Annotated in this window: 57 protein-coding genes (2 of these 57 cut by a window edge); 35 read left to right on the top strand and 22 right to left on the bottom strand. The window is 51.0% G+C overall.

What is annotated here, in order from left to right:
• Positions 1–1685, top strand: the 3' portion of a protein-coding gene (gene malZ / locus AACS80_RS15795) for a maltodextrin glucosidase (RefSeq protein WP_135409601.1). It extends 133 nt beyond the left edge of the window; only the last 1685 of its 1818 coding nucleotides appear in the window; its start codon lies beyond the left edge, outside the window; it ends in the stop codon at positions 1683–1685.
• A 4-nt stretch (positions 1686–1689) separates the two neighbouring features.
• Here malZ and acpH read toward each other — a convergent pair whose 3' ends face one another.
• Positions 1690–2271, bottom strand: coding sequence for an ACP phosphodiesterase (acpH, locus tag AACS80_RS15790; RefSeq protein ID WP_130223247.1), 582 nt, complete (start codon positions 2269–2271; stop codon positions 1690–1692).
• A 92-nt stretch (positions 2272–2363) separates the two neighbouring features.
• Between acpH and queA the strand changes: the two genes are divergently transcribed.
• The 8 genes from queA (at position 2364) to yajD (ending at position 8932) form a co-directional block, all read left to right on the top strand.
• Entirely contained in the window at positions 2364–3434 is a 1071-nt protein-coding gene (gene queA / locus AACS80_RS15785; protein WP_138183865.1) for a tRNA preQ1(34) S-adenosylmethionine ribosyltransferase-isomerase QueA, read from the top strand.
• A 54-nt stretch (positions 3435–3488) separates the two neighbouring features.
• Positions 3489–4616, top strand: a complete 1128-nt coding sequence (gene tgt, locus AACS80_RS15780; RefSeq protein ID WP_000667317.1) for a tRNA guanosine(34) transglycosylase Tgt — start codon at positions 3489–3491, stop codon at positions 4614–4616.
• A gap of 22 nt (positions 4617–4638) precedes the next feature.
• Positions 4639–4971 carry a preprotein translocase subunit YajC gene (gene yajC / locus AACS80_RS15775; protein ID WP_000007629.1) on the top strand — a complete coding sequence of 111 codons (333 nt, stop codon included), beginning with the start codon at positions 4639–4641 and terminating at the stop codon, positions 4969–4971.
• Between the two features lie 27 nt (positions 4972–4998).
• Complete coding sequence (gene secD, locus AACS80_RS15770; protein WP_130206228.1) at positions 4999–6846, top strand: protein translocase subunit SecD; 1848 nt, start codon at positions 4999–5001, stop codon at positions 6844–6846.
• A 10-nt stretch (positions 6847–6856) separates the two neighbouring features.
• Positions 6857–7828, top strand: a complete 972-nt coding sequence (gene secF, locus AACS80_RS15765) for a protein translocase subunit SecF (RefSeq protein ID WP_130206230.1) — start codon at positions 6857–6859, stop codon at positions 7826–7828.
• Positions 7829–7980: 152 nt separating this feature from the next.
• Positions 7981–8223, top strand: a complete 243-nt coding sequence (locus AACS80_RS15760) for a type II toxin-antitoxin system ParD family antitoxin (RefSeq protein WP_001226938.1) — start codon at positions 7981–7983, stop codon at positions 8221–8223.
• The gene (locus tag AACS80_RS15755; RefSeq protein WP_135409602.1) at positions 8216–8497 is read left to right on the top strand and encodes a type II toxin-antitoxin system RelE/ParE family toxin; all 282 of its coding nucleotides are present in this window, start codon (positions 8216–8218) and stop codon (positions 8495–8497) included. The genes AACS80_RS15760 and AACS80_RS15755 overlap by 8 nt, the downstream gene beginning before the upstream one ends.
• 87 nt (positions 8498–8584) lie before the next feature.
• Complete coding sequence (gene yajD, locus AACS80_RS15750; RefSeq protein WP_000974823.1) at positions 8585–8932, top strand: HNH nuclease YajD; 348 nt, start codon at positions 8585–8587, stop codon at positions 8930–8932.
• 216 nt (positions 8933–9148) lie between these two features.
• On the opposite strand, the gene tsx is transcribed toward yajD, so the two are convergent.
• Together tsx and AACS80_RS15740 are read right to left on the bottom strand one after the other, a co-directional pair.
• On the bottom strand, positions 9149–10033 hold the full coding sequence (gene tsx / locus AACS80_RS15745) for a nucleoside-specific channel-forming protein Tsx (RefSeq protein WP_116836751.1): 885 nt from the start codon (positions 10031–10033) through the stop codon (positions 9149–9151).
• Between the two features lie 297 nt (positions 10034–10330).
• On the bottom strand, positions 10331–10873 hold the full coding sequence (locus tag AACS80_RS15740) for a DUF3251 domain-containing protein (protein ID WP_131160972.1): 543 nt from the start codon (positions 10871–10873) through the stop codon (positions 10331–10333).
• A 150-nt stretch (positions 10874–11023) separates the two neighbouring features.
• Here AACS80_RS15740 and nrdR point away from each other — a divergent pair, with 150 nt between their 5' ends.
• From nrdR to pgpA, 6 genes are all read left to right on the top strand, one after another.
• On the top strand, positions 11024–11473 hold the full coding sequence (gene nrdR / locus AACS80_RS15735) for a transcriptional regulator NrdR (RefSeq protein WP_064527125.1): 450 nt from the start codon (positions 11024–11026) through the stop codon (positions 11471–11473).
• A gap of 3 nt (positions 11474–11476) precedes the next feature.
• Positions 11477–12580 (top strand): bifunctional diaminohydroxyphosphoribosylaminopyrimidine deaminase/5-amino-6-(5-phosphoribosylamino)uracil reductase RibD, encoded by a 1104-nt coding sequence (gene ribD, locus AACS80_RS15730; protein ID WP_135409603.1) that lies wholly within the window; start codon positions 11477–11479, stop codon positions 12578–12580.
• An 88-nt stretch (positions 12581–12668) separates the two neighbouring features.
• A complete protein-coding gene (ribH, locus tag AACS80_RS15725) occupies positions 12669–13139 on the top strand; it encodes a 6,7-dimethyl-8-ribityllumazine synthase (protein ID WP_001021161.1) in 471 nt (156 codons plus the stop codon).
• 19 nt (positions 13140–13158) lie between these two features.
• The gene (gene nusB / locus AACS80_RS15720) at positions 13159–13578 is read left to right on the top strand and encodes a transcription antitermination factor NusB (protein ID WP_000801121.1); all 420 of its coding nucleotides are present in this window, start codon (positions 13159–13161) and stop codon (positions 13576–13578) included.
• A 78-nt stretch (positions 13579–13656) separates the two neighbouring features.
• Entirely contained in the window at positions 13657–14634 is a 978-nt protein-coding gene (thiL, locus tag AACS80_RS15715) for a thiamine-phosphate kinase (RefSeq protein WP_135409604.1), read from the top strand.
• Positions 14612–15130 carry a phosphatidylglycerophosphatase A gene (gene pgpA, locus AACS80_RS15710; protein ID WP_130223239.1) on the top strand — a complete coding sequence of 173 codons (519 nt, stop codon included), beginning with the start codon at positions 14612–14614 and terminating at the stop codon, positions 15128–15130. The genes thiL and pgpA overlap by 23 nt, the downstream gene beginning before the upstream one ends.
• A 53-nt stretch (positions 15131–15183) precedes the next feature.
• Here pgpA and yajO read toward each other — a convergent pair whose 3' ends face one another.
• From yajO to xseB, 4 genes are read right to left on the bottom strand one after another with little or no spacing between them, the layout of a single operon-like run.
• Positions 15184–16158 (bottom strand): 1-deoxyxylulose-5-phosphate synthase YajO, encoded by a 975-nt coding sequence (gene yajO, locus AACS80_RS15705; protein ID WP_135409605.1) that lies wholly within the window; start codon positions 16156–16158, stop codon positions 15184–15186.
• A 54-nt stretch (positions 16159–16212) separates the two neighbouring features.
• Positions 16213–18075 (bottom strand): 1-deoxy-D-xylulose-5-phosphate synthase, encoded by a 1863-nt coding sequence (gene dxs, locus AACS80_RS15700; RefSeq protein WP_135409606.1) that lies wholly within the window; start codon positions 18073–18075, stop codon positions 16213–16215.
• A gap of 24 nt (positions 18076–18099) precedes the next feature.
• Positions 18100–18999 (bottom strand): (2E,6E)-farnesyl diphosphate synthase, encoded by a 900-nt coding sequence (gene ispA / locus AACS80_RS15695; protein ID WP_131160975.1) that lies wholly within the window; start codon positions 18997–18999, stop codon positions 18100–18102.
• Complete coding sequence (gene xseB / locus AACS80_RS15690; RefSeq protein ID WP_001124935.1) at positions 18999–19241, bottom strand: exodeoxyribonuclease VII small subunit; 243 nt, start codon at positions 19239–19241, stop codon at positions 18999–19001. The genes ispA and xseB overlap by 1 nt, the downstream gene beginning before the upstream one ends.
• A gap of 205 nt (positions 19242–19446) precedes the next feature.
• Between xseB and thiI the strand changes: the two genes are divergently transcribed.
• Positions 19447–20895 carry a tRNA uracil 4-sulfurtransferase ThiI gene (thiI, locus tag AACS80_RS15685; protein ID WP_130206242.1) on the top strand — a complete coding sequence of 483 codons (1449 nt, stop codon included), beginning with the start codon at positions 19447–19449 and terminating at the stop codon, positions 20893–20895.
• A gap of 53 nt (positions 20896–20948) precedes the next feature.
• Here the strand turns inward: thiI and yajL are convergent, their stop codons facing one another.
• On the bottom strand, positions 20949–21539 hold the full coding sequence (gene yajL, locus AACS80_RS15680; protein ID WP_001276309.1) for a protein deglycase YajL: 591 nt from the start codon (positions 21537–21539) through the stop codon (positions 20949–20951).
• Positions 21502–22413 (bottom strand): 2-dehydropantoate 2-reductase, encoded by a 912-nt coding sequence (gene panE, locus AACS80_RS15675; RefSeq protein ID WP_130206244.1) that lies wholly within the window; start codon positions 22411–22413, stop codon positions 21502–21504. The genes yajL and panE overlap by 38 nt, the downstream gene beginning before the upstream one ends.
• A 167-nt stretch (positions 22414–22580) precedes the next feature.
• Between panE and yajQ the strand changes: the two genes are divergently transcribed.
• Positions 22581–23072, top strand: coding sequence for a nucleotide binding protein YajQ (gene yajQ, locus AACS80_RS15670; protein ID WP_001138904.1), 492 nt, complete (start codon positions 22581–22583; stop codon positions 23070–23072).
• A 127-nt stretch (positions 23073–23199) separates the two neighbouring features.
• Here the strand turns inward: yajQ and AACS80_RS15665 are convergent, their stop codons facing one another.
• Positions 23200–24564, bottom strand: a complete 1365-nt coding sequence (locus AACS80_RS15665; RefSeq protein ID WP_135409607.1) for an MFS transporter — start codon at positions 24562–24564, stop codon at positions 23200–23202.
• 393 nt (positions 24565–24957) lie between these two features.
• On the opposite strand from AACS80_RS15665, the gene AACS80_RS15660 reads away from it, so the two are divergent.
• Together AACS80_RS15660 and AACS80_RS15655 are read left to right on the top strand one after the other, a co-directional pair.
• Complete coding sequence (locus AACS80_RS15660) at positions 24958–26457, top strand: SEL1-like repeat protein (protein WP_135409608.1); 1500 nt, start codon at positions 24958–24960, stop codon at positions 26455–26457.
• A gap of 10 nt (positions 26458–26467) precedes the next feature.
• Positions 26468–27403 (top strand): tetratricopeptide repeat protein, encoded by a 936-nt coding sequence (locus tag AACS80_RS15655; RefSeq protein WP_135409609.1) that lies wholly within the window; start codon positions 26468–26470, stop codon positions 27401–27403.
• 55 nt (positions 27404–27458) lie between these two features.
• Here AACS80_RS15655 and AACS80_RS15650 read toward each other — a convergent pair whose 3' ends face one another.
• The 9 genes from AACS80_RS15650 to AACS80_RS15610 all read right to left on the bottom strand — a co-directional run bounded on the left by AACS80_RS15650 (position 27459) and on the right by AACS80_RS15610 (position 35834).
• Entirely contained in the window at positions 27459–28001 is a 543-nt protein-coding gene (locus tag AACS80_RS15650) for a GNAT family N-acetyltransferase (RefSeq protein ID WP_135409610.1), read from the bottom strand.
• Positions 27985–28296, bottom strand: a complete 312-nt coding sequence (locus AACS80_RS15645; RefSeq protein WP_001297137.1) for a type II toxin-antitoxin system TacA family antitoxin — start codon at positions 28294–28296, stop codon at positions 27985–27987. The genes AACS80_RS15650 and AACS80_RS15645 overlap by 17 nt, the downstream gene beginning before the upstream one ends.
• 184 nt (positions 28297–28480) lie before the next feature.
• A complete protein-coding gene (cyoE, locus tag AACS80_RS15640; RefSeq protein ID WP_097346802.1) occupies positions 28481–29371 on the bottom strand; it encodes a heme o synthase in 891 nt (296 codons plus the stop codon).
• An 11-nt stretch (positions 29372–29382) separates the two neighbouring features.
• The gene (locus tag AACS80_RS15635; protein ID WP_130206254.1) at positions 29383–29712 is read right to left on the bottom strand and encodes a cytochrome o ubiquinol oxidase subunit IV; all 330 of its coding nucleotides are present in this window, start codon (positions 29710–29712) and stop codon (positions 29383–29385) included.
• Entirely contained in the window at positions 29712–30326 is a 615-nt protein-coding gene (locus AACS80_RS15630; protein WP_032328763.1) for a cytochrome o ubiquinol oxidase subunit III, read from the bottom strand. The genes AACS80_RS15635 and AACS80_RS15630 overlap by 1 nt, the downstream gene beginning before the upstream one ends.
• Positions 30316–32307, bottom strand: coding sequence for a cytochrome o ubiquinol oxidase subunit I (gene cyoB, locus AACS80_RS15625; RefSeq protein ID WP_130215449.1), 1992 nt, complete (start codon positions 32305–32307; stop codon positions 30316–30318). The genes AACS80_RS15630 and cyoB overlap by 11 nt, the downstream gene beginning before the upstream one ends.
• Before the next feature lie 21 nt (positions 32308–32328).
• A complete protein-coding gene (gene cyoA / locus AACS80_RS15620) occupies positions 32329–33276 on the bottom strand; it encodes a cytochrome o ubiquinol oxidase subunit II (protein ID WP_001239440.1) in 948 nt (315 codons plus the stop codon).
• Between the two features lie 460 nt (positions 33277–33736).
• Positions 33737–35212: a muropeptide MFS transporter AmpG gene (gene ampG / locus AACS80_RS15615; RefSeq protein ID WP_135409611.1), complete on the bottom strand. Its 1476-nt coding sequence runs from the start codon at positions 35210–35212 to the stop codon at positions 33737–33739.
• Positions 35213–35255: 43 nt separating this feature from the next.
• Positions 35256–35834 (bottom strand): lipoprotein, encoded by a 579-nt coding sequence (locus AACS80_RS15610; RefSeq protein ID WP_130206262.1) that lies wholly within the window; start codon positions 35832–35834, stop codon positions 35256–35258.
• Between the two features lie 305 nt (positions 35835–36139).
• On the opposite strand from AACS80_RS15610, the gene bolA reads away from it, so the two are divergent.
• The 9 genes from bolA (at position 36140) to fadM (ending at position 46468) form a co-directional block, all read left to right on the top strand.
• The gene (bolA, locus tag AACS80_RS15605) at positions 36140–36457 is read left to right on the top strand and encodes a transcriptional regulator BolA (protein ID WP_000973459.1); all 318 of its coding nucleotides are present in this window, start codon (positions 36140–36142) and stop codon (positions 36455–36457) included.
• Between the two features lie 343 nt (positions 36458–36800).
• Entirely contained in the window at positions 36801–38099 is a 1299-nt protein-coding gene (gene tig, locus AACS80_RS15600) for a trigger factor (protein ID WP_001198386.1), read from the top strand.
• Positions 38100–38344: 245 nt separating this feature from the next.
• The gene (clpP, locus tag AACS80_RS15595; RefSeq protein ID WP_000122253.1) at positions 38345–38968 is read left to right on the top strand and encodes an ATP-dependent Clp endopeptidase proteolytic subunit ClpP; all 624 of its coding nucleotides are present in this window, start codon (positions 38345–38347) and stop codon (positions 38966–38968) included.
• A gap of 125 nt (positions 38969–39093) precedes the next feature.
• The gene (gene clpX / locus AACS80_RS15590) at positions 39094–40368 is read left to right on the top strand and encodes an ATP-dependent protease ATP-binding subunit ClpX (RefSeq protein WP_000130305.1); all 1275 of its coding nucleotides are present in this window, start codon (positions 39094–39096) and stop codon (positions 40366–40368) included.
• Between the two features lie 187 nt (positions 40369–40555).
• Positions 40556–42910, top strand: a complete 2355-nt coding sequence (lon, locus tag AACS80_RS15585) for an endopeptidase La (protein WP_064527151.1) — start codon at positions 40556–40558, stop codon at positions 42908–42910.
• Between the two features lie 190 nt (positions 42911–43100).
• Positions 43101–43391 (top strand): nucleoid-associated protein HU-beta, encoded by a 291-nt coding sequence (gene hupB, locus AACS80_RS15580; RefSeq protein WP_254892905.1) that lies wholly within the window; start codon positions 43101–43103, stop codon positions 43389–43391.
• Between the two features lie 191 nt (positions 43392–43582).
• Entirely contained in the window at positions 43583–45454 is a 1872-nt protein-coding gene (gene ppiD / locus AACS80_RS15575; RefSeq protein WP_135409612.1) for a peptidylprolyl isomerase, read from the top strand.
• Positions 45455–45604: 150 nt separating this feature from the next.
• The gene (locus AACS80_RS15570; RefSeq protein WP_135409613.1) at positions 45605–45976 is read left to right on the top strand and encodes a helix-hairpin-helix domain-containing protein; all 372 of its coding nucleotides are present in this window, start codon (positions 45605–45607) and stop codon (positions 45974–45976) included.
• Positions 45977–46069: 93 nt separating this feature from the next.
• Positions 46070–46468, top strand: a complete 399-nt coding sequence (gene fadM / locus AACS80_RS15565; protein WP_001194534.1) for a long-chain acyl-CoA thioesterase FadM — start codon at positions 46070–46072, stop codon at positions 46466–46468.
• Between the two features lie 51 nt (positions 46469–46519).
• Here the strand turns inward: fadM and queC are convergent, their stop codons facing one another.
• Entirely contained in the window at positions 46520–47215 is a 696-nt protein-coding gene (queC, locus tag AACS80_RS15560) for a 7-cyano-7-deazaguanine synthase QueC (RefSeq protein ID WP_135409614.1), read from the bottom strand.
• Positions 47216–47278: 63 nt separating this feature from the next.
• Positions 47279–48979, bottom strand: coding sequence for an SgrR family transcriptional regulator (locus tag AACS80_RS15555; RefSeq protein ID WP_135409615.1), 1701 nt, complete (start codon positions 48977–48979; stop codon positions 47279–47281).
• 99 nt (positions 48980–49078) lie between these two features.
• Between AACS80_RS15555 and cof the strand changes: the two genes are divergently transcribed.
• The 6 genes from cof to amtB all read left to right on the top strand — a co-directional run bounded on the left by cof (position 49079) and on the right by amtB (position 55919).
• Positions 49079–49897 carry an HMP-PP phosphatase gene (cof, locus tag AACS80_RS15550; RefSeq protein WP_135406152.1) on the top strand — a complete coding sequence of 273 codons (819 nt, stop codon included), beginning with the start codon at positions 49079–49081 and terminating at the stop codon, positions 49895–49897.
• Between the two features lie 152 nt (positions 49898–50049).
• On the top strand, positions 50050–50508 hold the full coding sequence (decR, locus tag AACS80_RS15545) for a DNA-binding transcriptional regulator DecR (RefSeq protein WP_000884589.1): 459 nt from the start codon (positions 50050–50052) through the stop codon (positions 50506–50508).
• Between the two features lie 29 nt (positions 50509–50537).
• Complete coding sequence (locus tag AACS80_RS15540) at positions 50538–52310, top strand: SmdA family multidrug ABC transporter permease/ATP-binding protein (RefSeq protein ID WP_130206276.1); 1773 nt, start codon at positions 50538–50540, stop codon at positions 52308–52310.
• On the top strand, positions 52303–54084 hold the full coding sequence (locus AACS80_RS15535; protein WP_135409616.1) for a SmdB family multidrug efflux ABC transporter permease/ATP-binding protein: 1782 nt from the start codon (positions 52303–52305) through the stop codon (positions 54082–54084). Before AACS80_RS15540 ends, AACS80_RS15535 begins: the two co-directional genes overlap by 8 nt.
• A gap of 180 nt (positions 54085–54264) precedes the next feature.
• Positions 54265–54603 (top strand): P-II family nitrogen regulator, encoded by a 339-nt coding sequence (gene glnK / locus AACS80_RS15530; protein ID WP_000780338.1) that lies wholly within the window; start codon positions 54265–54267, stop codon positions 54601–54603.
• Between the two features lie 29 nt (positions 54604–54632).
• A complete protein-coding gene (amtB, locus tag AACS80_RS15525) occupies positions 54633–55919 on the top strand; it encodes an ammonium transporter AmtB (RefSeq protein ID WP_130206280.1) in 1287 nt (428 codons plus the stop codon).
• A 182-nt stretch (positions 55920–56101) separates the two neighbouring features.
• Here the strand turns inward: amtB and tesB are convergent, their stop codons facing one another.
• The gene (gene tesB / locus AACS80_RS15520; RefSeq protein WP_130223207.1) at positions 56102–56962 is read right to left on the bottom strand and encodes an acyl-CoA thioesterase II; all 861 of its coding nucleotides are present in this window, start codon (positions 56960–56962) and stop codon (positions 56102–56104) included.
• A gap of 218 nt (positions 56963–57180) precedes the next feature.
• Here tesB and AACS80_RS15515 point away from each other — a divergent pair, with 218 nt between their 5' ends.
• Positions 57181–57671 carry the 5' portion of a YbaY family lipoprotein gene (locus AACS80_RS15515; RefSeq protein ID WP_131160985.1) on the top strand. 82 nt of this gene lie beyond the right edge of the window, so 491 of the gene's 573 nt are visible here — the first part of the coding sequence; it begins with the start codon at positions 57181–57183; the stop codon falls past the right edge of the window.

Below are 57671 nucleotides of genomic sequence, written 5' to 3'. Positions count from 1 at the left end.
AAGAAACATCAATACCGATGCATAAACAGCGCAGCCAGCCGCAGCCTGGTGTGACGGCGTGGCGGGGAGCGCTCTCTCTCGTCACCGGGCAACCACGGCGGCGCTACAGTTTCAAATTGCTGTGGCACGATCGCCAGCGTTGGTTTACGCCGCAAGGTTTCAGCCCAATACCACCAGCACGGCTGGAACAGTTTGCCGTCGATGTGCCGGATATCGGACCACAATGGGCGGCGGATCAGATTTTTTATCAGATCTTCCCGGATCGTTTTGCCCGGAGTCTGCCTCGTAATGCCGATCAGGATCATGTCTATTATCATCACGCCGCCGGGCGGGAAATCATATTGCGTGACTGGGATGAACCGGTCACGGCACAGGCGGGCGGATCAACGTTCTATGGCGGCGATCTGGACGGGATAAGCGAAAAACTGCCGTACCTGAAAAAGCTCGGCGTGACGGCGCTGTATCTTAATCCGGTGTTTAAAGCACCCAGCGTGCATAAATACGATACCGAAGATTATCGCCACGTCGATCCGCAGTTTGGCGGCGACGGGGCGTTGCTGCGTTTGAGACACAACACGCAGCAGCAAGGAATGCGCCTGATGCTGGACGGCGTGTTTAACCACAGTGGCGATTCTCATGCCTGGTTTGACAGGCACAATCGCGGGACGGGCGGCGCTTGCCATAACCCCGAATCGCCCTGGCGCGACTGGTACTCGTTTCGCGATGACGGCACGGCGCTCGATTGGCTGGGCTATGCCAGCCTGCCAAAACTGGATTATCAGTCGGAAAGTCTGGTGAATGAAATTTATCGCGGTGAAGACAGCATTGTCCGTCACTGGCTGAAAGCGCCGTGGAATATGGACGGCTGGCGGCTGGATGTGGTGCATATGCTGGGGGAAGCGGGCGGGGCGTGCAATAATTTGCAGCATGTCGCTGGCATCACTGAGGCGGCGAAAGAAACCCAGCCAGAAGCGTACATTGTCGGTGAATATTTTGGCGATGCGCGGCAATGGTTACAGGCCGATGTGGAAGATGCATCGATGAACTATCGGGGCTTTACTTTTCCGCTGTGGGGCTTTCTCGCTAATACCGATATCTCTTACGATCCGCAGCAGATTGACGCTCAAATCTGTATGACCTGGATGGACAATTACCGTGCCGGGCTTTCTCATCAACAGCAACTGCGTATGTTTAACCAGCTCGATAGTCACGATACCGCGCGATTTAAAACGTTACTCGGACGGGATGTTGCGCGTCTGCCACTGGTGGTCGTCTGGCTGTTCACCTGGCCTGGTGTGCCGTGTATTTATTACGGCGATGAAGTGGGGCTGGACGGCAATAACGATCCATTTTGTCGTAAACCGTTTCCCTGGGACCCGGAAAAACAAGATACGGAACTATTCGCGCTGTACCAGCGAATGATTGCGCTGCGTAAGAAGAGCCTGGCATTGCGTCGTGGCGGCTGTCAGGTGTTGTATGCGGAAGATAACGTGGTGGTGTTTGTGCGTGTGCTCAATCAGCAGCGTGTGCTAGTGGCAATCAACCGTGGTGAAGCGTGTGAAGTGGTGCTACCCGCATCGCCGTTGCTTAATGTCGCGCAATGGCAATGCAAAGAAGGGAACGGACAACGGGTAGATGGGATCCTGACGTTGCCCGCGATATCAGCCACGGTGTGGATGAATTAATACATTACAACGCTTTGCGTGACGCTTGCTCCATCATCCGCGGATAAAATTGCCAGAAGCGGGTTTCAAGGGCGTCGTAATGGGTGTCTAAATCGTACCAGGAGTCACGCAGAGCATCCAGACGTGGGCGACGGCTTGCCATGCCGTTTAACACGCTCTGGATGAAATCCATATCGCGATAGCGCACCAGCCATTGCTCTGACCACAAGTAGTTATTCAGATTGATAAAGCGCGGCGGTGAGTCCGGCAGAATGGTCATCACTTGTTCGCGGGCATAACAGACAAATTCCTGTAGCGGAAAGTCCGGCGACAACTGCGACCAGTGGCGGGAAAGAAAGTGATCCCACATCACATCCAGCGTAATAGGCGCAACGCGGCGAGTTTCGTTGCGAAACCACTCCCGCGCTTCGCGGACTTCCGGCAGATTGTCGGTTAACACATCGATACGCCGATGCATATGAATACCTGCAACCACGTCGGGCGGAAAACTTTCGTCAGGATTTCCGCGAACAAAATCAGCCAGTAAATTGCCGGAAAGCGAACTTTCAGCGAGATGGGCTAAATGCAGGTGAGCTAAAAAATTCATCGATTATATTCTATCCAAAGGGGGGTAAAGGTTGCAGGGAGAGCGCCCCGGCACTAGACTACCCGCCTCTTATTTTAGTCTGAGTCAGTGTCATGCGCGTTACCGATTTCTCCTTTGAATTGCCCGAATCCCTGATTGCCCACTATCCCATGCCTGAACGCAGTAGCTGTCGTTTACTGTCGCTGGACGGGCCGACGGGCGCGCTGACGCACGGTACTTTCACCGATTTATTCGACAAGCTCAACCCCGGCGATCTTCTGGTTTTTAACAATACTCGCGTGATCCCGGCGCGCCTGTTTGGGCGTAAAGCCACTGGCGGTAAAATTGAAGTGCTGGTTGAGCGGATGCTCGACGACAAACGCATTCTCGCGCATATTCGCGCCTCGAAAGCGCCAAAACCGGGCGCGGAGCTACTGCTGGGCGATGACGAAAGCATCAAAGCAACAATGACCGCTCGTCATGGCGCGCTGTTTGAAGTCGAATTTAACGATGAGCGCTCGGTGCTGGATATTCTCAACAGAATCGGCCATATGCCACTGCCGCCGTACATCGACCGTCCGGACGAAGATGCAGACCGCGAACTTTATCAAACGGTTTATAGCGAAAAACCAGGCGCGGTAGCAGCACCGACCGCCGGACTGCACTTTGACGAACCGCTGCTGGAAAAATTGCGCGCCAAGGGCGTGGAGATGGCATTCGTGACTCTGCATGTGGGGGCGGGTACCTTCCAGCCGGTACGCGTCGACACCATTGAAGACCACATCATGCACTCGGAATATGCAGAAGTGCCGCAGGATGTGGTTGACGCAGTGCTGGCTGCGAAAGCGCGTGGTAACCGGGTGATTGCGGTTGGCACCACCTCTGTTCGCTCGCTTGAGAGTGCGGCCCAGGCGGCGAAAAACGATCTGATTGAACCGTTTTTCGATGATACACAAATCTTTATCTATCCCGGCTTCCAGTACAAAGTAGTCGATGCGCTGGTGACTAACTTCCATCTGCCGGAGTCAACGCTGATTATGCTGGTTTCCGCATTTGCCGGTTATCAACACACCATGAACGCCTATAAAGCGGCAGTAGAAGAGAAATATCGCTTTTTTAGTTACGGTGATGCGATGTTTATCACGTACAATCCGCAGGCAATTAATGAGCGCGTCGGGGAGTAATTCCGCGGCGCTGGTTTAAACGTTGGACTGTTTTTCTGACGTAGTGGAGAAAAAATGAAATTTGAACTGGACACCACCGACGGTCGCGCACGCCGTGGCCGCCTGGTCTTCGATCGTGGCGTAGTGGAAACGCCTTGTTTTATGCCTGTTGGCACCTACGGTACCGTAAAAGGGATGACGCCGGAAGAAGTTGAAGCCACTGGCGCGCAAATTATTCTGGGTAACACTTTCCACCTGTGGCTGCGCCCGGGCCAGGAAATTATGAAACTGCATGGCGATCTGCACGATTTCATGCAGTGGAAAGGCCCGATCCTTACCGACTCCGGCGGCTTCCAGGTCTTCAGTCTTGGCGATATTCGTAAAATCACCGAACAGGGCGTGCACTTCCGTAACCCCATCAACGGCGATCCGATTTTCCTCGATCCCGAAAAATCGATGGAGATTCAATACGATCTTGGCTCAGACATCGTCATGATTTTTGACGAGTGTACGCCGTATCCTGCTGACTGGGATTACGCGAAGCGCTCTATGGAGATGTCGCTGCGTTGGGCGAAGCGTAGCCGCGAGCGTTTTGACAGTCTCGGCAACAAAAATGCGCTCTTTGGTATCATTCAGGGCAGCGTTTACGAAGATTTACGTGATATCTCTGTTAAAGGTCTGGTAGATATCGGTTTTGATGGCTACGCTGTCGGCGGTCTGGCAGTGGGTGAGCCGAAAGCAGATATGCACCGTATCCTGGAGCATGTGTGTCCGCAAATTCCGGCAGACAAACCACGTTACCTGATGGGCGTTGGTAAACCGGAAGACCTGGTTGAAGGCGTGCGCCGCGGTATCGATATGTTTGACTGCGTAATGCCAACACGTAATGCGCGTAACGGTCATCTGTTCGTGACCGATGGCGTGGTGAAAATCCGCAATGCGAAGTATAAGAGCGACACTGGCCCGCTCGATCCTGAGTGTGATTGCTACACCTGTCGCAATTATTCACGTGCCTACTTGCATCATCTCGACCGTTGCAACGAAATATTAGGCGCGCGACTCAACACCATTCATAACCTTCGTTACTACCAGCGTTTGATGGCGGGTTTACGCAAGGCTATTGAAGAGGGTAAATTAGAGAGCTTCGTAGCTGATTTTTACCAGCGTCAGGGGCGAGAAGTACCACCTTTGAACGTTGATTAATATTAATAATGAGGGAAATTTAATGAGCTTTTTTATTTCTGATGCGGTAGCGGCAACGGGTGCTCCGGCACAAGGTAGCCCGATGTCTTTGATTTTGATGCTGGTGGTATTCGGTCTGATTTTCTATTTCATGATCCTGCGCCCACAGCAGAAGCGCACCAAAGAACACAAAAAGCTGATGGACTCCATCGCGAAAGGTGATGAAGTGCTGACGAACGGTGGCCTGGTCGGTCGCGTAACCAAAGTAGCAGAAAACGGCTACATTGCTATCGCGCTGAATGACACCACTGAAGTAGTTATTAAACGTGACTTCGTAGCCGCCGTTCTGCCGAAAGGCACCATGAAGGCGCTGTAATTAAAATTTTTCCCTAAGGGAATTGCCGTGTTAAACCGTTATCCTTTGTGGAAGTACGTCATGCTGATCGTGGTGATTGTCATCGGTCTGCTGTATGCGCTTCCCAACCTGTTTGGTGAGGATCCGGCTGTTCAGATCACTGGCGCGCGCGGAGTCGCCGCCAGTGAGCAAACGCTGATCCAGGTCCAGAAAACGTTACAAGAAGAAAAAATAACTGCTAAGTCTGTGGCACTGGAAGAGGGCGCTATTCTTGCGCGCTTCGACTCCACTGACACCCAGCTACGCGCCCGTGAAGCATTAATGGGCATTCTGGGTGACAAATATGTCGTGGCGCTTAACCTTGCCCCGGCCACGCCGCGCTGGCTGGCAGCTATTCACGCTGAGCCGATGAAGCTCGGTCTTGACTTGCGTGGCGGCGTTCACTTCCTGATGGAAGTGGATATGGACACTGCGCTTGGCAAACTCCAGGAACAAAATATCGATAGCCTGCGCAGCGATCTGCGTGAAAAAGGCATCCCGTATACCACTGTTCGTAAAGAAAATAATTACGGTCTGAGCATCACTTTTCGCGATGGCAACGCCCGTGATGAAGCTATTGCATATCTGAGCAAGCGTCATCCAGATCTGGTCATTAGCAGCCAGGGTAGCAACCAGCTGCGTGCGGTCATGAGCGATGCGCGTCTCAGTGAAGCGCGTGAATATGCGGTGCAGCAGAACATTAACATCCTGCGTAACCGTGTAAACCAGCTTGGTGTGGCGGAGCCTGTAGTACAACGTCAGGGCGCAGACCGCATTGTCGTTGAGCTGCCTGGTATTCAGGATACCGCTCGCGCGAAAGAGATTCTTGGCGCTACCGCGACGCTGGAATTCCGTCTGGTGAATACCAACGTTGACCAGGCTGCTGCTGCATCTGGACGCGTACCGGGCGACTCTGAAGTGAAACAGACCCGCGAAGGTCAGCCGGTTGTGCTGTACAAACGCGTGATTCTGACCGGTGACCATATCACCGATTCCACTTCCAGCCAGGACGAATACAACCAGCCGCAGGTTAACATCTCGCTCGACAGCGCAGGTGGTAACATCATGTCTAACTTCACTAAGGACAACATCGGCAAACCGATGGCGACCCTGTTTGTGGAGTATAAAGACAGCGGTAAGAAAGATGCTAATGGTCGTGCGGTTCTGGTGAAACAGGAAGAGGTGATTAACATCGCGAATATCCAGTCTCGTCTGGGTAACAGCTTCCGTATCACTGGTATCAACAACCCGAACGAAGCGCGTCAGCTGTCGCTGCTGCTGCGTGCCGGTGCGTTGATTGCACCGATTCAGATTGTTGAAGAACGTACCATTGGTCCGACCCTGGGTATGCAGAACATTGAACAGGGGCTGGAGGCATGTCTCGCCGGTCTGCTGGTTTCTATTCTGTTCATGATCATCTTCTATAAGAAGTTTGGTCTGATTGCGACCAGTGCTCTGATTGCGAACTTGATCTTGATTGTCGGCATTATGTCGCTGCTGCCTGGCGCGACGCTGAGTATGCCGGGGATCGCGGGTATCGTCTTAACCCTTGCGGTAGCGGTCGATGCGAACGTACTGATCAACGAACGTATTAAAGAAGAATTAAGCAACGGGCGTACTGTTCAGCAGGCAATTGATGAAGGTTATCGTGGCGCGTTCAGTTCCATCTTCGATGCGAACATCACCACGCTGATTAAAGTCATCATCCTGTACGCAGTGGGTACCGGGGCAATTAAAGGGTTCGCGATTACTACCGGTATCGGTGTGGCGACGTCGATGTTTACCGCGATTGTCGGTACGCGTGCCATCGTAAACCTGCTATATGGCGGCAAGCGCGTCAAGAAGCTGTCAATCTGAGGAGTGCGATGTGGCACAGGAATATACTGTTGAACAACTAAACCACGGCCGTAAAGTCTATGACTTTATGCGCTGGGACTACTGGGCTTTCGGCATCTCTGGTCTGCTGTTAATCGCCGCGATCGTCATTATGGGCGTGCGCGGTTTTAACTGGGGGCTGGATTTCACCGGTGGTACGGTTATTGAAATTACGCTTGAAAAACCGGCTGAAATCGATGTAATGCGTGATGCATTGCAGAAAGCGGGCTTTGAAGAGCCGATGCTGCAAAACTTCGGTAGCAGCCACGACATCATGGTCCGCATGCCGCCAGCTGAAGGCGAAACCGGTGGTCAGGTGCTGGGCAGCAAAGTTCTGAAGGTGATTAACGAAGCTACCAATCAGAACGCGGCGGTGAAGCGTATTGAGTTCGTCGGTCCGAGCGTAGGGGCAGACCTTGCGCAAACCGGTGCGATGGCGCTGATGGCGGCACTGCTGTCTATCCTTGTATATGTCGGTTTCCGCTTTGAGTGGCGACTGGCGGCAGGGGTAGTAATCGCGCTGGCGCACGACGTTATCATTACGCTGGGTATTTTGTCGTTATTCCATATCGAGATTGACCTGACCATTGTGGCATCGTTGATGTCGGTTATCGGTTACTCGCTTAACGACAGTATCGTGGTATCGGACCGTATTCGTGAAAACTTCCGCAAAATCCGTCGCGGTACGCCTTACGAAATCTTTAACGTGTCCTTGACCCAGACGCTGCACCGTACTTTGATCACATCCGGTACCACCTTGATGGTTATCCTGATGCTGTATCTCTTCGGTGGCCCGGTGCTGGAAGGCTTCTCGCTGACCATGCTGATTGGTGTAACCATCGGTACCGCATCTTCCATCTATGTTGCATCTGCGCTGGCCCTGAAACTGGGTATGAAGCGTGAGCATATGCTGCAACAGAAAGTGGAAAAAGAAGGGGCGGACCAGCCGTCAATTCTGCCGTAAGGGTGTTTTTAAATCCGTTCAGTTAAAAAACCGTGGCGTATTTACGCTGCGGTTTTTTTTCGATTGTTGCTTATTGTACTGAATACAGCTTTGGTTGTAGAAAGAGTTCTGACATATACTTTGTATTAATAGTTAATACGTGGAGATCGCTTATGCGCAAAATTACCTCAGTAAGCGTTGGCGAACAATTAGATAGTTTTATTACCCGGATGGTTCAGTCTGGTCGTTATGGCTCGGCCAGTGAAGTGATGCGTTCGGCGCTTCGTCTATTGGAACAACAAGAATCCAGGGATGAAGCTGTCAGAAATGCTGTTATTGAAGGTCTTGAGAGCGGTGAAAGTTCGATGACGCTTCGTGATATCGCAGCAGAAAGGAAGCAAAAACATCGTGTATAAGCTTAGCGGAAAAGCTGTTGAAGATTTCAGAGGGATCTATGACTACACGCTGGGAAAGTTTGGTGAGGAGCAGGCGGATCGCTATACCGACTCTCTCGGCATTTTTCTGGATACACTCTCTCAAATGCCCGAGATAGGGCAAGACTATGATGCGATTCCAGAGGTAAAGAAGATCGCATTCAGGTTTCACACTGTTTATTACATTATAAGAGTAGATGACATTCTCATTGCGCGTATTCTTCATCAGCAGATGGAACCTCGCCGTCACTGGTAATGTGAGAATTTCTTTACTCAGGATTGCGAAAATCCCCGCATCTTGGGAAACTGCGCGTAACCCTACATTTCATCCAGGTAACTTTTCATGGCTATCATCCCAAAAAACTATGCGCGGTTAGAAAGCGGCTATCGCGAAAAAGCATTAAAACTCTATCCGTGGGTCTGCGGTCGCTGTTCCCGCGAGTTTGTCTATTCCAACCTGCGTGAACTTACCGTTCACCATATTGATCACGACCATACCAATAATCCGGAAGATGGTAGTAACTGGGAATTGCTTTGTCTCTATTGCCATGATCATGAGCATTCGAAATATACCGAAGCGGATCAGTATGGTACGACGGTTATCGCAGGGGAAGATGCGCAGAAGGATGTCGGTGAAGCGAAATACAACCCGTTTGCTGATTTAAAAGCGATGATGAATAAGAAGAAGTAATAAAAAATGCCGGATATAAAATCCGCTATTTGAGCTTTGTGACAAACGAAAAATTGCCTGATACGCTACGCTTGTCAGGCCTACGTAATCTCAGCAATGTATTGAATTTTCGTGCTTTTGTAGACCAGATAAGGCGTTTGCTCCGCATCCGGCATGAACAAAGCGCACGTTGCCGACAATCTGAAATGCCGGGAATAAATCCCGGCATTTTCACAATCAGAAGTTGTAACCTACCACCAGGTAACCACCCCAGCCGGTAGAGCGAACGTTGAAGTTGCCGTTACCGAAGTTCAGCTCTGCATCATCGTTCCACTGACCACCGTCATGCCAGTAACGTGCAACGACAGAGTAGTGCCAGTGATCGTAGTTCAGCGCCAGAATATGGCTGGAAGCGATGGAGTTATTGCTGCGCGTCTTAATACCGTTGATTGCGTTACCGCTGTCATCACCCAGATCGGAACCCCAGTCGAAGTTGGTGAAGCCGATGTAGCTCAGCTGACCGCCCCACAGATCGGTAATCGGCACAAAGTATTTAATTTTGAAACGGTAACCGTCCCACTCGTTTTCGTTCGCTGCGCCGTAGTTCTGCCACTGGTATTTCGCATACACGTTCATGGACAGGCTCATCGGCAGGCCAGTGTCGATGTCAGTACCCAGACCCATATACCAGGTGCTCTGGCGACCATCTTTGTTACGGCCCATGTCGTAAATGTAGTTGTTCGCGAAGTACCACTCTTTGAACGGACCGAAGCTAAGGTCAGTATTGGTCAGCTTATCGATGGAGAAACGCGGTTCGATTTCCATAAACAGCGGAGAACCGTGGTTCCAGATACCTTTGGCATCGGAGTTACCGCCGAAGAATACCGGCGCATCCGCGTAACCATAGAAATCGAACCAGTCTTTTTTAGCGAATGCTTCATACTCCAGGTAAGTATCGTTACGGATCTGCGGTCCGAAACGGGTGTGATAGCTACCAACTACGTTAACGCTCTGGTGCCACCAGTCGGAAAGGTACTGCGGTTTATCGTTTTCAGCTGCGTTGACAGTAAAAGACGAAGAGAGCGCCAGTACCGCACCGGCTGCCAGTAATGTTTTTTTCATATGTATGCCACTGTTTGAAAATCCCTTACGGGAGTGAAAAAGGCGCAAATTGCGTTTCTAAATATTTCCTATACAGAGGAGCCTATTATAAAAATCATTGCTCACAAAAATATGTTGTATTTCACAGTTCTATCATTTACGTAATCGATTGCGTTCACGAATACACATATTCGGGCGGGAATTGTACTGACTTTCACCCTTGTTGCAAACTTTTACTATCAATCTGGGTGATGTAAGCAGAGTAACAAAATGAAGGGGGAGGATGTTGCGGGACGCACAAAACGCCCCGAAAAACGTTTACTGCATAACAGGTTGAATGTCGTGGATGCGTACAAAGCCTAACTGATCCACAGAAATGCCCTTTAACTGTAACGGAATGTCAACATCACTGGGCGCGAGGAGGCTGGCCGGCGCGTTAATCAATTGATTCTGCACATTGATTTCCTGAAAGTTGTCGATTGTTCCCTGAATTTGCCCATATTCAACGGTTCCGCTGAAAGCGGGTAAGGGATCATTGGACTCACCCTGAATACGCAGCGTCAGAGTGGTGCCATCTGCAATTGGCGTAATATTCACCAGCGACATACGTAAAGTGCCAATTTGGCTTTCCAGCCGTGCCGGTGTGTTTGCACCAGGCAACAGGTAAACCCCACTGCTGGATTTTGCGTTCAGCGTATTTTGCTGGGTGATTTTGATAGTTTCTTTGTTGAGCTGAGTCATCTCTTTATTCAACGTGTTGACGCTGTGTTTCATCTGGCGTACTTCGCTTTGCTGTACGCAGGCGCTCAGGCTGAACAGGCTTCCCAGCAGGAATAGTCGAAAACATACTTTAATGTTCATAGGTCGTCCCTTTCTCGTCACAATTAGCCTAATGGTAGAGGCTTAAAGCCGTGAAAGCATCGATCCTTTATCTCAAAAGCGTTGCGCCTTTGTTGTATCGTCAGTTCAGGGTAAAATAGATTTCTATTAACCACCTGGTCAGGACGCCGTATGCATTGCCCATTCTGTTTCGCCGTGGACACTAAGGTAATTGACTCTCGTCTCGTGAGCGAGGGCTCTTCCGTACGCCGCCGTCGGCAGTGTCTGGTGTGTAATGAACGTTTCACTACTTTTGAAGTTGCGGAACTGGTTATGCCGCGTGTCGTGAAAAGCAACGACGTGCGCGAACCGTTTAATGAAGAAAAATTGCGTAGCGGAATGCTGCGGGCGCTGGAAAAACGTCCGGTGAGTTCCGATGACGTCGAAATGGCGATCAACCATATTAAATCGCAACTCCGCGCCACTGGTGAGCGCGAAGTGCCGAGCAAAATGATTGGCAATCTGGTGATGGAGCAATTGAAAAAGCTCGATAAAGTCGCCTATATCCGTTTTGCCTCTGTCTATCGCAGTTTCGAAGATATCAAAGAATTTGGCGAAGAGATTGCGCGCCTGGAGGATTAAACCGTGCAGGACGAGTTATACATGGCGCGGGCGCTAAAGCTGGCGCAACGAGGGCGCTTCACCACTCACCCTAACCCGAATGTCGGTTGCGTCATTGTGAAAGATGGCGAAATTGTCGGTGAAGGTTACCATCACCGCGCGGGCGAACCGCATGCCGAGGTACACGCGTTGCGCATGGCAGGTGAAAAAGCCAAAGGCGCAACGGCGTATGTGACACTCGAACCTTGTAGTCATCATGGTCGTACGCCACCGTGTTGTGACGCATTAATTGCTGCTGGCGTGGTGCGCGTTGTGGCTGCGATGCAGGACCCTAATCCGCAGGTCGCTGGGCGTGGACTTTACCGTTTGCAACAAGCTGGCATTGACGTCAGCCACGGCCTGATGATGAGCGAAGCCGAGCAATTGAATAAAGGCTTCCTCAAGCGCATGCGCACCGGCTTTCCTTATATACAGTTGAAACTCGGCGCGTCGCTAGATGGCCGCACTGCGATGGCCAGCGGTGAAAGCCAGTGGATCACTTCACCTCAGGCTCGACGCGATGTACAACGACTGCGCGCGCAAAGTCATGCCATTTTAACCAGCAGCGCCACGGTGCTGGCGGACGATCCAGCCTTAACGGTGCGTTGGTCTGAACTGGATGAACAAACTCAGGCGCTCTATCCGCAACAAAATCTCCGTCAGCCGGTACGTATTGTGATTGATAGCCAAAATCGCGTGACGCCGGAACACCGCATCGTGCAACAGCCGGGCGAAACCTGGTTCGCGCGTACGCAGGAAGATTCTCGTGAATGGCCGGAAACGGTGCGTACTTTGCTGATTCCAGAGCATAAAGGTCATCTGGATCTGGTTGTGCTGATGATGCAACTCGGCAAGCAACAGATTAACAGTATCTGGGTGGAAGCGGGGCCAACGCTCGCTGGCGCATTGCTACAGGCGGGTTTAGTCGATGAGCTGATTGTCTATATCGCACCTAAACTATTAGGCAGCGACGCCCGCGGATTATGTACGCTGCCGGGGCTTGAGAAATTAGCCGACGCGCCCCAATTTAAATTCAAAGAGATACGTCATGTAGGCCCGGATGTTTGCCTGCATTTAGTGGGTGCATGATCTCCCGGCTCGAAAGGGAAGCAGCGCACGAAATATTATGCTAAAATCCGCCCCCCTGCGGGGCCATACTCGAACCCGAAGGAAGAAAATGAACATTATTGAAGCTAACGTTGCTACCCCGGACGCTCGCGTCGCCATCACCATTGCGCGTTTCAACAACTTTATCAATGACAGCCTGCTGGAAGGTGCAATTGACGCACTGAAACGTATCGGTCAGGTAAAAGATGAAAACATTACCGTTGTTTGGGTGCCTGGTGCCTATGAGCTGCCGCTGGCGGCGGGTGCACTGGCTAAAACCGGTAAATACGACGCGGTGATTGCGCTGGGGACGGTTATTCGTGGTGGCACTGCCCACTTTGAATATGTCGCTGGTGGTGCAAGCAACGGCCTGGCGCATGTTGCCCAGGACAGCGAAATTCCGGTTGCTTTTGGGGTTTTGACCACTGAAAGCATTGAACAAGCGATCGAACGTGCTGGCACCAAAGCTGGTAACAAAGGTGCAGAAGCTGCACTGACCGCGCTTGAAATGATTAATGTATTGAAAGCCATCAAGGCCTGAAATTAGTAAGGGGAAATCCGTGAAACCTGCTGCTCGTCGCCGCGCTCGTGAGTGTGCCGTCCAGGCGCTCTACTCCTGGCAGTTGTCCCAGAACGACATCGCTGATGTTGAATACCAGTTCCTGGCTGAACAGGATGTAAAAGACGTTGACATCCTGTACTTCCGTGAGCTGCTGGCCGGGGTGGCGACTAACACCGCATACCTCGACGGACTGATGAAGCCATATCTGTCTCGCCTGCTGGAAGAGCTGGGCCAGGTAGAAAAAGCGGTACTGCGCATTGCGCTGTACGAGTTGTCTAAACGTAGCGATGTGCCGTACAAAGTGGCCATTAACGAAGCGATCGAACTGGCGAAATCGTTCGGCGCAGAAGACAGCCATAAGTTCGTCAATGGCGTACTGGATAAAGCAGCACCTGTGATTCGCCCTAACAAAAAGTGATATCCAGGCCGGCAGAGTAACGGAAAAACAGTTCCGCACTCGCCGGCCTTTTCTTTTTTACCTGCTGAGGCATAACGTATGGCATGTGGCGAGTTCTCCCTGATTGCCCGTTATTTTGACCGTGTAAGAAGCTCTCGTCTTGATGTCGAACTTGGCATTGGCGACGATTGCGCACTTCTCAATATCCCCGAGAAACAGACCCTGGCGATCAGCACTGATACGCTGGTGGCGGGCAACCATTTCCTCCCTGATATCGATCCTGCGGATCTGGCATATAAAGCACTGGCGGTAAACCTAAGCGATCTGGCAGCGATGGGCGCCGATCCGGCCTGGCTGACGCTGGCATTAACTTTACCGGACGTAGACGAATCGTGGCTTGAGTCCTTCAGCGACAGTTTGTTTGAGCTCCTCAATTATTACGATATGCAACTCATTGGTGGCGACACCACGCGTGGGCCATTATCAATGACGTTGGGTATCCACGGCTTTGTTCCGATGGGACGAGCCTTAACGCGCTCTGGGGCGAAACCGGGTGACTGGATTTATGTGACCGGTACACCGGGCGATAGCGCCGCCGGGCTGGCGATTTTGCAAAATCGTCTCCACGTGGCGGATTGCAAAGATGCTGACTACTTGATCAAACGTCACCTCCGTCCGTCGCCGCGTATTTTACAGGGGCAGGCATTGCGCGATCTGGCAAATTCAGCCATCGATCTCTCTGACGGTCTGATTTCCGATCTCGGGCATATCGTGAAAGCCAGCGACTGCGGCGCACGTATTGATCTGGCGTTGTTACCATTCTCTGACGCACTTTCACGTCATGTTGAACCGGAACAGGCGCTGCGCTGGGCGCTCTCTGGTGGCGAAGATTACGAGTTGTGTTTCACTGTGCCGGAACTGAACCGTGGCGCGTTGGATGTCGCTTTGGGACATCTGGGCGTACCATTTACCTGTATCGGGCAAATGACCGCCGATATAGAAGGACTCTGTTTTGTTCGTGACGGCGAACCTGTCACGTTAGACTGGAAAGGATATGACCATTTTGCCACGCCATAAAGATGTCGCGAAAAGTCGCCTGAAGATGAGTAATCCGTGGCATTTGCTTGCTGTCGGATTCGGAAGTGGATTAAGCCCGATTGTTCCTGGCACGATGGGATCGCTGGCGGCGATTCCGTTCTGGTATCTGATGACCTTTTTACCCTGGCAGCTTTATTCGCTGGTAGTCATGCTGGGGATCTGTATTGGCGTTTATCTTTGTCATCAGACCGCGAAAGATATGGGCGTGCACGATCATGGCAGCATTGTCTGGGACGAATTTATCGGCATGTGGATCACTCTGATGGCGCTGCCGACCAATGACTGGCAGTGGGTCGCCGCCGGGTTTGTGATTTTCCGTATTCTGGATATGTGGAAACCGTGGCCGATCCGCTGGTTTGATCGCAATGTACATGGCGGCATGGGGATCATGATCGATGATATTGTCGCCGGGGTGATTTCCGCAGGCATCCTGTACTTTATCGGTCATCACTGGCCGTTGGGTCTTCTGTCATAGTTTTGCACCAGAGCCTGATGTGACGCTTGTTGCGTCTTATCAGGCCTGCATACCTATTTAAATCCCACTATCGGATGCGGTTTATAGGGTGTTTCCAGCTCGGCAATCTGTTCCGGCTTCAAGGTGATATCCACCGCGTTCAGTAGTTCATCAAGTTGTTCTTCCCGCGATGTACCAATAATGGGTGCAGCAATACCTGGTTTGCTCAACAACCAGGCCAGCGCAACTTGTGCTCGTGTCGCACCAAGTTCTTCACTGACGCCCGTTAACCGCTCTGCGATCTGCGCGTCATTTTCATCGCTTTCTTTATAGAGATTTTTCCCAACCTCATCAGACACCAGCCGTGCAGTGGTTTCTCCCCACGGACGAGTCAGACGTCCCCGTGCCAGCGGGCTCCACGGAATCACCGCCACGCCCTCCTGATAACACAGCGGCAGCATCTCACGCTCTTCTTCGCGATAAATCAGATTGTAGTGATCCTGCATACTGACAAACTGCGCCCAGCCGTGCTGTTTTTGTAGTTCCAGTGCCTGAGCAAACTGCGAAGCGTGCATTGATGACGCGCCGATATAACGTGCTTTCCCGGCTTTTACCACGTCGTTCAGGGCTTCCAGCGTCTCTTCGATCGGCGTGTTGTAATCCCAGCGATGAATTTGCAGGATATCGATATAATCCATGCCGAGACGGCGCAGGCTGTCGTCGATAGAGCGCAAAATTTGCGCACGGGATAATCCTTCCGGTAAATCACCAACGCGATGGAACACTTTGGTGGCAACGACCACGTCTTCACGACGGGCGAAATCCCGCAGTGCGCGACCGACGATCTCTTCGCTGCTTCCATCGGAATAGCTATTGGCGGTATCAAAGAAATTTATGCCGCCTTCCAGCGCGCGTTTAATGATGGGACGGCTGCTCTCTTCCGGCAGTGTCCATGCGTGATTACCGCGATCTGACTCGCCAAAGGTCATACAGCCGAGGCAAAGTCGGGAAACGCGAAGGTCGGTTTTTCCTAAGGGGTTGTATTGCATGCTGCCACTCCTGCCATGAATAATTTCTTAAGCATAGCAGGAGTGGAGTAGGGATTATGCCAGCCAGACCTTGATTTTGGCTTCCATACCGGCGGCATCGAGGCCGAGTTCGGCGCGCATTTCTTCCTGAGTTCCTTGCGGAATAAAGAAATCCGGCAGGCCAATGTTCAGCACGGGTACTGGTTTACGATGGGCCATTAGCACTTCGTTCACGCCGCTGCCTGCACCACCCATAATGGCGTTTTCTTCAACGGAAACCAGCGCCTCATGGCTGGCGGCCATTTCCAGAATTAACGCTTCATCAAGCGGCTTCACAAAACGCATATCGACCAGCGTAGCGTTCAGCGATTCGGCGACTTTCGCCGCTTCTGGCATCAGCGTACCAAAGTTAAGGATCGCCAGTTTCTCGCCACGACGCTTCACAATGCCTTTGCCAATTGGCAGTTTTTCCAGTGGCGTCAGCTCCACGCCGACCGCGTTGCCGCGCGGGTAGCGCACCGCTGACGGGCCATCGTTATAGTGATAGCCGGTATAGAGCATCTGGCGACATTCGTTTTCATCGCTCGGGGTCATAATGACCATTTCCGGTATGCAGCGCAGGTAAGAGAGATCAAAAGCACCCTGATGGGTTTGACCGTCAGCACCAACAATGCCCGCACGGTCGATGGCGAACAGGACCGGAAGCTTTTGAATTGCCACGTCATGCAGCACCTGATCATAGGCGCGTTGCAGGAAGGTGGAGTAGATCGCGACAATGGGTTTGTATCCACCAATCGCCAGACCCGCAGCAAAGGTCACTGCGTGTTGCTCGGCAATCGCCACGTCGAAGTAGCGATCCGGGAATTTACGTGAAAACTCGACCATGCCGGAGCCTTCACGCATCGCCGGAGTAATCGCCATCAGCTTGTTGTCTTTCGCTGCCGTTTCGCACAGCCAGTCGCCAAAGATTTTTGAATAGCTTGGCAAACCGCCACTACTTTTCGGCAAACAACCGCTGGAGGGATCAAATTTAGGCACGGCGTGGAAAGTGATTGGGTCTTTCTCTGCCGGTTCATAACCACGACCTTTTTTGGTCATGATATGCAGGAACTGCGGGCCTTTCAGGTCGCGCATGTTCTTAAGTGTGGTGATAAGCCCCAGCACATCGTGACCGTCAACCGGGCCGATGTAGTTAAAGCCCAGCTCTTCAAACAATGTGCCAGGCACTACCATGCCTTTAATATGTTCTTCGGTACGTTTGAGTAGCTCTTTAATTGGCGGCACGCCAGAGAAAACTTTTTTCCCGCCTTCGCGCAGCGAAGAGTAAAGCTTACCGGAAAGCAGCTGCGCCAGATGGTTGTTGAGCGCGCCAACATTTTCGGAAATCGACATTTCATTGTCGTTGAGGACCACCAGCATATCAGGACGGATATCGCCCGCGTGATTCATCGCTTCAAACGCCATGCCAGCGGTAATCGCGCCATCGCCAATGACACAGACGGTGCGGCGATTTTTGCCTTCTTTCTCGGCAGCAACCGCAATACCAATTCCGGCACTGATGGAGGTTGATGAATGCCCGACGCTTAAAACGTCATATTCGCTTTCGCCGCGCCACGGGAACGGATGCAGGCCGCCTTTCTGACGGATGGTGCCGATTTTGTCGCGGCGTCCGGTCAAAATTTTATGCGGATAAGCCTGATGCCCCACATCCCAAATCAATTGGTCAAACGGGGTGTTGTAGACATAGTGCAGCGCCACGGTCAGTTCGACCGTGCCCAGCCCGGAGGCGAAGTGCCCGCTGGAACGGCTCACGCTGTCGAGTAAATAGCGGCGCAGTTCGTCGCAGAGTTTCGGTAAACTCTCTTTTGGCAACAGTCGTAACTCCTGGGTGGAGTCGACCAGTGCCAGGGTCGGGTATTTGGCAATATCAAAACTCATCAGGGGCCTATTAATACTTATTGTTTATTTATTACGCTGGATGATGTAGTCCGCTAGCGCTTCCAGTGCCGAGGTATCGAGTGACTGTTCAGCCAGTTGTTTCAGCGACTGACGGGCATCGTCGATCAGATCCCGGGCTTTCTTCCGGGCTTGCTCAAGACCCAGAAGTGCAGGGTAGGTACTTTTACCAAGTTGCTGGTCGGCACCCTGGCGTTTTCCCAACGTTGCAGTATCTCCCACCACATCCAGGATGTCATCCTGAACCTGGAAGGCAAGGCCGATGCTCTCTGCGTACTTGTCGAGTACTGGCAGAGCATGACGTCCTTTATCTCCGGCGCTTAATGCACCAAGGCGAACGGCGGCGCGAATCAATGCGCCGGTTTTATGACGATGAATACGCTCGAGTGCGTCCAGAGGTACGTGTTTGCCTTCCGCATCTAAATCTAATGCCTGACCACCGCACATTCCGGCAATACCGCTGGCGCTCGCCAGTTCAGAAATCATCGAAATCCTGTCGCGGTCCGACACTTCCGGCATATCGGCATCGCTTAAAATCGAGAACGCCAGCGTTTGTAAAGCGTCGCCAGCGAGAATCGCGTTCGCTTCGCCAAACTTCACATGACAGGTCGGCAAGCCGCGACGCAGATCGTCATCATCCATTGCCGGTAAATCATCATGAATTAATGAGTAAGCGTGGATACACTCTACGGCGGCGGCGGGTGCGTCCAGAGTATTCAGACTTACGCCGAGCATTTGACCGGTGGCATAAACCAAGAAAGGTCGCAGGCGCTTACCACCTAATAATGCGCCATACTGCATGGTTTCTACCACGGGAGTGTTCTGAAAGGGCAGTGGGGCGATAAAACGGCTCAGCGCCTGGTTGGCCTGCTTAACGCAGGCTTCGAGTTGCTGCGGAAAGTCCATTACTCATTGTCCGGTGTAAAAGGGGTTAGAGAGGCGTCTTCATTGTCAGACAGCAGAATTTGTACGCGTTGTTCGGCTTGTTGTAATTTGGCCTGCCCCTGACGTGCCAGCTGCACGCCGCGTTCGAACTCGTTCAGCGCCTCTTCCAGCGGCAGGTCGCCACTTTCCAGGCGGGTTACAATCTGTTCCAGCTCGCTCAGCGCCTTTTCAAAGCTGGCGGGCGCCTCATTTTTCTTCGGCATAATGAATGTCTGACTCTCAATATTTTTCGCCCCGTCATGGTAACGGACTCAGGGCAAATAGCAAATAACGCGCAATGGTAAGGTGATGTGCGCAGCAAAGCGATGTTAGTGGTATACTTCCGCGCCTGGATGCAGCCGCAGGTGTGGGCTGCTGTATTTTTCCCTATACAAGTCGCTTAAGACTTGCCAACGAACCATTGCCGCCATGAAGTTTATCATTAAATTGTTCCCGGAAATCACCATCAAAAGCCAATCTGTGCGCTTGCGCTTTATAAAAATCCTTACCGGGAACATTCGTAACGTTTTAAAGCACTATGATGAGACGCTCGCTGTCGTCCGCCACTGGGATAACATCGAAGTTCGCGCAAAAGATGAAAACCAGCGTCTGGCTATTCGCGACGCCCTGACCCGTATTCCGGGTATCCACCATATTCTCGAAGTTGAAGACGTGCCGTTTACCGACATGCACGATATTTTCGAGAAAGCGTTGGTTCAGTATCGCGATCAGTTGGAAGGCAAAACCTTCTGCGTGCGCGTGAAGCGCCGCGGTAAGCATGATTTTAGTTCGATTGATGTGGAACGTTACGTCGGCGGCGGTTTAAATCAGCATATTGAATCCGCGCGCGTGAAGCTGACCAATCCGGAAGTGACTGTCCATCTGGAAGTGGAAGACGATCGTCTCCTGCTGATCAAAGGTCGCTACGAAGGTATTGGCGGTTTCCCGATCGGCACCCAGGAAGATGTACTGTCGCTCATTTCCGGCGGTTTCGACTCCGGTGTATCCAGCTATATGTTGATGCGTCGCGGCTGCCGTGTGCATTACTGCTTCTTTAACCTCGGCGGCGCGGCGCATGAAATCGGCGTTCGCCAGGTGGCGCATTATCTGTGGAACCGCTTTGGCAGCTCCCACCGCGTGCGTTTTGTCGCTATTAATTTCGAACCGGTCGTCGGGGAAATTCTCGAGAAAATCGACGACGGTCAGATGGGCGTTATCCTCAAACGTATGATGGTGCGTGCCGCGTCTAAGGTGGCTGAACGTTACGGCGTACAGGCGCTGGTCACCGGCGAAGCACTGGGTCAGGTTTCCAGCCAGACGCTGACCAACCTGCGCCTGATTGATAACGTCTCCGATACGCTGATCCTGCGTCCGCTGATCTCTTACGACAAAGAGCACATCATCAACCTGGCTCGCCAGATTGGCACCGAAGACTTTGCTCGCACGATGCCGGAATATTGCGGTGTGATCTCCAAAAGCCCGACGGTGAAAGCGGTTAAATCGAAGATTGAAGCGGAAGAAGAGAAGTTCGACTTCAGTATTCTCGATAAAGTGGTTGAGGAAGCGAATAACGTTGATATCCGCGAAATCGCCCAGCAGACCGAGCAGGAAGTGGTGGAAGTGGAAACCGTCAATGGCTTCGGCCCGAACGACGTGATCCTCGATATCCGTTCTATCGATGAACAGGAAGATAAGCCACTGAAAGTCGAAGGGATTGATGTGGTTTCTCTGCCGTTCTATAAACTGAGCACCAAATTTGGCGATCTCGACCAGAACAAAACCTGGCTGCTGTGGTGTGAGCGCGGGGTGATGAGCCGCCTGCAGGCGCTCTATCTGCGCGAGCAGGGCTTTAAGAATGTGAAGGTATATCGCCCGTAATTTGTGGTTTTTACGTCGCATCTGGTCAGATGCGACGTTTGCCGCATCCGACACTACTCGTAATAATTATAAATCCCTGCCGCCATCACCAGTTGTGATGCCACTTCATGGGCTTTTTCACGTCCAACCAGCAAGTCAATAATTTTCAGACCAAAGTCGATAGCTGTACCCGGCCCCTGGCTGGTCAGCAATTTTACTCGTGCATCCCAGACGACGCGCTTGTCCTGCCATTGTTCGGCGGGAATTTTATCTTTCAGCGTCGGGAAGCCGGTCATATTGCCAATCGGGAAGATATCGTGCGGCACCAGCACGGTGGCTGGCGCGGCGCAAATAGCCGCGACGATACGCCCGGAACGGTGGAACTGTTTAACGGTTTCAACCAGCAGGGTGCTATCGCGAAAACATTCCGCGCCTTTAATGCCACCAGGCAGCACGATCACGTCATATTCGCCATCGGCAACTTCGACCAGCGGCGCATCCGCCAGCAGCTTAACGCCGCGCGAGCAGGTAATCGCCAGGTTACCATCGCTGGCGACGCTGGCAGTGGTGACTTTGATGCCGCCGCGAACCAGCAGATCGATAGTGGTGACCGCTTCAGTCTCTTCACTACCAGGGGCGAGGCAAACCAGTGCCGATGCGCTCATATTCACTCTCCTTTCTTTTTACCATTTCAAACAGGCGGGTGTTTTCCGGTACGGCAATCCCATGCGCGCGGGCGCGGCGTAAGAGAAAACCATTGATATAGTCGATTTCAGTGTGGCGCAGCGCGTGGATATCCTGCAACATCGACGAGATATTTTCCGCTGTGGCATCAATCACCTGCATCACGTAATCACGCAAATCTTCCGCTGAAGTATGATGCCCTTCGCGTTCAATCACTGCCGCGACTTCTTCGCATATCTGCATAATTTCTTGCGGATGATGACGTAATTCACCGTTCGGGCAATTCCAGATGGCGGTTAGTGGATTAATCACACAGTTGACTGCCAGCTTGCGCCACAGCTCGGCGCGAATATTGTTATGCCAGGCAACGTCAGGTAATACGGTTTGTAAAATATCCGCCAGATAACTGTAATCGCCGTCCTGTTGCCGTGCCGGACCAATATGCGTGATACCGTTTGCCACATGAATAATGACATTTCCGTCGCGGCGCGCCGCATGGGTGGTCGTGCCCATCAGTAACGGCTGCTCAATGCTTTGCAACTCTTCGATGGTACCCATGCCGTTGTGAATTAACAGTATTGGCGTGGTTACAGGCAGTGTGGACGCGAGGCTTTTGACGGCATCGGAAACCTGCCATGCTTTCAGCGTCACCAGTAACAGATCGCTGGTGGCCAGAAAATCGGGATCGTTAGCGGTCAGAGACTCGTTAAATATCGAACCGTCAGTCTCAACCAGATTCACGCTACAATAAGGTTGCGGTACGCGCAGCCAGCCCTGAACTTCGTGACCCTGTTTGCAAAGTGCTGTAAGCCATAATTGCCCTAAGGCACCGCATCCCAATACGGTAATTTTCATTGTTCCTCCTCACCCGCAACCACTCCGGGTGTTCAATAAGGCTATCCCTTAATTGTGCATGCTGTTGCGACTATGCACAATTAAGGGATACGTCCTGGTGCAGGACTGTTGGTTATTTAACTTTGCAGGTATTATGCTTCGCATCAAAAATGAAGGGAGAGGAAAAGATGCCATCTTTCGATATTGTTTCTGAAGTTGATCTTCAGGAAGCGCGTAACGCGGTCGATAACGCGAGCCGCGAAGTGGAGTCCCGTTTTGACTTCCGTAACGTTGAAGCCTCATTTGAGCTGAACGACGCCAGCAAAACCATCAAAGTGTTGAGCGAGTCCGATTTCCAGGTCAATCAGTTGCTGGATATTCTGCGTGCCAAGCTGCTGAAGCGCGGCATTGAAGGCAGTTCGCTGGATGTACCGGAAAATATCGTTCATAGCGGTAAAACCTGGTTTGTGGAAGCGAAACTGAAACAGGGCATTGAGAGCGCGACCCAGAAGAAAATCGTCAAGATGATCAAAGACAGCAAACTGAAAGTGCAGGCGCAAATTCAGGGCGATGAGATCCGCGTAACGGGTAAATCTCGTGATGATTTGCAGGCTGTCATGGCGATGGTACGCGGTGGCGATCTCGGTCAGCCGTTCCAGTTCAAAAACTTCCGCGATTAATCGCGACAACATGCGCTTTGTTCATGTCAGATGCGGCATGAACGCCTGATTCGGCCTACAAAGGTTTGTAACTCAGAAGCTTTGTAGGCCTGATAAGCGTAGCGCAGCAGGCAATTCGCCTCGTTTTTTATGCCTGACGAATTGCCTGTTCAACCTCAAAGCGATTCGTCACTTTGCTGTCGATTTTCACATAAGCTGAATGTTCTTCTTCTGCAATCAACACTTCTTTGACGCCTGCGGTTTCCAGTAAACGCACTTTTAACGCCTCGTTTGCGGCAATGTCCGCCGGGATTTCAATGCGCAAACTGCTAACATACGGTGGTTCTTTCATGGTACTGGCGACTGCCAGCCACAATGCTGCCAGCATTGCGCCAGCGAGAAATACGCCCTGACCGTCAAACATGCCGTCAATCCAGCCGCCCAGCGCACCGCCAATAGCCACGCCAAGAAACTGGCTGGTGGAGTAAACGCCCATCGCCGTACCTTTGTAACCAGCTGGCGACTCTTTACTGATAAGTGAGGGCAGAAGGGCTTCCATCAAATTAAACGCCACAAAGAAAAGCTGCACGCCGACCACCAGTTGCCAGAACTGCGTTTGTGCGTTCCACAACACAATTTCCGCAACCACGATCAACCCGACGCAGAAGACAAAAACTTGTTTCATTTTGCGCTTAACTTCAGCGTAGATAATGAAAGGCACGACAGAGCCAAAGGCGATTAACATCGTTGCCAGATAGACCTTCCAGTGTTCAGCCGCCGGGAAACCCGCATCAGCCAGTTGCCCTGGCAGGGCAACAAACGTCGACATCAGCAGCATGTGCAGACACATAATGCCGAAGTTGAGTTTCAGCAGCCGTGGTTCCGCCAGCACTTTACTGAAACTGCCTTTCACCATCCCGGACTCACGATTAAGTACGTGCGTGCTGCTGTTGGGTACAACCCAAATGGTCAACGCAATGCCGATCGTTGCCAGAATAGCGATCATCCAGAACAGCGCGTGCAGCCCAAGTTTGTGAGTAATGATCGGGCCAAGCACCATCGCAATGGCGAAGGTAATGCCAAAGCTCACGCCGATAAACGCCATCGCTTTGGTGCGGTTTTGTTCGCGCGTAAGATCGGAAAGCAGCGCCATAACGGCAGCGGCAATCGCACCGGAGCCTTGTAGCGCCCGGCCCAGAATAATTCCCCAGATGGAGTCAGAAAGCGCAGCAATAACGCTACCGGCAGCAAATACTGCCAGTCCGCCGACAATTAATGGTTTGCGACCAATGCGGTCGGAAAGCAGGCCAAACGGAATCTGAAAAACGGCCTGGGTCAGACCATAAATACCAATGGCAATACCGATTAACGCTTCGCTGGCCCCTTGCAGTGCCATACCGTACGTAGTCAGAACCGGCAGTACCATAAACATGCCCAGCATGCGCAATGAAAATACGGTCCCTAAACCCCAGGTCGCGCGCCGCTCACCTGGCGTCATTTTATAATCGTTCATTACCACCTCTTAAAAAATTGCCCACATAGTGTAGTGCGGAGCGCATGTTAGGTAAACAGAGTGTTAATGAGTAAATATTACATAAGAGAGTGATTTTTACGTCAGGTATGAGCTTCTCTCATATTCTTGCCATTAATACATCATGCGTTAAATATAACAAATGAAAAACTCAAATTATTTTATCCTGCAACTAATGACATTATTTTCGGGTTTATTGATGGGCGTGTGACTTTTTATCAAAGGATGGTGTTATTTTATCGCAATAAATAGAAACGTTGGAGGCACTGGTTATGCTGTTTCAGCTTAAATGTTTACTTATTACCTGGGCCGTTATGGCAGCGTATTTATTCATGAAGTGGATGTTTGGTGGTTGAATATATCAAGGAGGAATGTATGTGGTCTGGTAAAGTTATTTTATTATCATTGGGTTTATCTCTGGCCTCTTTTTGTCATGCTTCAACGGATATTAATCAACTGTATGAACGTATTGTCAATAAAGATCGGATGGCGTTAAAAGAACTGCAAAAATTAGCTGACTCCAATAACACGCAGGCGCTAGTGCTACTGGGATTTGTTTATGAACACGGAGTGACAGTACCTGTTGACATCCCAAAGGCGATTCAGTGGTATGAGAAAGCCTGTAACCAGGGGGGAGAATACGGTTGCTATAATGCACGTTATTTCTTTCAATATGGTAAAGGCGTAACCCTGGACGTGACACGAGCACAGATGTATGCCAGTAAGTCGAAAACTGACGATCTTAATATTCCTCCTGATTTGATGAATAAAATAATCAATCAGGCCTATGAATTGAAATCCGGGGCCGAGACAGACAAAACGAAACGGGCGAGTTTAATTGAATTTGTCAGTCGTTATGTCGGTCAGGCACCCGAGAATGATTTGCTTTTTTGGGGGCGAATTGGTTTCAGTAAACCAGAAATTTTGCGTCTGGCGACTCTATGGGCGCAGGAAGACGACCCAAAAATGGATTATATTGTCGGAAATCTTTATCTCGATGATTTTTCACCTTCTGATGATAGACGTTCTTTAGACACCAAAAAGAAAGCACTGCAATGGTTTCGCACTGCGGCAGAAAAAGGTTATCCGATGGCGCAGTATACCATGGGCGATGCCTACGAAAATGGCAGTGCTGGTTTAAAGATTAATGCTGTCGAAGCCAAAAAATGGTACGAATTATCTGCAAATAAGAATGACGAAAAAGCATTAGTAGCCCTGGGGAATATATACTATTCTGGGTTGACCGGCGAAGTTGATTATTCTAAAGCGAGCGTGCTTTTTAACAAGGCTGAACAGCAAGGGGCAAAAAAAGCCGCATTGTGGTTAAGTTGGATGTATTACAACGGATTAGGTGAAAGGCTTGATTGTGATAAGGCCTGGGATTATTACGAAAAAGGTGCGGGGAAATATTCATTGAAATTCAGTAAGGATGAATATTTAAACCGTTGTAATCAAGATCAGAAAATCCGAGAAACACAGGGTGATATTTTACCTTATCTCACGTTAAAACATTACGGGACCTATGGTTTTAACGCAAATGAAAAACCAAAAATATGCGATGTCAGTATTAAAATTAATGCTGATAAAATCAGTGGTATAACTAATTTGCAGTTGGCGCTTGAGCTAAAGGGAAGTGAAGGTATCAGTGAAGAATATACCATTGTCGTACCGCCTTTTAGTCTAAATACACTTGGCGTGGATATGTATAATAACTCCACTCATATAAGACAGACCTATATAGATATCCCAGTTTATAATCGTAATTTATGCGATTTTCATGATTTAACTTATTCTGTTAAATCTGCGACGACGATACTGAATGGGAAACAACGCGACTTGTTAAAAGAAGAGCATATTCAGGTGCAAGATAAATAAGGGATATTTTATGTTGCCTAAAAGAATATTATTTTCTTTAATGCTGATAGTTCCACCAGGCGTGGTGGCAAGCGAGAAAGCGCATGAATTGTATAACAGCATATACAGTAAAAAGCCTGCCCCCGATGTTATAAGTACACTACATAAAATGGCTGAGTCGGGGGATGTCGACGCGCAAAGCCTGTTAGGCTGGGAATATCATCAGCCCCGCTACGATACGAAACCCAACGTTCAGGAAGCCATTAAATGGTTCGAGTTAGCCGCTAAACAAGGTGACAGAGAAGCTCCGTTAGCGCAGGGGGATATCTACTACGAAGGTGAGCAGGTGCGGGTGGATTATGCCAAAGCGTATGTGTTATTTAATCAGGCCGCGCAACACGGTATAAATTTAGCATGGTCCAGATTGGGCATGATGTACGCCAATGGTCAGTATGTTGAGGTAGATTGTAAGAAAGCGAAGGAATATCTTGATAAGGGTGTCCACATTTATGGTGGCCCGCAGAACTTTCTTGCCGCCTGTCGAAAAGACATGATTGACAGAAAAACGGTTGATGATATGTTGCCAGCCATCACAATTACCCATTCTGGAATGCGGGATAATTTTTTAGATGAGAGCTTTTCCTGTATGGACAGCCTCTTTGCCGAAACCAATAAATTAGGCGAAGTGGCCAACCTTCGTGTTACGTACAACATTAAGAGTCCGTCTGGTAAGAAAATTATCCAAACGGTTGGTTTCAAGCCTTTCGGCTTAAACCGGCTGAATATTAACTTTACTGATTACATAATTGGTTCGTTTAGCAGCAATTCGTCTCTTATTCTTAATAAACCGGAATTTGAGCGAAAATCTTGTGCAACTGTAAGGACCACAATGGTTGCCGCAACGGCAACCATTAACGGCAAGGATGTGGACCTGATGAAAGCGGGGGCAATTGAACAAAAGTGGTAATGCTGCTCAGTCCCCGGTTGAGGCAAAACTTGCCCTGGCCGGAGGCGATAATAATCTAAGCCGCGAGAATATGCTGAATCGCCAAAAACATCGGTACAGCACCAAAAGTATTTGGTGTCGCTGAAAGCTGAACAAAGCCGAGACGAGCATAAAAGTTAATGGCGGCAGGGTCAGCATCAAGATAAACCCCTTTAATTGGTAATGCCTGGTGAATTATTTTTACATGTTCAAAAAATTCACATAGTAGGTCCTGACCAAAGCCCCGCTTTTGATACTTCCGCGCTACCCCCAACATGACTAATCTGACAACACCAATCTCTGAAGGTTGTGAACCCTGAAGGACGCCAGAAACGCGTTGTTTTTCCAGCGAATATGCCGTAAAAGTACAGATGCCAATCAGTTCACCACTTTGTCTGTCAATAAGTGCTTTAGCCGCACAGTCGCTATTACGCACACTTTTCTTTAGCGATGTGCGTACAAATTTATCGATAACAGGGTTACCGCAATCAAACTGTTTTTGCCCAGGATAAGTAATATCAGACTGATAATTACAGGAGAGGACTATGGGCAGAGTAATCTCTTCATGCTTGTCGACCATCGCTGTTTTTCCTTTTCATTAACGCCTTGAGGGCGAGCGTCGGTTGAGCAGGCTCAGCGATGAGTTGGTTCATCAGTTCCCAGCTTTGATTCGAAAGCTCACGGCGACGTTGGTTATCAAGCACACTTTCGGCGCGTTCCATAGCAGCGCTCAAAATAAAAGCGCTTAAATCTACCCCAACGGCTTGCGCAGCTTCACGAAGTTTGTTTTTGGCGTCGGGACTGGTTTTGAGTTCAACCCGCGCATTTTTCAGCGTTTTATCGACATCGGGTAGAGTGGCTGTTTTTCCAGGCATTATGACCTCTTTGATTAACTGAATGAAATCGTAGGGAGTCGATCTCATACATAATACGGCTATCAACCGTATGATTAATTTATGTGCATCTGCTCACTCTGTCAAGAGATACGGTTATTAGCCGTATCTCTGATCTCAGACAATAAAAAAGGTGCCGTAGCACCTTTTTAACTGAGAGGTTGTGTTACCACACCGCAGCCAGCAGCGTATGCGAGTCCGGCACCATAAAATCAATGGACATCATCACCGAGAGGGCTGTGATGGCGATGATAGAGAAGCCGAACAGCTTACGCGCCCAGATTCTGTCATCAGCGACTTTATAACCGCGTAGGGCCATGCCTAACCACCAGACGCTAACCGCTGCGGCGACCACCAGATATTTATACCCAGCGTAACCGCCAAGAGAGAGCATCAGCGTGGCAACGGCAAAGGCGATGATATACAGCGTAATGTGGTTCTTCGCTACCGAAATGCCTTTTACCACCGGCAGTACCGGAATGTTTGCCGCCTGATAATCCTTAAAGCGGAAAATGGCGATGGCATAGGAGTGAGGCATCTGCCATAGACTGAAGATAGCCAGCAGGATCGCTGCGCCGCTATCGAACTCGCCGGTTACCGCACAGTAGCCAATCACCGGCGGCGCAGCGCCGGAGAGCGAACCAATCAACGTGCCGTAGACTGAGTGGCGTTTCATGTACAGGCTATAAACGCCGACATAAACCACGAAGCCCATCACCCCCAGCCAGCAGGCCAGCGGATTCGCGCCAAACCACAGCAGCATAAAGCCAGCAATACCCAGCAAGGTGGCGTACACCAGCGAGACAGCAGGAGAGATCAGGCCTTTAACCAGCACCCGATTCTTCGTCCTTTCCATCTTTCTGTCGATATCCCTGTCGATGTAGTTGTTAAACACACAACCCGACGCCACAACCAGTGACACCCCAACCAACGTGTAGATAAACAGGGGATAATCAATGCTGCCCTTTGAGGCCAACAGGAATCCCCCAATCACCGAGATCAGGTTGCCAAAGATGATGCCTGGTTTCGTTACTTGCAGGTATTGCTTAAACATCATAACCGCCGCTCTTAGTGCATCATCATGTTGTAGTTGAGGTTCCACATAATCCAGATGGAGCCTACAACCAGGATAGCGATGATTAGCACGGTGAAGACAAACGCCGTCATGTTCCAGCCTTCATCTGATTTGGTATTCATGTGCAGGAAGCACACCAGATGCACCAGAACCTGTACCACTGCCATTGCCAGGATTGTTCCCAGAATTACGGCCGGAGAGGCAGCCCCTGTCATTACCATCCAGAACGGAATCACCGTCAGGATTACCGACAGGATAAAGCCTGTCATGTAGGTTTTTACGCTGCCGTGGGATGCGCCGCTATGTTCGTTAGAATGACTCATTACATCGCCCCCATCAGATAAACAACAGTGAACACACAGATCCAAACCACATCCAGGAAGTGCCAGAACAAGCTCAGGCACATGATGCGGGTACGGTTAGTGCTGGTCAGGCCGCGACGGGCGATTTGCACCATCAGCACCGCCATCCAGATAAGACCGGAAGTGACGTGCAGACCGTGGGTACCAACCAGCGCAAAGAACGCTGACAGGAAGCCGCTGCGATCCGGGCCCATGCCGTTAACAATCAGGTGATGGAATTCATAGAGTTCCATCCCGATAAATCCGGCACCAAACAACCAGGTCAACGCCAGCCAGGAGATAACCTGGCTTTTGTTGTTTTTGTACATGGCGATAGCCGCCATGCCGTAGGTGATGGAGCTGAACAACAGCAAGAAAGTTTCAACCAGAACGAACGGCAGTTCGAAAATGTCCTTCCCTGTCGGGCCGCCTGCGGTGCCGTTCACCAGAACGGCATAGGTAGCAAACAAGATAGAGAACAGAATGCAGTCGCTCATCAGGTAGATCCAAAATCCGAAGATTTTGGTTCCGCCTGCATCGTGGTGCCCGTGTTCGTGCGCGTGGGCAGTCGCGTGCGTCAAAGTATCAGTTGCCATTTTTCAGCCCTGCCTTAGTAATCTCATCGAAATGCTGGTTTTCCAGTTTTTCGATTTCTGCCACCGGCACGTAGTAATCCACGTCCTCGTCGAAACTTTTCACGATCCAGGTGATGATCATGCCTGCGAAGCCAACAATCGCCAGCCACCAGATATGCCAGATCATGGCGAAACCGAAGATGGTGGAGAAAGCCGCAATGACGATACCGGCGCCGCTGTTTTTCGGCATATGAATTTCTTCATAGTGGTCAGGCTTTTTGTACGCTTCGCCTTTCTCTTTCATTTCCCAGAATGCATCACGCTCGTGAACGTGCGGCACAATGGCAAAGTTATAGAACGGAGGCGGGGAAGAGGTTGCCCACTCCAGCGTACGGCCACCCCACGGGTCGCCAGTCAGGTCACGGTTCTGGTCGCGGTCGCGAATAGAAACGTACATCTGAATCACGAGGCAGAGAATACCCAGCGCAATCAGTACCGCACCGCTGGCTGCAATCATCAGCATGGTGTGGAACTGCGGGTCAATCTGCTGGCTTAAACGACGAGTCATACCCATGAAGCCCAGCGCATACAGCGGCATAAAGGCAACGAAGAAGCCGATGATCCAGAACCAGAACGCGCGTTTACCCCAGGTTTCGTTCAGTTTGAAACCGAACGCTTTAGGCCACCAGTAGGTCATCCCTGCGAAGCAGCCGAAGACCACGCCGCCGATGATCACGTTATGGAAGTGCGCAATCAGGAACAGGCTGTTATGCAGAACGAAGTCCGCGCCCGGTACTGCCAGCAGCACACCAGTCATACCGCCCACCGAGAAGGTGACAATAAAGCCGATGGTCCACAGCATCGCAGAATGGAACACGATACGGCCCTGATACATGGTGAACAGCCAGTTGAAGATCTTCACCCCGGTCGGGATGGCGATAATCATGGTGGTGATACCAAAGAAGGCGTTTACGTTCGCGCCCGCACCCATCGTAAAGAAGTGGTGCAGCCAGACGATGAACGACAGCACGGTGATACAGACGGTTGCCCATACCAGCGAGGTATAACCAAACAGGCGTTTACGCGAGAAGGTTGCCGCAATTTCGGAGAACACACCGAAAACAGGCAGGATCAGGATGTAAACTTCCGGATGACCCCAGGCCCAAATCAGGTTGATGTACATCATCATGTTGCCACCCATATCGTTGGTAAAGAAATGGGTGCCCAGATAGCGATCCAGGGTCAACAACGCGACGGTAACCGTCAGAATTGGGAAGGAAGCAATAATCAGAATGTTTGCGCACAGTGATGCCCAGGTAAATACCGGCATCTTGAACATGGTCATGCCCGGTGCACGCATCTTCAGAATGGTAACGAAGAAGTTGATACCGGTTAGCGTCGTACCTATACCGGATAGCTGGAGACTCCATATCCAGTAATCGACACCGACTCCCGGACTGTACTCTATTCCCGATAGTGGTGGATAGGCCAGCCAGCCGGTCTGCGCAAATTCGCCCACGCCGAGAGAAACGTTAACCAGAATCACACCAACAACGGTAAACCAGAAGCTTAAGTTGTTGAGGAACGGGAACGCAACGTCACGCGCGCCGATCTGCAGCGGAACCACCAGGTTCATCAGACCGATAACGAAAGGCATCGCCACGAAGAAGATCATAATCACGCCGTGCGCGGTGAAGATCTGATCGTAGTGGTGAGGTGGCAGGAAGCCCGCTTCACCCGCCGAGGCAAGGGCCTGTTGGCTACGCATCATAATGGCGTCAGCAAAACCACGCAGCAACATCACAATCGCCACGATGATATACATGATACCGAGGCGTTTATGGTCGACGGAGGTCAGCCACTCTTTCCACAGGTAGGTCCACTTACCGAAGTAAGTGATCAGGCCAACGAGCGCCAGACCTCCCAAAATAATGCCAGCGATCGTAACCATGACGATAGGTTCATGGTACGGGACTGCATCAAGTGATAATTTTCCGAACATCTTTATTCTTCCTCAACCCCTTTAATGGGCGGATTCCGCGTGGCTCATGTCCATGCCTTCCATACCTTCGTGTGCGCTGTGCTCACCTTCTGGCTGGGTCATGTCCATGCTCTTACCGTGAGCCATAAACTTATTAATCACATCGGCAAACAAGTCTGGTTTCACGTTGGAGAAATATTCCACCTGGTTGTATTCGCTAGGCGCGGCCAGTTTTTCGAACGCTGCCATGTCAGACATGCTGTTCGGCGACTGTTTCGCTTTTGCGACCCACTGGTCGAATTCGGCGCGATCCGGCGTTGCGATAGCTTTGAACTTCATGCCTGAGAAGCCCGGACCGCTGTAGCTGGCGGAGATACCGTCATAAGTACCGGGTTCGTTGGCAATCAGATGCAGGCGAGTCTGCATACCGGCCATGGCATAAATCTGGCTACCCAGACGCGGAATGAAGAAGGAGTTCATCACGGAGTTGGAGGTCACTTTGAAGTACACCGGAGTGTTCGCCGGGAAAGCGATTTCATTCACGGTAGCAATTCCCTGTTCCGGGTAGATGAAGAACCATTTCCAGTCCATGGAAACCACTTCGATGGTAATGGGCTTCTCGTCATGTGCCAGCGGCTTGCTAGGCTCAAGAGCGTGAGTAGTTTTCCAGGTCAGTACCGCAAGGAAGATGATGATTAAGATAGGTACCGTCCAGACCACAGCTTCCACTTTATTGGAGTGTGACCAGTTCGGGCTGTACTTAGCATCTTTATTGCTCGCACGGTACTTCCAGGCGAAACCAACAGCCATCAAGATTGCGGGAATAACGACAATCAACATCAGGCCAAATGCCGTCAGTATCAGTGAACGTTGCTCCAGACCAATCTGTCCTTTGGGATCTAACAGCGCAGAATTACAACCACTGAGCAATACAGTGCCTGCAAATAATGACAACCATCCCAAACTTTTATTGTATTTCCTGAGTCTCATTTAACGACCTCAATTCCACGGGATCTGGTGGCGTTTAAAGTGTGTGGGCATTTTACGGGAAGGTTACATTACTGTAAACATGATTAAATTCCTGTTACTTGGATTTGGCTGCCAGGTCACATATGTTGCAAAACATATCAAGTTGGTTTTAAGAAGCTGTTGCAAAAGGGCGTTATAACGAAAGGGGCGCGGGGAAGGGGGGTAGCAGGGCAATTGGTATAACCAATCTCAAAATAAAACAATTATTTAACAAATAATTATCATTGAAGTGACAATTTAGGTAAAGGGAAATAAAGTGTCATTAGCTGAATCGTGTAAGAAAAATAGAATCTATAAATGGCGTCAATAATTTTAGAAATCTAAGCCGCACAAAAGAACAAATATTATTAAGCGATGCTGATGTTTATTTAGCCGTAATAATTACGCCGGGTGATTACTGCAGCTAAATAATATTCACAGATTACGTCAGATGTGTTTTTCGTAGCGCCAGATAATCCAGCAAACCACCAAGCACGACTCCGCCCAAGGCGATTAAAACACCGACTTCCAGCAGAGCAGGCAGGAAAGAGAAGTGGGTCAAATCCAGCGCGTCCATCGTCAATAGCAGTAACCACACGGCTAACAGACTGACGCCCGTTGCCAGCGTCGACATGGCAAAGGCATAACCTGCCGGATACCCGGTACGAGGGATAAAGTCGTTATTGACCCATGTGTACTCCAGCGTGCGACGGCAAACCAGTAGCAAAATAAGTCCAGGTACGGCGGCGGCAACAGAGAACAGATAGAACGTCGGCCAGCCGTGAGCTTCAACAAACCAACCTGCTACTGGCCCTACATAAACCCGTCCTACAGCAGAAAGCGCCGAGAGCAGGGCGAACTGGGTAGCGGAAAATGACTTATTACACAGGGTCATTAATAGCGCCACAAATGCTGATGTTCCCATCCCACCACACAGATTTTCGAAAAAGACAGCCGCGCCCATGCTGTAGAGATGCTTATCAGTCACGGAAAGTAGCCAGTAACCGGCGTTGGACGCTCCTTGTAAAAGGCCGAAAATCATGAGCGCACGGAACAATGACAGGCGCTGCATCAAAATTCCGCCGAACAATGCGCCGATGATGGTCGCCAGTAGACCGAGCGTTTTGTTAACTACACCCACTTCGCCGGCATCAAATCCGACGCCGCGAATCAAAAACGTGGTTGTCAGGCTCATGGCGAAAGCATCGCCCAGTTTGTACAGTACGATTAAAAGCAGAATCAGCCATGCGTTATTGCGGCCAAAGAAATCACGCAATGGTGCTACAACGGCCCGTTCCAGCGTTTTGGGTACAGGAATGGTGTCGGTTGGTTCTGGTGCAAGCAGTGTCGCGATAATACAGGGGATCAACAGCGCTGCCATCAACCAGTACATGCCTTGCCAGCCCAGCCATTTATCTGCCAGCCATAAAGCCAGGCCGCCGGATACCAGCATCCCCAGGCGATACCCCAGCACGCTGATTGCAGCACCTGCGCCGCGTTCTTCCGCTGGCAGCACATCCGTTTTCCAGGCATCAAAGACGATATCCTGGGAGGCGGAGCAAAAAGCGATCACCACCGCCAGAGCTGCCATCCAGCGTAATTGGGTGCCAGGTTCGAGAAAACCCATCGCCGCAATGGACAGTAACAATAGAGTTTGTGTCGCGAGCAGCCAACCGCGCCGACGTCCGAGGAACGGTGGGGTGTAGCGGTCCATCAGCGGGGACCAGAGAAATTTAAATACATAAGCCTGGCCTACCAGAGAGAAGAAACCGATGGTTTTAAGATCGATATTCTCAACGGTCATCCACGCCTGTAACGTGCCGGATGTCAGGGCTAGCGGTAGCCCAGAAGCAAAACCCAGGATCAGCAAAATGGCTGAACGCGGCTGTTGGAAAATACGTAAATATTGACTGGACATGGGCGTCTACAGGCCCGGCTTGCACCGGGCCAGAGGGCAGAAATTAACGCGCGTTCTGCTTGATGAATTCGTGAATGCTGGTGTCCTGAGACATGTCAGCAATGGTGTCGGTCAGCACACTGTTAACCGCATCGGCGATATTTTTGTTGGAAGCCTGAAAAGCGCCTTCAACGTTGTAGCTGGCACGATAGTTTTTGGTCATCTTGTTGCCATTCTGCGCGGTGGCGATGATGGCGATATCTGCTTTAGTGGCGATATTGTAACGCACGTTACCCTGGGACACGTCAGCATACAGTTGGCTAACGATGATTTGCAGATTAACCGGACCATTTGGGCCGACCATGTAACCACGCGCGGTCATTTGTTTTTCCAGCACTTCTTGCAGCAGGAAACGCAAATCGCGAGAGGCGGTCAGGGTGACAATCTGATTATCGCGGGTCACTTTCGCCAGCGCCTGATCGGTACGTTGATCGGCACCATTAATGCTAACGGTGACGCCCATCAGGCTTGGATCCTGCTGCGGCAGCGTCATCGTTGGGGAAACGTCAATCGTCGTTGGTGGTGTTGCGCATCCTGCAAGCATAAACAGAGCAACTAATGGGAAGAGGATTTTTTTGAACATGTTCTGGCTCTCAGAGACTGGTAAGCGTGTTTGGTAAAAAATTCTCGCCATCATAACATTGCCAACGACGAGGGGAAGTGGGTAAGGCATGTAAATTCATCGTGTTGACGAAATAATCACCGTGAGTAAAAGAATCACTCGTGCGCAGCCTGCGAATTAATCTTTAAATCAGTAAACTTCATACGGTTGACTGAAAAACTGGGACGAAAGCTAAATATTTGTTGCTAAGCTGTAATGGTAACGGTAAAAGCGGCTAGTATTTAAAGGGATGGGTGACATCTCAGCGTTGTCGGAGGAGATATTTCATGATGATACGTGAGCGGATAGAAGAAAAATTAAGGACGGCGTTCCAACCCGTATTCCTCGAAGTTGTGGATGAAAGCTATCGTCACAATGTCCCAGCCGGCTCTGAAAGCCATTTTAAAGTTGTGCTGGTCAGCGATCGTTTTACGGGTGAACGTTTTCTGAATCGTCATCGAATGATTTACAGTACTTTAGCGGAGGAACTCTCTACTACCGTTCATGCGCTGGCTCTGCATACTTACACTATTAAGGAATGGGAAGGGTTGCAGGATACCATTTTTGCCTCTCCTCCCTGTCGTGGAGCAGGAAGCATCGCGTAAAAACGCATTTGCAACCGTCAGCGCTTTTCCAGTATGTTGCTAAAGATTTTATGAAAAACGGCCTGCGGGCCGTTTTGTTTTGTCTGGATTTTGTGCTTTTTGCCCAGCATTCAGACGAAAATTCCCCGGGAATTGTGAAAAAATACGCGGTAGCGCGCAATAACCGTTCTCGACTCATAAAAGTGATGCCGCTATAATGCCGCGTCCTATTTGAATGCTTTCGGGATGATTCTGGTAACAGGGAATGTGATTGATTATAAGAACATCCCGGTACCGCGAAGCCAACAACCTGTGCTTGCGGGGTAAGAGTTGACCGAGCACTGTGATTTTTTGAGGTAACAAGATGCAAGTTTCAGTTGAAACCACTCAAGGCCTTGGCCGCCGTGTAACGATTACTATCGCTGCTGACAGCATCGAAACCGCTGTTAAAAGCGAGCTGGTCAACGTTGCGAAAAAAGTACGTATTGACGGCTTCCGTAAAGGCAAAGTGCCAATGAATATCGTTGCTCAGCGTTATGGCGCGTCTGTACGCCAGGACGTTCTGGGCGACCTGATGAGCCGTAACTTCATTGACGCCATCATTAAAGAAAAAATCAATCCGGCTGGCGCACCGACCTATGTTCCGGGCGAATACAAGCTGGGTGAAGACTTCACCTACTCTGTAGAGTTTGAAGTGTATCCGGAAGTTGAACTGCAGGGTCTGGAAGCGATCGAAGTTGAAAAACCGATCGTGGAAGTGACCGACGCTGACGTTGACGGCATGCTGGATACTCTGCGTAAACAGCAGGCTACCTGGAAAGAAAAAGACGGCGCTGTTGAAGCAGAAGACCGCGTAACCATCGACTTCACCGGTTCAGTTGACGGCGAAGAGTTCGAAGGCGGTAAAGCGTCTGATTTCGTACTGGCGATGGGCCAGGGTCGCATGATCCCGGGCTTTGAAGACGGTATCAAAGGCCACAAAGCTGGCGAAGAGTTCACCATCGACGTGACCTTCCCGGAAGAATACCACGCAGAAAACCTGAAGGGTAAAGCAGCGAAATTCGCTATCAACCTGAAGAAAGTTGAAGAGCGTGAACTGCCGGAACTGACTGCAGAATTCATCAAACGTTTCGGCGTTGAAGATGGTTCTGTAGAAGGTCTGCGCGCTGAAGTGCGTAAAAACATGGAGCGCGAGCTGAAGAGCGCCATCCGTAACCGCGTTAAGTCTCAGGCGATCGAAGGTCTGGTAAAAGCTAACGACATCGACGTACCGGCTGCGCTGATCGACAGCGAAATCGACGTTCTGCGTCGTCAGGCTGCACAGCGTTTCGGTGGCAACGAGAAACAAGCGCTGGAACTGCCGCGTGAACTGTTCGAAGAACAGGCTAAACGCCGCGTAGTTGTTGGCCTGCTGCTGGGCGAAGTTATCCGCACCAACGAGCTGAAAGCTGACGAAGAGCGTGTGAAAGGTCTGATCGAAGAGATGGCTTCTGCGTACGAAGATCCGAAAGAAGTTATCGAGTTCTACAGCAAAAACAAAGAACTGATGGACAACATGCGCAATGTTGCTCTGGAAGAACAGGCTGTAGAAGCTGTACTGGCGAAAGCGAAAGTGACTGAAAAAGAAACCACTTTCAATGAGCTGATGAACCAGCAGGCGTAATTTACGCAGCATAACGCGCTAAATTCGCACAAAGGCCCGTCACCGCCAGGTGGTGGGCTTTTTTTTGTCATGAATTTTGCATGGAACCGTGCGAAAACGCTCTTTCGGTGTTAGCGTAACAACAAAAGATTGTTATGCTTGAAATATGGTGATGCCGTACCCATAACACAGGGACTAGCTGATAATCCGTCCATAAGGTTACAATCGGTACAGCAGGTTTTTTCAATTTTATCCAGGAGACGGAAATGTCATACAGCGGCGAACGAGATAACTTTGCACCCCATATGGCGCTGGTGCCGATGGTCATTGAACAGACCTCACGCGGTGAGCGCTCTTTTGATATCTATTCTCGTCTACTTAAGGAACGCGTCATTTTTCTGACTGGCCAGGTTGAAGACCACATGGCTAACCTGATTGTGGCGCAGATGCTGTTCCTGGAAGCGGAAAACCCAGAAAAAGATATCTATCTGTACATTAACTCCCCAGGCGGAGTGATCACTGCCGGGATGTCTATCTATGACACCATGCAGTTTATCAAGCCTGATGTCAGCACCATCTGTATGGGCCAGGCGGCCTCGATGGGCGCATTCCTGCTGACCGCAGGGGCAAAAGGTAAACGTTTCTGCCTGCCGAACTCGCGCGTGATGATTCACCAGCCGCTGGGCGGCTATCAGGGCCAGGCGACCGATATCGAAATTCATGCCCGTGAAATTTTGAAAGTTAAAGGGCGCATGAATGAACTTATGGCGCTCCATACGGGTCAATCATTGGAACAGATTGAACGAGATACCGAGCGCGATCGCTTCCTTTCCGCCCCTGAAGCGGTGGAATACGGTCTGGTCGATTCGATTCTGACCCATCGTAATTGATGCCAGAGGCGCAACTGTGCCGCTATACTTATCCAGGGCGGCACAACGCTATAAGCGACTTGCGCTTGAGAATGGCATTTGCGTCGTCGTGTGCGGCACAAAGAACAAAGAAGAGGTTTTGACCCATGACAGATAAACGCAAAGATGGCTCAGGCAAACTGTTGTACTGCTCTTTTTGCGGCAAAAGCCAGCATGAAGTGCGCAAGCTGATTGCCGGACCATCCGTGTATATCTGCGACGAATGTGTTGATTTATGTAACGACATCATTCGCGAAGAGATTAAAGAAGTTGCACCGCATCGTGAACGCAGTGCGCTACCGACGCCGCATGAAATTCGCAACCATCTGGACGATTACGTAATCGGTCAGGAACAGGCGAAAAAAGTGCTGGCGGTCGCGGTATACAACCACTACAAACGTCTGCGCAATGGCGATACCAGCAATGGCGTCGAGTTGGGTAAAAGTAACATTCTACTGATCGGTCCGACCGGTTCCGGTAAAACGCTGCTGGCTGAAACGCTGGCACGCCTGCTGGATGTTCCGTTCACTATGGCCGATGCGACTACACTGACCGAAGCCGGTTATGTGGGCGAAGACGTTGAAAACATCATTCAGAAGCTGTTGCAGAAGTGCGACTACGATGTACAGAAAGCGCAGCGCGGTATTGTCTACATCGATGAAATTGACAAGATTTCACGTAAGTCTGACAACCCGTCTATTACCCGTGACGTTTCCGGTGAAGGCGTACAGCAGGCACTGTTGAAACTGATCGAAGGTACAGTTGCTGCCGTTCCACCGCAGGGCGGGCGTAAGCATCCGCAGCAGGAGTTCTTGCAGGTAGATACCTCTAAGATACTGTTTATCTGTGGTGGTGCGTTTGCTGGTCTGGATAAAGTGATTTCCCATCGTGTAGAAACCGGCTCTGGCATTGGTTTTGGCGCGACGGTAAAAGCGAAGTCCGACAAAGCAAGTGAAGGCGAACTGCTGGCGCAGGTAGAACCGGAAGATCTGATCAAATTTGGTCTGATCCCTGAGTTCATCGGTCGTCTGCCAGTTGTAGCAACGCTGAATGAACTGAGCGAAGAAGCCTTGATTCAGATCCTTAAAGAGCCGAAAAACGCGCTGACCAAGCAGTATCAGGCGCTGTTTAATCTGGAAGGCGTGGATCTGGAATTCCGTGACGAGGCGCTGGATGCTATCGCTAAGAAAGCGATGGCGCGTAAAACCGGTGCCCGTGGCCTGCGTTCCATCGTAGAAGCCGCACTGCTCGATACCATGTACGATCTGCCGTCCATGGAAGATGTCGAAAAAGTGGTTATCGACGAATCGGTAATTGATGGCCAGAGCAAACCGCTGCTGATTTATGGTAAGCCGGAAGCGCAACAGGCATCTGGTGAATAATTAACCATTCGCATACAGTCAGTTAACCAAAAAGGGGGGATTTTATCTCCCCTTTCATTTTTCCTCTATTCTCGACGTTGAATGTGGGGGAAACATCCCCATATACTGACGTACATGTTAATAGATGGCGTGAAGCACAGTCGTGTCATCTGATTACCTGGCGGAAATTAAACTAAGAGAGAGCTCTATGAATCCTGAGCGTTCTGAACGCATTGAAATCCCCGTATTGCCGCTGCGCGATGTGGTGGTTTATCCGCACATGGTCATCCCCTTATTTGTCGGGCGGGAAAAATCTATCCGTTGTCTGGAAGCGGCGATGGACCATGATAAAAAAATTATGCTGGTCGCGCAGAAAGAAGCTTCAACGGATGAGCCGGGTGTAAACGATCTTTTCACCGTCGGGACCGTGGCCTCTATATTGCAGATGCTGAAGCTGCCTGACGGCACCGTCAAAGTGCTGGTCGAGGGGTTACAGCGCGCGCGTATTTCTGCGCTCTCTGACAATGGCGAACACTTTTCTGCGAAGGCGGAGTATCTGGAATCGCCGACCATTGAGGAGCGGGAACAGGAAGTGCTGGTGCGTACTGCAATCAGCCAGTTCGAAGGCTACATCAAGCTGAATAAGAAAATCCCACCAGAAGTGCTGACGTCGCTTAACAGCATCGACGATCCTGCGCGTCTGGCAGATACCATTGCCGCGCATATGCCGCTGAAACTGGCTGACAAACAGTCTGTTCTTGAGATGTCCGACGTTAACGAGCGTCTGGAATATCTGATGGCGATGATGGAATCGGAAATCGATCTGCTGCAGGTTGAGAAACGTATTCGTAACCGCGTGAAAAAACAGATGGAGAAATCCCAGCGTGAGTACTATCTGAACGAGCAGATGAAAGCCATTCAGAAAGAACTCGGCGAAATGGACGACGCGCCGGACGAAAACGAAGCCCTGAAGCGTAAAATCGACGCGGCGAAAATGCCGAAAGAGGCAAAAGAAAAAGCGGAAGCAGAACTGCAGAAGCTGAAAATGATGTCTCCGATGTCGGCAGAAGCAACCGTGGTGCGTGGTTATATCGACTGGATGGTACAGGTGCCGTGGAATGCGCGTAGCAAGGTCAAAAAAGACCTGCGTCAGGCGCAAGAAATCCTCGATACCGATCATTATGGTCTGGAGCGCGTGAAAGATCGTATCCTTGAGTACCTCGCGGTTCAAAGCCGTGTAAACAAAATCAAGGGACCGATCCTCTGCCTGGTAGGGCCGCCGGGGGTAGGTAAAACGTCCCTGGGTCAGTCCATCGCCAAAGCCACAGGACGTAAATATGTTCGTATGGCACTGGGCGGCGTGCGTGATGAAGCGGAAATCCGCGGTCACCGCCGTACTTACATCGGTTCTATGCCGGGTAAATTGATCCAGAAAATGGCGAAAGTGGGCGTGAAAAACCCGCTGTTCCTGCTCGATGAGATCGACAAAATGTCTTCTGACATGCGTGGCGATCCGGCCTCCGCACTGCTTGAAGTGTTGGATCCAGAGCAGAACGTGGCGTTCAGCGACCATTACCTGGAAGTGGATTACGACCTGAGTGACGTGATGTTTGTCGCGACGTCGAACTCCATGAACATTCCGGCACCGCTGCTGGATCGTATGGAAGTGATTCGCCTCTCCGGTTATACCGAAGATGAAAAACTGAACATCGCCAAACGTCACCTGCTGCCGAAGCAGATTGAACGTAATGCGCTGAAAAAAGGTGAGCTGACCGTCGACGATAGCGCCATTATCGGCATTATTCGTTACTACACCCGTGAGGCAGGCGTGCGTGGTCTGGAGCGTGAAATCTCCAAACTATGCCGTAAAGCGGTTAAGCAGTTACTTCTCGATAAGTCATTAAAACATATCGAAATTAACGGCGATAACCTGCATGACTACCTCGGCGTACAACGTTTCGACTATGGTCGCGCGGATAACGAAAACCGCGTCGGTCAGGTAACGGGTCTGGCGTGGACAGAAGTCGGCGGCGACTTGCTGACCATCGAAACTGCGTGTGTACCAGGCAAAGGTAAACTCACTTATACCGGTTCGCTGGGCGAAGTGATGCAAGAGTCCATTCAGGCGGCGTTAACGGTGGTTCGTGCGCGTGCGGAAAAACTGGGGATCAATCCAGATTTTTACGAAAAACGCGACATCCACGTGCACGTACCGGAAGGTGCGACGCCGAAAGATGGTCCGAGCGCTGGTATTGCCATGTGCACTGCGCTAGTTTCTTGCCTGACCGGTAACCCGGTTCGCGCCGATGTGGCGATGACGGGCGAGATAACCTTGCGTGGCCAAGTGTTACCAATCGGCGGTTTGAAAGAAAAACTGCTGGCGGCGCATCGTGGTGGAATTAAAACTGTGTTAATTCCGTACGAAAATAAACGCGATCTGGAAGAGATTCCAGACAACGTGATAGCCGATCTGGACATTCATCCGGTGAAACGTATTGAGGAAGTTCTGACTCTCGCGTTGCAAAATGAACCGTCTGGCATGCAGGTTGTAACCGCAAAATAGTGACCTCGCGCAAAATGCACTAATAAAAAAAGGGCTGGCAGGTAAATTCGGACTTGCCAGCCTTTTTTTGTCTCGTTAAGTTAGAGGGCGGATTAGGCTTGCCCTTATTAAGGGGTGTTGTAAGGGGATGGCTGGCCTGATATAACTGCTGCGCGTTCGCACCTTGAAGGATTCAAGTGCGAGATAAATTATAAAGAGGAAGAGAAGAGTGAATAAATCTCAATTGATTGACAAGATTGCTGCAGGGGCTGATATCTCTAAAGCTGCGGCTGGCCGTGCGTTAGATGCTATTATTGCTTCCGTAACTGAATCCCTGAAAGAAGGGGATGATGTAGCACTGGTAGGTTTTGGTACTTTTGCCGTTAAAGAGCGTGCTGCCCGTACTGGTCGCAACCCGCAGACCGGTAAAGAGATCACCATCGCTGCAGCTAAAGTACCGAGCTTCCGTGCAGGTAAAGCACTGAAAGACGCGGTAAACTAAGTGTTGTCCCCATTGGGGATGTGACGAAGTTCAAGGGCGCATCTACTGATGTGCCTTTTTTATTTGTATTCCGTGACTTTCTGCGCATTGTGGGCTGACAATTGCCCCCGTTTCTTGTCACAATAGGCCTTTGCGCGCAGCGATAAGTTGCGTGAGGTATACAGTCATCTACAGCGGAGTGTTGTTACACCATGATGGACAGCTTACGCACGGCTGCAAACAGTCTCGTGCTCAAGATTATTTTCGGTATCATTATCGTGTCGTTCATATTGACCGGCGTGAGTGGTTACCTGATTGGCGGAGGCAATAACTACGCCGCAAAAGTGAATGACCAGGAAATCAGCCGTGGGCAGTTCGAGAACGCCTTCAACAGCGAGCGTAATCGCATGCAGCAACAGCTGGGCGATCAATACTCCGAGCTGGCGGCGAACGAAGGCTATATGAAAACCCTGCGTCAACAGGTGCTGAATCGTCTTATCGACGAGGCTCTACTGGATCAGTACGCTCGCGAACTGAAACTGGGTATCAGCGATGAGCAGGTCAAGCAGGCGATTTTCGCGACCCCGGCTTTCCAGGTTGACGGCAAGTTCGATAACAGCCGCTACAACGATATCCTCAACCGAATGGGAATGAGTGCCGATCAGTACGCGCAGGCGCTGCGTAACCAGCTCACCACCCAACAGCTGATTAATGGCGTTGCTGGCACCGATTTTATGCTGAAAGGTGAAACTGACGAACTGGCCGCGCTGGTCGCTCAACAACGTGTAGTGCGTGAAGCGACTATCGACGTTAATGCGCTGGCGGCTAAGCAAGCTGTGACCGAACCAGAAATCGCCAGCTACTACGAGCAAAACAAAAACAATTTCATGACTCCGGAACAGTTCCGCGTGAGCTACATCAAGCTGGATGCTGCCACGATGCAGCAACCGGTTAGCGATGCGGATATCCAGAGCTACTACGATCAGCATCAGGATCAATTCACCCAGCCGCAGCGCACGCGCTACAGCATCATCCAGACCAAAACTGAAGATGAAGCGAAAGCTGTACTTGATGCGCTGAACAAAGGCGGTGATTTTGCCGCGTTAGCAAAAGAAAAATCTGCTGATATTATCTCTGCCCGTAACGGCGGTGATATGGGTTGGTTAGAAGACTCCACCACCCCAGACGAACTGAAAAATGCCGGTCTGAAAGAAAAAGGCCAGCTTTCTGGTGTGATCAAATCCTCGGTAGGTTTCCTGATCGTCCGTCTGGATGACATTCAGCCAGCAAAAGTGAAGTCGTTAGACGAAGTGCGTGACGAAATCGCAGCGAAAGTGAAACACGAAAAAGCGCTGGATGCATACTACGCGTTGCAACAGAAAATAAGCGATGCAGCAAGCAACGACACTGAATCTCTGGCAGGTGCAGAGCAGGCAGCGGGCGTTAAAGCTACTCAGACTGGCTGGTTCAGCAAAGATAAGCTGCCGGAAGAGTTAAACTTCAAACCGGTGGCGGACGCTATCTTTAACGGCGGTCTGATTGGTGAAAACGGCGCACCGGGCATCAACTCTGACATCATCACCGTAGACGGCGATCGTGCATTCGTTCTGCGTATCAGTGAGCATAAACCGGAAGCGGTTAAACCGCTGGCAGATTTTCAGGAACAGGTTAAAGCGATGGTTCAGCACAACAAAGCTGAACAGCAAGCGAAAGTGGATGCTGAAAAACTGCTGGTTGATCTGAAAGCGGGCAAAGGTGCGGAAGCTATGCAAGCTGCCAGTGTGAAATTTGGTGAGCCGAAAACCTTAAGCCGTTCTGGCCGTGACCCGATTAGCCAGGCGGCATTTGCTCTGCCTCTGCCAGCGAAAGACAAACCGAGCTACGGTATGGCGACCGATATGCAGGGCAATGTCGTTCTGCTGGCGCTGGACGAAGTGAAGCAAGGTTCAATGCCGGAAGAGCAGAAAAAAGCGATGGTGCAGGGTATTACCCAAAACAACGCACAAATCGTCTTTGAAGCTCTGATGAGTAACCTGCGCAAAGAGGCGAAAATCAAAATTGGCGATGCGCTGGAACAGCAATAATCCTGAAGCCGCCTCGCAAAAAAATGCTTTGCAGCTGTAACAAGAAAAGGTCGCTTTCGCGGCCTTTTCCATTTCTGAACATTGCCATTTGTTTACTGTTTTCACTGCCGTTAAGGTGATTCCACTGTTAACAAACAAGGAGAAAACAGTATGAAACACGGAATCAAAGCACTGCTCATTACCCTGTCCCTGGCCTGTGCCGGAATGTCTCATAGCGCGCTGGCGGCAGTTCCTGCAGCGAAACCGGCGGCGGTCGAAACCAAAGCGGAAGCCACTGCAGTACAAAGCAAAGCGGCAGTACCGGCGAAAGCCAGTGATGAGGAAGGCACCAGAGTCAGCATTAATAATGCCAGCGCGGAAGAGCTAGCCCGCGCGATGAATGGCGTTGGCCTGAAGAAAGCGCAGGCGATTGTCAGTTATCGCGAAGAGTATGGCCCGTTTAAAACGGTGGAGGATCTAAAGCAGGTGCCGGGGATGGGCAATTCGCTGGTGGAACGTAATCTGGCGGTATTAACCCTGTAATTAATTTGCATAGTGGCAATTTTTTGCCAGACTGAAGAGGTCATACCAGTTATGGCCTCTGTACTTATAACAACAACGTAAGGTTATTGCGCTATGCAAACACAAATCAAAGTTCGTGGATATCATCTCGACGTCTACCAGCACGTAAACAACGCCCGCTACCTTGAGTTTCTCGAAGAAGCCCGCTGGGATGGACTGGAAAACAGCGACAGTTTTCAATGGATGACCGCCCATAACATCGCTTTCGTGGTGGTGAATATCAATATCAACTATCGCCGCCCGGCGGTATTAAGCGACCTGTTAACCATTACGAGCCAGTTACAGCAATTAAACGGTAAAAGCGGCATCTTAAGCCAGGTTATTACTCTGGAGCCGGAAGGGCAGGTGGTGGCGGATGCGCTTATCACGTTTGTTTGTATTGATCTTAAAACGCAGAAGGCTTTAGCTCTGGAAGGGGAGCTGCGCGAAAAGTTGGAGCAGATGGTTAAGTAAACGTTTTGTTGTGCCGGATGCTTATGCCGCATCCGGCAACACCCGGAATAATTACTTCAACCCTGTTTTCTGCTTCATCGCAGCCATCACCGCTGGTTTATCGGACAGATAATGATTCAACCCATTACTGCGCAGATTACATGCAGCACAATGACCGCAACCATCGCCTTTGATGCCGTTATAGCAGGTCAGTGTTTCGTTACGCACTAAATCCAGCTTGCCGTAATAATCCGCCAGCGCCCAGGTTTCCGCTTTATCAATCCACATCAGCGGCGTTTCAAAACGAATCTCTTTCGCCATGCCCAAACTGACGGCATGGTTTAGTGCTTTCACAAACTCATCGCGGCAATCCGGGTAGCCGGAGAAATCTGTTTCGCAGACGCCGGTGATCACCGCTTCGGCTTTCACCTGATATGCGTAAATCGCCGCGAGCGTCAGGAACAAAATATTACGCCCTGGAACAAACGTATTCGGGATGCCATCGGCTTCAGGTTCATAATCTGGCACTGGAATGCTGTCACGCGTCAGACTGCTGACTGCCAGCTCGTTAAGCAGGGTGACATCCAGCACCTTATGCGCGCGTGCGCCCAGTTTCAGCGCCAGATCGCGCGCAACGTCGATCTCTGCGCGATGGCGCTGACCGTAATCAAACGTCACGCAATGGACTTCATCATATTGTTGCAATGCCTGCACCAGACAGGTTGTAGAGTCCTGGCCCCCACTGAATACAACGACAGCACGTTTCATAAATCATCCTGCTAAATCGATAAAACGTTATGGTAACGCCTGCGGTTAACCCGGGCCAGCTCTTCATTGCGACGGTGCGGGTAGCCAGGCCTCGGTAAATTCAAACCAGCCGCGCGGTGTCAGTCGCACACCGTTCACGCCTGGCGGCGCACTAATGCGATAGTGATAGTTGAACAGTGGTGTCAGCGTTGCGTCAGCCATTAACTGGCTAAACACCATTTTCAGGGCATTAAATCGCTTTTCTTCATCAGGCATTATTTGCACGGCATCCAGTGTCGATTGCAGATGTGCGTATGTACTGGCAGTAAAAACATGTGACCACAGCGGATCGCAGCGCAGCCACTGTTCAAGGGTATATTCCGGCGCTTCGCCAATTAATCTGTCGCCCATCATGAGGTCTGCTTGCTCCAGTGGCGTGGCTCCATCCCAGTTTTTCGCGTTATGAAAAATAATCTTTAGCTCGCAACCTTCTGCTGCCAGCTTCGTTCGTAGCTGTTCTGCCATGGCATGAAGTTCCACCGGCAGGTGATAAACCAGCGTCAAAGTTTCCGGTAGTTTGACCTCATCCGGTACTTGCCATTGCGGAATAGTCCAGCCTGGCAGCAATGCATGACTGGCGGTGATCAGGTTTTCTCCGACTTCTAACGTTTGTAGTAAACCGGATTGATGAATAATGGTGATCACTTTTCGTGCCTGCCAGAGAGTCAGTCGGGGGCTTTTGCGCAACGTTAAATAGCAAAAACCTAAACTGATGCCGCTACTGACCTGACTGACCCGTGGCAATTCCTCTGGTTTGCCGATGGTGATTTGGACGGGATGCCGACAACTCGTACCCAAATCTTTTTCAAAAAGCGGCGGGGTTATCCAGTACTCAACCGCTTTTAGTAGCGGATGACGTAAATGGTAATAATCATGGCTTTCGAGTCGCACCAGTTCCGGTGTGAATTGTGTTAAGCGGAAAGGTCCGGTTCCTACCAGTGGTAATTGCGGATGCGCCAGATGGCAGCAATAGCTCGCCAGTCGGTGTGCCAGCCAGTAATCGGGGCGATTTAAAAAGAAGGTCAGACACTGCGGGTGGGTGACTTCAATACGCTGCACGCTAATAAATAACTGCCTCAGGGCAGGCAACTGTAGCAGCATCAGCAAGCGTTGATGTAGCTGTGTTGCTTTTACTGCATCACCGTTATGCCAGTGTAGGGTTGAGCGAAGATAAAAATCCCAGCGTAACCCGTCAGCAGACGTTTCCCAGTGATGCGCTAAATCGCCAATTGGGCGTTGGGAGTTATTGTCGAAACGGCTCAGGCCGGAAAAAATTTGCCCGGCGAGATGCTGTTCGGCACGTCCGGCTAAAAAACCCGGTTGCAGTGGTTCGAGCGGGCGATAATAAGGAATACGCAATGTCGGGGTATCGTTTTGCCATTGCCCGCCCATAAACGGTTGTAACATGGTACGCAGTTCGCCAGGCGCCAGCTGCGCGAGTTCCAGCACATCCTGTTGTTTTCCACTTTCCAGCGCCTGTTCCATCATCGTATTGCGCAAGGATTCCGGCGTCACCAGAAAGCGCAGTTGCCCGCGTTTTCCGCGCCCGGATTGTGCCTGCCACTCCAGCCATCCCGCATCCTGCGCCTGACGTAACAATGTGCGTACATGGCGTTCACTGCAAAAGCAACGTTCCGCCAGTTCGCTGACGGTAACGGATTGTGGTGCTCCGGCGGAAGGTTGCCACAAACGTTGATACTGGTTAAGACGATTAAGCAGTCGCATATAAACCCGGAACAATATTTTTTATCTATTCACTATTACTTCCGTATATATCAAGTGATACTCAATCACCATTAACCGTGTCACAGAGTGGAGAAAGAAATGGCTCGTCTGGCAGCATTTGATATGGACGGCACTTTATTGATGCCTGACCATCATTTAGGTGAGAAAACGCTCTCTACTCTGGCGCGCCTGCGTGAACGCGATATTACCCTTACATTTGCTACGGGTCGTCATGCGTTGGAGATGCAGCATATTCTCGGGGCGCTATCGCTGGATGCGTATTTAATTACCGGCAACGGCACGCGTGTGCACTCTCTGGAAGGCGAACTTTTACATCGTGATGATTTACCTGCGGATGTGGCGGAGCTGGTGTTGTATCAGCAATGGGATACCCGAGCCAGCATGCATATCTTCAATGACGATGGTTGGTTTACCGGGAAAGAGATCCCTGCGCTGTTGCAGGCATTTGTCTATAGCGGTTTTCGTTATCAGATAATCGATGTCAAAAAAATGCCACTCGATCGAGTCACCAAGATCTGTTTCTGTGGCGATCACGACGATCTTGCACGCTTGCAGATCCAACTACACGAAGCTTTAGGTGAGCATGCACATTTGTGTTTTTCCGCGACTGATTGCCTGGAAGTGCTGCCGGTGGGCTGCAATAAAGGCGCTGCGTTGACGGTGCTGACCCAACATTTAGGTTTTTCGCTGCGTGACTGTATGGCCTTTGGTGACGCGATGAATGATCGCGAAATGTTAGGCAGCGTCGGTAAGGGCTTCATTATGGGTAATGCGATGCCGCAATTGCGTGCGGAACTCCCTCATTTACCGGTGATTGGACACTGCCGTAATCAGGCTGTCTCTCACTTTTTGACGCACTGGCTGGATAATCCACATCTACCTTATTCCCCCGAATAACGAGATCCCTTCCAGCACCGGGCAACTGCCCGGTTTTTTTTGCCCCGAATTTGTCATTTTGTGCATTCTCTGTGAAATCGCACGGAATAAATTGTCGCTATTTGGCCTTTAAAATAGAATCAAAAGAGAAAATAATTCTCTGTGGATTGGCTATGTTAGATAAAATTGACCGTAAGCTGCTGGCCTTATTACAGCAGGATTGCACCCTTTCTTTGCAGGCACTGGCAGAAGCCGTTAATCTGACAACCACGCCTTGCTGGAAGCGTCTGAAACGGTTGGAAGATGACGGTATTCTTATCGGCAAAGTCGCGTTGCTGGATCCGGAAAAAATTGGCCTGGGTCTGACTGCTTTTGTGCTGATTAAAACGCAACATCACAGCAGTGAATGGTATTGTCGCTTTGTTACGGTCGTCACGGAAATGCCGGAAGTTCTCGGTTTCTGGCGCATGGCCGGTGAATACGATTATCTGATGCGGGTTCAGGTTGCTGATATGAAGCGCTACGATGAGTTTTATAAGCGTCTGGTTAACAGTGTGCCGGGGCTTTCGGACGTCACTTCCAGCTTCGCGATGGAACAGATTAAGTACACTACCTCGTTACCTATCGAATAATTATCCAGGATCAGGTCAGGACATAACGCGTGCGATTATTTGCTCAACTAAGCTGGTATTTCCGCCGGGAATGGCGCCGCTATCTCGGGGCTGTTGCCTTGCTTGTCATTATTGCGATTCTGCAACTGATCCCGCCAAAAGTCGTTGGTATTGTTGTCGATGGCGTGACAGAAAAACACTTTACTACCGGGCAGATCCTGATGTGGATCGCCACCATGGTGTTGATTGCAGTCGTGGTTTATCTCCTGCGCTACGTCTGGCGCGTACTGCTGTTCGGCGCGTCTTATCAACTGGCTGTTGAACTGCGTGAAGACTATTACCGCCAGCTAAGCCGCCAGCATCCAGAGTTTTATCTGCGTCATCGTACGGGCGACCTTATGGCCCGTGCGACAAATGACGTCGATCGTGTGGTATTTGCCGCCGGTGAAGGGGTGCTAACGCTGGTGGATTCGCTGGTGATGGGTTGCGCAGTGCTGATAATGATGTCAACGCAGATTAGCTGGCAGTTAACTTTAATAGCGCTGTTGCCGATGCCAGTGATGGCAATCATGATTAAACGCAACGGCGATGCCTTGCATGAACGCTTTAAGCTGGCACAAGCCGCCTTTTCCAGCCTTAACGATCGTACCCAGGAGAGTCTGACCAGTATTCGCATGATTAAATCCTTTGGTCTGGAGGATCGCCAGTCTGCGCTGTTCGCCGCAGATGCCGAAGATACCGGTAAGAAAAACATGCGAGTAGCGCGCATTGATGCTCGTTTCGATCCGACCATTTATATCGCGATTGGCATGGCGAATTTACTGGCGATTGGCGGTGGTAGTTGGATGGTCGTGCAGGGCAGCTTAACGTTGGGCCAGCTCACCAGTTTTATGATGTACCTTGGTTTGATGATTTGGCCGATGCTGGCGCTGGCGTGGATGTTTAACATTGTGGAGCGTGGCAGCGCGGCGTATAGCCGAATTCGTAGCATGCTGGCCGAAGCGCCAGTCGTTATTGATGGTAAAGATAAGGTGCCAGAAGGTCGTGGTGAACTGGATGTGAATATTCGTCAGTTTACGTATCCTCAAACTCATCACCCTGCGCTCGAGAATGTCAGTTTTGCGCTGAAACCGGGTCAGATGCTGGGAATTTGCGGGCCGACCGGCTCCGGCAAAAGTACTGTGCTGTCATTAATTCAACGTCATTTTGATGTCACCGAGGGTGATATCCGTTTTCATGATATTCCTTTGACGCAGTTGCAACTCGACAGCTGGCGTAGCCGCTTGGCGGTAGTTAGCCAGACACCGTTCCTTTTTTCTGACACGGTTGCTAATAACATCGCGCTGGGTTGCCCAAATGCCACCCAGCAAGAAATTGAACACGTAGCGCGGTTAGCCAGCGTGCATGACGATATTTTGCGTCTGCCGCAAGGTTACGACACAGAAGTGGGCGAACGCGGCGTGATGCTTTCCGGTGGGCAAAAACAGCGAATCTCCATTGCCAGGGCATTGCTGGTGAATGCGGAAATCCTCATTCTTGACGATGCTCTATCGGCGGTAGATGGTCGTACGGAATACCAGATTCTCCATAACCTGCGCCAGTGGGGGCAGGGGAGAACGGTGATTATCAGCGCCCATCGCCTTTCTGCCCTGACCGAAGCGAGTGAAATTATTGTGATGCAGCATGGGCATATTGCCCAGCGCGGCGATCATGATGTGCTGGCGCAACAAAGCGGCTGGTATCGCGATATGTATCGCTATCAACAACTGGAAGCGGCGCTCAACGATGCTCCGGAAAATCACGAGGAGGCCGTTGATGCGTAGTTTTAGCCAACTCTGGCCGACTCTGAAGCGCCTGTTAGCTTACGGTTCACCATGGCGTAAACCGCTGGGTATCGCAGTGTTGATGATGTGGGTGGCAGCGGCGGCAGAAGTGAGCTGCCCGCTGCTCGTCAGTTACTTTATCGACAATATGGTGGCGAAAAATAATCTGCCGCTGAAAATGGTTGTCGGGCTGGCGGCGGCATATGTCGTACTGCAACTGTTTGCCGCCGGGCTACATTACGCGCAGTCGCTGTTGTTTAACCGGGCGGCAGTAGGCGTTGTACAACAGTTACGTACCGATGTGATGGATGCTGCACTGCGCCAACCGTTGAGTGAGTTTGATACTCAGCCGGTCGGGCAGGTGATTTCCCGCGTTACCAATGATACTGAAGTTATCCGCGATCTCTACGTTACCGTGGTCGCAACTGTTTTGCGTAGTGCCGCCCTGGTAGGGGCGATGCTGGTAGCGATGTTCAGTCTCGACTGGCGAATGGCGCTGGTAGCGATAATGATATTCCCGGTTGTGTTGGTGGTGATGGTGATATACCAGCGTTACAGTACGCCGATTGTCCGCCGTGTACGCGCCTATCTGGCTGATATCAACGACGGCTTTAACGAAGTTATTAACGGCATGAGCGTCATCCAGCAGTTCCGCCAGCAGGCGCGATTTGGCGAACGTATGGGCGAAGCCAGCCGTTCACACTATATGGCGCGAATGCAAACGCTACGGCTGGACGGCTTTTTACTGCGTCCCCTGCTGAGTCTGTTTTCATCGCTCATTCTTTGTGGCTTGTTGATGCTGTTTGGCTTCTCCGCCAGCGGCACCATTGAAGTGGGTGTGCTGTATGCGTTTATCAGCTATTTGGGGCGACTTAACGAACCCTTAATCGAACTGACCACGCAGCAGGCGATGCTGCAACAGGCTGTTGTTGCTGGCGAGCGTGTGTTTGAACTGATGGACGGACCGCGCCAGCAATATGGCAATGATGATCGCCCGTTACAGAGCGGCACCATTGATGTCGATAACGTGTCGTTTGCTTATCGCGATGACAATCTGGTGCTGAAAAATATTAATCTTGCCGTTCCTTCGCGCAGCTTTGTGGCGTTGGTGGGGCATACCGGTAGCGGCAAAAGTACCCTGGCAAGTTTGCTGATGGGCTATTACCCACTAACAGAAGGTGTGATTCGGCTTGATGGACGTCCGTTAAGTTCGCTCAGTCATAGCGCGCTGCGTCACGGCGTGGCGATGGTGCAGCAAGATCCGGTAGTGCTGGCGGATACCTTCCTCGCCAACGTGACGCTGGGACGTGATATCTCCGAAGAGCGCGTCTGGCAGGCGCTGGAAACGGTACAACTGGCGGAACTCGCGCGTAGCATGAGCGACGGTATTAATACGCCGCTGGGCGAGCAGGGGAATAATCTCTCAGTCGGGCAAAAGCAACTGCTGGCACTGGCACGCGTGCTGGTGGAGACGCCGCAAATCCTGATCCTTGATGAGGCAACCGCCAGCATTGACTCCGGTACTGAACAGGCGATTCAGCACGCTCTGGCGGCGGTGCGTGAACACACTACGCTGGTGGTGATTGCTCACCGCTTATCGACCATTGTTGATGCTGATACCATTCTGGTGCTTCATCGTGGTCAGGCTGTGGAACAGGGCACTCACCAGCAACTGCTGGCCGCCCAGGGGCGCTACTGGCAGATGTATCAACTGCAACTTGCGGGCGAAGAGCTGGCAGCCAGCGTGCGTGAAGATGAATCCCTGAGCGCCTGATTAGCGCAAAATTTCATCGGTGGTGCAAAAATGTAACGCACTGTGCACTGTCATAGTGCGTTTTTATTTTCAATCTTCTTAACTTCCTGCTCTCTTTCTCGTTTTTCATTTCTGGCACACCGCTTGCAATACCTTCTTCGTGTAGCAGAACCATTACCGAATTCTGACCGGAGAGGATCTATGAAGCTGGTGACCGTGATAATCAAACCATTCAAGCTGGAAGACGTTCGTGAAGCGTTATCTTCCATTGGTATTCAGGGCCTGACCGTCACCGAAGTGAAAGGTTTCGGGCGTCAGAAGGGCCATGCTGAGCTGTACAGGGGCGCGGAATACAGCGTCAATTTCCTGCCAAAAGTAAAAATTGATGTGGCGATTGCTGATGATCAACTCGATGAAGTGATCGATATCGTCAGTAAGGCGGCTTACACCGGAAAAATTGGCGATGGCAAAATCTTCGTCGCTGAATTGCAACGCGTCATTCGTATTCGTACCGGCGAAGCCGACGAAGCGGCGCTGTAATCTCTGGCACACAGCAACAGGAACGAAAAATGAAGATAGCGACGATAAAAACTGGGCTTGCTTCACTGGCGATGCTGCCGGGACTGGTCATGGCTGCACCTGCGGTGGCCGATAAAGCCGACAATGCGTTTATGATGATTTGTACTGCGCTGGTGCTGTTTATGACTGTTCCGGGGATTGCCCTGTTCTACGGCGGGTTGATTCGCGGCAAAAACGTGCTGTCGATGCTAACGCAGGTAACCGTGACGTTTGCACTGGTCTGTATTCTCTGGGTGGTTTACGGTTACTCGCTGGCGTTTGGTGAGGGCAACAACTTCTTTGGCAACATCAACTGGTTGATGCTGAAAAACATCGAACTGACGGCGGTGATGGGCAGCATTTATCAGTATATCCACGTGGCGTTTCAGGGATCGTTTGCCTGCATTACCGTCGGCTTGATAGTCGGGGCGCTGGCGGAACGGATCCGCTTCTCAGCTGTGTTGATTTTCGTGGTGGTATGGCTGACGCTCTCTTACATTCCGATTGCGCATATGGTCTGGGGCGGTGGTTTGCTGGCTTCTCATGGTGCGCTGGATTTCGCGGGTGGCACGGTGGTGCACATTAACGCCGCAATCGCCGGTCTGGTGGGCGCGTATCTGATAGGTAAACGCGTGGGCTTTGGCAAAGAGGCGTTTAAACCGCACAACCTGCCAATGGTCTTCACCGGGACTGCCATTCTCTATATCGGTTGGTTTGGTTTTAACGCCGGGTCAGCGGGCACGGCGAATGAAATCGCGGCCCTGGCATTTGTGAATACAGTGGTGGCAACGGCGGCGGCAATTCTTGGCTGGATCTTCGGTGAATGGGCGCTGCGTGGTAAGCCTTCACTGCTGGGGGCGTGTTCTGGCGCGATTGCCGGTCTGGTCGGCGTGACGCCAGCCTGTGGCTACATTGGGGTTGGCGGTGCGTTGATTATCGGCGTGGTAGCTGGTCTGGCGGGCTTGTGGGGCGTTACCATGCTCAAACGCCTGTTGCGGGTCGATGATCCTTGCGATGTCTTCGGTGTGCACGGCGTTTGTGGCATTGTCGGCTGTATCATGACCGGGATTTTTGCCGCCAGCTCGCTGGGCGGCGTGGGCTTCGCTGAAGGTGTGACGATGGGGCATCAGTTGCTGGTACAGCTGGAAAGCGTCGCCATTACGATCGTCTGGTCCGGTGTGGTGGCATTTATCGGCTACAAACTGGCGGATCTGACGGTTGGCCTGCGTGTGCCGGAAGAACAGGAGCGAGAAGGGCTGGACGTCAACAGCCACGGCGAAAATGCCTATAACGCGTAACAAGCAATCAAATGCAATTTAGCCTGATGCGCTGCGCTTATCAGGCCTACATTAAAAATCACAATTTGTTGAATTTACAATAATTGGTGGGCCGGATAAGGCGTTTACCCCGCATCCGGCATCAACAAAAGCATGTTACCAACTATCTGGCAGCCGGACGGTTTTCACCTCCGGCTGTTTTTTTAATTGTGATTACGCATTACCCCTTCCTGAACGGTCGAGGCAACCAGTACGCCGTCCTGGGTATAAAACTCACCGCGCACAAATCCTCGGGCGCTGGACGCTGACGTGCTCTCCACGCTATACAGCAGCCATTCGTTTAAATTAAATGGTCGATGGAACCACATGGAATGGTCAATGGTGGCTATCTGAATCCCCGGTTCGAGAAAACCGATGCCGTGCGGCTGTAGAGCTACCGGCAGGAAGTTAAGATCAGAAGCGTACCCCAGCAGATACTGATGAACGCGCAGATCATCCGGCACGCTACCATTTGCGCGGATCCACACCTGACGATGCGGCGCGGCGACGTGACCTTTCAGTGGGTTATGAAATTCCACCGGACGCACTTCCAGCGGACGATCGCAGATGAATTTATCTTTCAGCACTGGCGGCAGCAGGTGCGCCAGCGACTGGGCGATCTGTGTTTCCGAAGGCAAACCATCGGGCGCTGGGGCCGGAGGCATCTCTTTTTGGTGTTCGAATCCAACTTCTGGCGCCTGGAAAGACGCTGTCATATAAAAAATGGGTTTGCCGTTCTGAATCGCTGCCACACGTCGAGCACTGAAACTGTTGCCGTCACGCAGTGTTTCGACATCATAAATAATCGGCTTCTTGCTATCACCAGGGCGAAGAAAGTAGCTGTGGAATGAATGCACCAGACGCTCTTCGGGTACTGTCTCCTTTGCGGCATACAGGGCCTGACCCACGACCTGGCCGCCAAACACCTGGCGTAAACCTAAATCTTCACTCTGGCCGCGAAAGAGTCCTTCCTCAATTTTTTCCAGATTCAACAATGTCAGTAAATTTTTTAAGGCCTGACTCATATTAACTCTCCAGTAACAAAGCTGCCGCAGCAAGCCAAAGTGAGTTGAGTATAACGCAATTTTGTCACTGGTCCGATGGGTGCAATGGTCTGAATTACGGGCTAAATGCAGGCGTAAATACGTGATTTGTGCCACACTTATTGACGTTACGATTTTGTTAACCACTCTTCCGGCGAGGAAAGTTAGCCCGCTGGTGCATTGATAATAAGGAGAAGTGAATGAAACTCGTGCACATGGCCAGTGGTTTAGCGGTTGCGATTGCGTTGGCGGCTTGCGCTGATAAAAGCGCGGATATCCAGACGCCAGCACCTGCTGCAAATACCTCTATTGCGGCGACACAACAACCTGCTATACAGCAACCTAATGTCTCCGGTACGGTCTGGATCCGTCAGAAAGTCGCACTGCCTCCCGATGCTGTGCTGACCGTGACACTTTCTGACGCGTCGTTAGCCGATGCGCCGTCTAAAGTACTGGCGCAAAAAGCGGTGCGTACCGAAGGTAAACAGTCGCCATTCAGCTTTGTTCTGCCATTTAACCCGGCAGATGTTCAGCCGAACGCGCGTATTCTGTTGAGTGCGGCGATTACCGTGAATGACAAACTGGTATTTATTACCGATACCGTCCAGCCGGTTGTCAATCAGGGGGGAACCAAAGCCGACCTGACATTGGTGCCGGTTCAGCAAACCGCCGTGCCTGTCCAGGCCAGTGG

The sequence above is a fragment of the Escherichia sp. E4385 genome (assembly GCF_963883145.1).
GTDB lineage: Bacteria > Pseudomonadota > Gammaproteobacteria > Enterobacterales > Enterobacteriaceae > Escherichia.
Note: the sequence above shows the minus strand (reverse complement) of the source record. Positions and strands in the feature narration are given on the sequence as shown.

What these genes read in the sequence shown, in the direction of transcription:
- xseB (WP_001124935.1), bottom strand. Translation starts at nt 19,241, where the DNA reads ATGCCGAAGAAAAATGAGGCGCCCGCCAGCTTTGAAAAGGCGCTGAGC.
- amtB (WP_130206280.1), top strand. Translation starts at nt 54,633, where the DNA reads ATGAAGATAGCGACGATAAAAACTGGGCTTGCTTCACTGGCGATGCTG.
- ribH (WP_001021161.1), top strand. Translation starts at nt 12,669, where the DNA reads ATGAACATTATTGAAGCTAACGTTGCTACCCCGGACGCTCGCGTCGCC.
- clpX (WP_000130305.1), top strand. Translation starts at nt 39,094, where the DNA reads ATGACAGATAAACGCAAAGATGGCTCAGGCAAACTGTTGTACTGCTCT.
- ampG (WP_135409611.1), bottom strand. Translation starts at nt 35,212, where the DNA reads ATGTCCAGTCAATATTTACGTATTTTCCAACAGCCGCGTTCAGCCATT.
- tesB (WP_130223207.1), bottom strand. Translation starts at nt 56,962, where the DNA reads ATGAGTCAGGCCTTAAAAAATTTACTGACATTGTTGAATCTGGAAAAA.
- yajO (WP_135409605.1), bottom strand. Translation starts at nt 16,158, where the DNA reads ATGCAATACAACCCCTTAGGAAAAACCGACCTTCGCGTTTCCCGACTT.
- AACS80_RS15665 (WP_135409607.1), bottom strand. Translation starts at nt 24,564, where the DNA reads ATGAACGATTATAAAATGACGCCAGGTGAGCGGCGCGCGACCTGGGGT.
- pgpA (WP_130223239.1), top strand. Translation starts at nt 14,612, where the DNA reads ATGACCATTTTGCCACGCCATAAAGATGTCGCGAAAAGTCGCCTGAAG.
- yajC (WP_000007629.1), top strand. Translation starts at nt 4,639, where the DNA reads ATGAGCTTTTTTATTTCTGATGCGGTAGCGGCAACGGGTGCTCCGGCA.
- tig (WP_001198386.1), top strand. Translation starts at nt 36,801, where the DNA reads ATGCAAGTTTCAGTTGAAACCACTCAAGGCCTTGGCCGCCGTGTAACG.
- queC (WP_135409614.1), bottom strand. Translation starts at nt 47,215, where the DNA reads ATGAAACGTGCTGTCGTTGTATTCAGTGGGGGCCAGGACTCTACAACC.
- AACS80_RS15660 (WP_135409608.1), top strand. Translation starts at nt 24,958, where the DNA reads ATGTGGTCTGGTAAAGTTATTTTATTATCATTGGGTTTATCTCTGGCC.
- panE (WP_130206244.1), bottom strand. Translation starts at nt 22,413, where the DNA reads ATGAAAATTACCGTATTGGGATGCGGTGCCTTAGGGCAATTATGGCTT.
- ispA (WP_131160975.1), bottom strand. Translation starts at nt 18,999, where the DNA reads ATGGACTTTCCGCAGCAACTCGAAGCCTGCGTTAAGCAGGCCAACCAG.
- fadM (WP_001194534.1), top strand. Translation starts at nt 46,070, where the DNA reads ATGCAAACACAAATCAAAGTTCGTGGATATCATCTCGACGTCTACCAG.
- ppiD (WP_135409612.1), top strand. Translation starts at nt 43,583, where the DNA reads ATGATGGACAGCTTACGCACGGCTGCAAACAGTCTCGTGCTCAAGATT.
- dxs (WP_135409606.1), bottom strand. Translation starts at nt 18,075, where the DNA reads ATGAGTTTTGATATTGCCAAATACCCGACCCTGGCACTGGTCGACTCC.
- tsx (WP_116836751.1), bottom strand. Translation starts at nt 10,033, where the DNA reads ATGAAAAAAACATTACTGGCAGCCGGTGCGGTACTGGCGCTCTCTTCG.
- yajQ (WP_001138904.1), top strand. Translation starts at nt 22,581, where the DNA reads ATGCCATCTTTCGATATTGTTTCTGAAGTTGATCTTCAGGAAGCGCGT.
- thiI (WP_130206242.1), top strand. Translation starts at nt 19,447, where the DNA reads ATGAAGTTTATCATTAAATTGTTCCCGGAAATCACCATCAAAAGCCAA.
- bolA (WP_000973459.1), top strand. Translation starts at nt 36,140, where the DNA reads ATGATGATACGTGAGCGGATAGAAGAAAAATTAAGGACGGCGTTCCAA.
- cyoB (WP_130215449.1), bottom strand. Translation starts at nt 32,307, where the DNA reads ATGTTCGGAAAATTATCACTTGATGCAGTCCCGTACCATGAACCTATC.
- yajD (WP_000974823.1), top strand. Translation starts at nt 8,585, where the DNA reads ATGGCTATCATCCCAAAAAACTATGCGCGGTTAGAAAGCGGCTATCGC.
- AACS80_RS15635 (WP_130206254.1), bottom strand. Translation starts at nt 29,712, where the DNA reads ATGAGTCATTCTAACGAACATAGCGGCGCATCCCACGGCAGCGTAAAA.
- AACS80_RS15555 (WP_135409615.1), bottom strand. Translation starts at nt 48,979, where the DNA reads ATGCGACTGCTTAATCGTCTTAACCAGTATCAACGTTTGTGGCAACCT.
- lon (WP_064527151.1), top strand. Translation starts at nt 40,556, where the DNA reads ATGAATCCTGAGCGTTCTGAACGCATTGAAATCCCCGTATTGCCGCTG.
- queA (WP_138183865.1), top strand. Translation starts at nt 2,364, where the DNA reads ATGCGCGTTACCGATTTCTCCTTTGAATTGCCCGAATCCCTGATTGCC.
- cyoE (WP_097346802.1), bottom strand. Translation starts at nt 29,371, where the DNA reads ATGATGTTTAAGCAATACCTGCAAGTAACGAAACCAGGCATCATCTTT.
- AACS80_RS15610 (WP_130206262.1), bottom strand. Translation starts at nt 35,834, where the DNA reads ATGTTCAAAAAAATCCTCTTCCCATTAGTTGCTCTGTTTATGCTTGCA.
- glnK (WP_000780338.1), top strand. Translation starts at nt 54,265, where the DNA reads ATGAAGCTGGTGACCGTGATAATCAAACCATTCAAGCTGGAAGACGTT.
- thiL (WP_135409604.1), top strand. Translation starts at nt 13,657, where the DNA reads ATGGCATGTGGCGAGTTCTCCCTGATTGCCCGTTATTTTGACCGTGTA.
- yajL (WP_001276309.1), bottom strand. Translation starts at nt 21,539, where the DNA reads ATGAGCGCATCGGCACTGGTTTGCCTCGCCCCTGGTAGTGAAGAGACT.
- AACS80_RS15645 (WP_001297137.1), bottom strand. Translation starts at nt 28,296, where the DNA reads ATGCCTGGAAAAACAGCCACTCTACCCGATGTCGATAAAACGCTGAAA.
- AACS80_RS15570 (WP_135409613.1), top strand. Translation starts at nt 45,605, where the DNA reads ATGAAACACGGAATCAAAGCACTGCTCATTACCCTGTCCCTGGCCTGT.
- clpP (WP_000122253.1), top strand. Translation starts at nt 38,345, where the DNA reads ATGTCATACAGCGGCGAACGAGATAACTTTGCACCCCATATGGCGCTG.
- cof (WP_135406152.1), top strand. Translation starts at nt 49,079, where the DNA reads ATGGCTCGTCTGGCAGCATTTGATATGGACGGCACTTTATTGATGCCT.
- decR (WP_000884589.1), top strand. Translation starts at nt 50,050, where the DNA reads ATGTTAGATAAAATTGACCGTAAGCTGCTGGCCTTATTACAGCAGGAT.
- AACS80_RS15650 (WP_135409610.1), bottom strand. Translation starts at nt 28,001, where the DNA reads ATGGTCGACAAGCATGAAGAGATTACTCTGCCCATAGTCCTCTCCTGT.
- AACS80_RS15760 (WP_001226938.1), top strand. Translation starts at nt 7,981, where the DNA reads ATGCGCAAAATTACCTCAGTAAGCGTTGGCGAACAATTAGATAGTTTT.
- cyoA (WP_001239440.1), bottom strand. Translation starts at nt 33,276, where the DNA reads ATGAGACTCAGGAAATACAATAAAAGTTTGGGATGGTTGTCATTATTT.
- AACS80_RS15630 (WP_032328763.1), bottom strand. Translation starts at nt 30,326, where the DNA reads ATGGCAACTGATACTTTGACGCACGCGACTGCCCACGCGCACGAACAC.
- AACS80_RS15655 (WP_135409609.1), top strand. Translation starts at nt 26,468, where the DNA reads ATGTTGCCTAAAAGAATATTATTTTCTTTAATGCTGATAGTTCCACCA.
- AACS80_RS15535 (WP_135409616.1), top strand. Translation starts at nt 52,303, where the DNA reads ATGCGTAGTTTTAGCCAACTCTGGCCGACTCTGAAGCGCCTGTTAGCT.
- acpH (WP_130223247.1), bottom strand. Translation starts at nt 2,271, where the DNA reads ATGAATTTTTTAGCTCACCTGCATTTAGCCCATCTCGCTGAAAGTTCG.
- tgt (WP_000667317.1), top strand. Translation starts at nt 3,489, where the DNA reads ATGAAATTTGAACTGGACACCACCGACGGTCGCGCACGCCGTGGCCGC.
- AACS80_RS15740 (WP_131160972.1), bottom strand. Translation starts at nt 10,873, where the DNA reads ATGAACATTAAAGTATGTTTTCGACTATTCCTGCTGGGAAGCCTGTTC.
- nrdR (WP_064527125.1), top strand. Translation starts at nt 11,024, where the DNA reads ATGCATTGCCCATTCTGTTTCGCCGTGGACACTAAGGTAATTGACTCT.